The following is a 46,988-nucleotide window of genomic DNA, read 5'->3' as shown; positions in this document are numbered from 1 at the left end:
TCGTTCCAGGATATCAACGCTTAACTCAATAAATCAACGCTCGTTCCAGGATATCAACGTTTAACTCAATAAATCAACGCTCGTTCCAGGATATCAACGCTTAACTCAATAAATCAACGCTCGTTCCAGGATATCAACGTTTAACTCAATAAATCAACGCTCGTTCCAGGATATCAACGCTTAACTCAATAAATCAACGCTCGTTCCAGGATATCAACGTTTAACTCAATAAATCAACGCTCGTTCCAGGATATCAACGCTTAACTCAATAAATCAACGCTCGTTCCAGGATATCAACGTTTAACTCAATAAATCAACGCTCGTTCCGGGATATCAACGCTTAACTCAATAAATCAACACTCGTTCCAGGATGTCAACGTTTAACTTAATAAATCAACGCTCCTTCCAGGATATCAATGCTTAACTCAATAAATCAACGCTCGTTCCAGGATATCAACGCTTAACTCAATAAATCAACACTCGTTCCAGGATATCAATGTTTAACTCAATAAATCAACACTCGTTCCAGGATATCAACGCATCCACATAAAAGGTGCACTCCCCAAGGAAGTACACCCACAAATCACATATATTCATTTTTCACTAAAACTGCCTTGATTTTCGTATAATTATACCCTTCAGGAAGCAGATCCTTTAACGTTTTTAACTTTGGCTCGTCGATTTCATTCCGTGCCTCCAAAATTTTCTGCTCTTCATCTTCAGTGAAAAATATTCCCCAGGCAATTGGATAGCCTTCTTTCGTTGCTTTGAAAATATGTCCTTCGATCGTTTGTTGTGACATCTCCCGAATGACTGCAATATCTTTAATCGATTTACCTGATCGGAACATTTCATAGGTAACTAGATGACTAGGTTCATCAGGGCTTTTTGGCTTAGGCTTTGCTACAGGGGCACTGTCATCAATTCTAACTTTTGTTTTCACGTCTGGATTTTGCCCGCGCCAGAGTTGGAGTACCTCTAAAAAGGCATCACCATATTGTTCATATTTTTTCTCGCCAATTCCTTTGATCGTTAGCATATCCTCTTTTGATTCTGGAAAGTAACGACTCAAATCTTTTAGTGTTGCATCAGAGAATAAGACGTATGGTGGTACATTCTGATCGTCGGCAATTTGTTTACGGAGCTGACGTAACTCTTCAAAAAGATCTTCTTGATAATCTGCGCTTTCCCCAGCCGGAATAACAGTTGAATACATCCATACCGTTTGATTCCCTTTCAATACGTCAACGGATTCTTGATTCAATTTTAAAGTAGGGTAACGGCCTTCTTCGGTAGCGAGTAATTTTTCTGCGATCATAAAGTGGATCCACTCGGTTAATGCTTTTTCAGTGTAATTGGATAAAATACCATACGTAGAAATTAAATGTAATTTAAAATCTTTAACCTTTTTATCGTTCGATCCCTTTAGAACTTTTGCTGTCATGCTTACACCGAAACGTTCTCCCATTCGCTTCACACAAGATAGTATCATCTGCGCTTCTTTTGTCATGTCCATTTGATCTGTTCGATGCATACAATTGCTGCACCGATCACAAGATTCTTTCACATGTGTATCATTAAAATAATCTAAAATAAACGACGTTAAACAGCTGTGTGTATGACAGTAATTAATCATAGCCTGTAGTTTGCGATATTCCTGGCGTTTTGCTTCCTCGTCCATGAATGATTGTTCAATAAGAAACTTTTGCAGTTGTATATCTTGCGCGGAAAAAAGTAAGATGCAATCACTTGGCTCACCGTCTCGCCCAGCACGTCCAGCTTCTTGATAGTAAGATTCAATGGTCATTGGCATTGCATAATGAATGACATATCGAACATTCGATTTGTCGATGCCCATCCCAAATGCGTTTGTAGCGATCATGATAAGAACTTCATCTTGGATAAATGCAGCTTGCGATTTCTTTCGCTCATCTTCAGACATACCAGCATGGTATTTTGCCACAGAATGCCCCTTTGCTGTTAATTGGTCATATAAAGCATCTGCTTGCTTCCGGGTTGCTGTATAAATAATTCCAGATTCATTTTTTCGTTCGGAAAGAAATGATCGAACATAGCTTGGCTTGTCTTTTCCTTTTACGATATGAAATGCTAAGTTATTGCGCTCAAACCCAGTATTAATGACATGTTCGTCATCAACATGGAGTAGCGTTTGAATATCGGTAATGACTTCCTCTGTAGCAGTTGCTGTTAATGCAACATAGACAGGGATATTTGATAAAGCCTTCAAATTCGGTACGATTGATCGATAGCTTGGCCTGAAATCATGTCCCCACTGCGAAATACAATGTGCCTCATCAAACGCTACTAATGCAATAGGCAAACGTTTAACCAATTGTGTAAAGTAGGATGACTCAAAGCGTTCTGGTGCAACATAAAGGAATTTATAATTTCGCCTTTCAACATCTTGAAGCCGTCGTTTTTGTTCAGTTGTAGATAACGAACTATTTATATATGTAGCTGCAATACCAAGTGAGTTCAATGCATCTACTTGGTCCTTCATTAAGGAAATTAAGGGCGAAATAATAATCGCAACTCCGTCAAGTGATAACCCGGGAATTTGATAGCAAATAGATTTACCGCCACCTGTAGGCATGACAGCTAGTGTGTTATTTAATTCAAGTATGTTTGATATGGTTTCCTTTTGGCCCGGCCTGAAAGATGGGAAACCATAATAGGTTTGTAGGATTTTTTCTGCTTCAGCGATCATCATGATCCTCCTTCATTACTCCTAATTTTAACATAAATTCTAAAAAAAAAAGAGCTGAAAAATTCAGCTCTGAGTTTACAAATTAAGTCGCTAATCTATGGGGAAGAAAGAAACAGTAGGTATAACGTAAATGAAAGAGAGAGGGGGCAACCTCCTTCTTAACAAAAAACATTAGTGCTGAAGCTCTTGTTTACGCACATTACTTGTACGAATGTCCCCTGTCTTTCCATTATTTTTCAGAAGGACCTTCAAGCCGTTCCCCATGTCTGAAGCTAAAATATAATTTCGATCTACAAACACACCCCAAAAATAGGCATCTTCAGGAACGTATTTTCCAATCTGAACAGGCTCTTCTGGGTTTGTAATATCAACGGCTCTCAATCCACCTGCATAATGTGAGAGATACAGCGTGTTTCCATGTACTTTTGGATCATGGACTGTATTTCCAAAAGTGACACCGTCTTCTACGTTATCAACTAGACCAGTTTTAAATGTGCTCAGCATTTTTGGATTAGTAGGATCCTTAATATCAAAGATTCTGGTATACCCATAAGATTCTTCATAGCCTTCTTTAGTTGGGTTATAAACTTCTCTTGTTTCGATCAGTACATTCCCACCTTTCGCGATTGCGGAAGAATGGGCTGATCCCTGAACGTCCGTTGCGAAGTCTGTACGCCCTTGATATTCAACATTATATGGATCTGAAATGTCCAAAATAATGGTCCCGAGATCCCAGAAAGATAAAAAGGCTGTATCACCATTTCCATCTGTCATAGTACTGTGATTGAACACAGGCCTTGTTTTTCCATCAGGAGATTCCCAGTTATAGCCATCAAAGTCCTCTGAAACTTCTGGAAGAGAACGTGGATCAAATTCATAGATTGTTTCAGGTTCTTCAGGATTTGATACATCGACTAACGCAAAGTCTTTTGTTTCCCCGTTTGTATAATAATCTGCATACGGGTTAGCAGCTAGTACGAATGGCTTTCCCTTTTTAATGGTTAAGTATAATTCATGAGTTCCCGGAACACGCTTGTCTACCTTCCAGAAGCCAAGCCTTTCAGGGTTTTTCGGATTAGAAACGTTATAGAGGAGAAAGCCACCTTGGGAGTCTTCATTACGTGTATCTAATTGTTGAACACTGACAACAGCTAATTCCCCTTTAAAGTGCTTGGTGTTGACAGTTTTTACGATCACTTTTTCCTGCCAGGTCCCGGGAATTTCATCAGCGAACTTTGCAATCTCCTTGGGATTTTCTGGATCTTGCATATCGAAAATGCGAACGCCACCATTCCCACCACCATCTACGTGAGTCCCTAGATAGGCGTATCCCTTATGTGAATAGACGTCTGCTGTAGAATTTATGACACCATCATATTCCTTAAGTTGAACTGAAGCTACTTCCTTCCAGTTGGAAAGATTTTTTTGTCCTTCAAGCTGTGGAATGTTATTCAAATTTGCTTCACCTGCACCTTTTTCAATTCCAGTACCATCGAGCATGTCGTGTGCAGATACGGTTGGAGCGAATAGCGAGATTACCATAATCCCTGCAAGTGCAGAACTATAAAAAGACTTTTTCCTCATTAAATTTCCTCCCATTTTACAATAGTTTCCAATAACATAACACACAATCGGAAAGTTTATATGCAATTTTTAGAAAAATAAGTAAATTGTACGGGTATTTTTTTAATTGATAAGGGCTTTTTACCTCTGAAATTATATAATACCTGTACAATATACCTATTAAGAAACATATTACTTTCCATCTATTATAGTTTCATGTGAATGACTCACCACTTGAAACGCTTCAATCTTAATAAAAACTAATTGAGGGCGATTCAACTGAAAAAACAAATTATTGGAGCTAAAAAGAATAGCTGGTTTGCTATTGAAGATGTTTTAACACTTTTAATTGATTTAACTATAAAGGAAAAAAAGAATCCCTCAGAGGCTTTAACTGGCCAATGAGGAATTCCTTTTTTATGAGCAAAGAAAGTATAAAATTTTGGCGATTATCTGTCTAGCTCCAGCGCCTAGACACTCGAGACATAAGCAGTTCGCTTACGCGTGGGCAAAGCACCCACACTGCACCGCTCTGCTTATGCTTGTCGTGTCTTTCAAGGCGATTGGGCTTTTCTTATAGTCTTCATTTTGTGTAACTAGATTGTGCAACTTTGCAGACAAGCAGACCAATGATTCCACCAATTAAAGCTGGTACAATCCATCCAAGTCCCAGTGCAAAAAAGGGCAGTTTTTCCATGTATGGTGTTAGGCTTGATAAATCAATACCAAATGCGACTAATCCATCATATAAACTTGTAACAGCTGTCAAAAGAATGGCCCCTTGGTAAACAGAGCGTGCACCGTGAAATAATCTTTCCATAAAGGTTAATAGGATCAAAACAATTGCTATTGGGTAAATAAATACGAGTACGGGTACGGAATAACTTATAATTGTGTTTAAACCTTGATTAGCTATTAGATAACTAGCAATCGTGGTAAATATTATTATCCACTTGTAACTTAAGCTTGTAATCTTGGAGAAAAACTGTCCACATGCTACAACTAACCCAACTGAGGTTGTAAAACATGCTAAAGCTACAATTACGCCTAATAACAGCACGCCAAAGCTACCGAACATAATATTTGCAGCACTGGACAGGATGTCACCACCGTTAGTATAGGTACCTACTGTCGCCATTTTTGCACCGATCCAGCCGATTGAACCATAGACAGTAATTAATCCTATGCCAGTAATAATACCTGCTTTTAAGGTGGATTTGACAAGTTCACGCTGCGTTGAAACACCGCGGTCCTTAAAGGCATTTACGACAATAATTCCAAACGCTAAAGCAGCGATTGCATCCATGGTTAAATATCCTTCAACAAATCCAGTGAAAAATGGGGAGGAAGCATATTTATCAATTGGGCTTGAAATTGGGGTATCTAACAGTAAAAAACCGCCAACACTTAAGGCGATGATTGCGATTAATAATATCGGAGTTAAATATTGACCAATTCGATCTACCATTTTAGATGGATTTAAGCTTACAACATAAACCGCTATGAAAAAGATTGTTGTGAATGTAAATAAAATGAATGACAAGGATGATTCCGTTGTAAATGGTTCCACGCTCATTTGAAACGCAACTGTAGCAGCACGTGGAATACCAAAAAATGGTCCAATTGCTAAATAAACAATAGACGTAAAAATAAGTCCAAATAATGGATGAACCTTATCAGCTAACTCGCGGGCATCATTTTTCACAAAAGAAATGGCTGTCACTGCAATTATTGGTAATCCTACACCAGTAATCACGAATCCAGCAATAGCTGCCCAATAGGAAGTACCCGAGTCAATTCCGAGGGTTGGAGGATAGATTAAATTACCAGCACCAAAAAACAATGCAAAAAGCATAAATCCAATTATAAAAGTATCTTTTTTCATGATGTTTGCTCCTTCTGGTTAGACTACAAATGGCTTCTTTTCCGCAAACGCTTACAAATAATGGTATAATACTACAATTGTTTTCAATATTATCAGATAATTAATCGTGTAAAATCACTGTTTCTGAAACAGCAAGAACAATCTTATCAAGTTAACTGACGGCTTGTCAATATGAAGATAATAAAGAGTTACAACAGTTATATGACAATATTTATAGAAGTTTTTATTTGTAAATGAAGTATAATTGTTTACATTAGTGTTTGACACATTTAAAATGATTTTATATAAAAACTTGGTAAAGCTATCAAGAGGGGGTTTGATATGGTTCCATCTGTTCTTTTTGAAATTATGCTTATAGGTCTTTTAGGGATTGGATCGCAATGGTTATCCTGGCGCTTTCGATTGCCAGCCATTGTTGTCATGTCTGTTGCGGGGCTGTTGGTGGGTCCAATATTTGGCTTGATGAATCCTGAGGAAGACTTTGGAGATTTATATAGGCCAATTATTACAGTGGCAGTAGCAATTATTTTATTCGAAGGTAGTTTGAACTTAAGTTTTAAAGAGTTACGCGGTTTAGGAAAACCGGTCTTTCGAATCTCGACAATTGGTGCATTTATAGCATGGATTTTAGGATCACTCATCGCGCACTATGTAGCTGGATTATCTTGGGCAGTTGCCTTTGTAATCGGAGGACTTTTTATAGTAACAGGACCAACTGTTATATTGCCTTTATTGCGTCAGTCCAAATTAAAGCCACGCCCAGCGAAAATTTTAAAATGGGAAGGTATTATTGTTGACCCAATTGGTGCGTTACTCGCTGTATTTGCATTTGAAATTATTGCATACTTTACAGCAAATAATCCAGATGGTTCTGCACTTCTCTTATTCTTTGCGGCATCCGTTTTTGCGGCAATTTTTGGTTGGGCATGTGGCCGTGGAATGGGTTGGATGTTTGAAACGGGTAATATTCCGGAATATTTAAAGTCGCCAGCGATATTCGTTGTTGTTATTCTGTGTTTCACTTTAGCGGATGAAATCATGCATGAGACAGGGTTATTAGCAGTAACCGCTATGGGTATGACGTTAGCAAATATGGGCATTAGTTCGGTTGCTGATATGAGGCACTTTAAAGAAAACATGTCTATGCTATTAATTTCAGCTATTTTTGTTATGCTGACCGCTTCATTAAAGCCAGCAGTATTACTAGAGATCTTTCAGCCAGAGATTATTGGGTATGTACTATTGATGATGTTTATTGTGCGACCATTATCCATCTTTTTATCAACAGTAGGTACGGACTTATCGTTGAATGAAAAACTATTAGTGGGTTGGATTGCACCGCGTGGAATTGTTGCGTTAACTGTTTCGAGCTATTTTGCATCTATATTAAGTGATGCAGGATATGAGGATGCTTCTATTATCACAACGCTCACGTTTGGACTAGTATTTTTTACCGTTGTTGCGCATGGATTTTCCATTGGGTGGTTAGCCAAAAAACTGCATTTATCTATGGAGGGTCGTCCAGGAACACTTATTGTTGGAAGTAATCCATTTACAGTTGAATTAGCTAAGTCATTGTCAAAACTGAAGGCACCAGTAATTATCGTTGATTCATCATGGGAACGACTGCGTAAAACTCGGGAGGCTGGAGTTGCATTTTATCATGGTGAAATGCTTTCTGAGCAGACTGAATATCATTTAGATACCACGCCATATGAGTATTTAATTGCTGCAACTGAATTCCATTCGTATAATGCCTTAGTATGTACAACGTTTATGCCAGAATATGGTAGAACCAACGTATATAAAGCAAGCCCATATACGTTGGTCGATAATATGAATGACGTCGTTGATAAAATTGGCGGAAGAGTTCTCTTTAAAGTAGAAATTTCAATGGAAGATTTGAATGAAAAGTTAAGAAATGGTTATGTGTTCCGTCAGACGACGCTAACTGAACAATATAACTATGATCAGTACTTAAGTGAACGCGATGACGAAACTGTTTTATTATACATGTTGAAGCGCTCCGGAAAAATGTATTATTATTCCGAAGAGATGAAAATTACCCCAGAAGCTGATGATGTTGTAGTGAGTCTAGCGCCACCAAGTAAAGAAAATAAACGTATTCAAGAAAAATTAGAAATTCAGCGGAATAATCAATAATGAAAAAAAGTCACTCTAACTGCTTGGCAGAGGGTGACTTTCTTCAATCATAGATAGGATTCATTCTGACTCCTCTAACTTTTTGTTGAGCTCGGAAATTTCTTTTTCAAGTCGCGCAAGTTGATTTTCTTCGATAGTTGTTCGTTGACCAACAGCTTCCACTTTATCCATATCACCCATAATACGGGCGTAGTCAGCTTTTAATTCCACTAGTTTTGCTTCTATCTCTTTTACTTTCATATTTTTCACTCCTAGCTTTTAAAAAAATCTTCTACTAGTAGTGTATACTATAATATAAACCCAATAAAGGGGGAGTGGTCATGAACCTTCATTTTGAAAAGAATCCAGAAAAATATTTAGAACTAGTAGAAGGTCTTTTATTAGAAAAAGAAACATGTAACAATTTAATGCTTGGAATTCTAAATCGAATAGCAGCGGGGCATTCCACGTATGGAGACGCGTTGTTAGGATATGTGGAAAAGGACGGGGAAGTCATCTTTGCTTTTATGCAAACACCCCCAAATAATTGGATTTTTCCTGACCTTGAACCGACTCCAGAAAATATACCGGAAAAAATTGCTGTGTTTTTGCATGATAATGAGATGGAAGTTCCAGGAATACTTGGTCCTGATTTTCTTGTGAAACCGTTTGTTGAGGAATGGGAAAAACATAATAACGTCACCTCAACCATACATATGAAACAGCTTATTTATCAGTTGGATAAGGTTAATGCCATACCTGGTACCAAAGGAGAATTAATAGGGGCGACTAAAAACTATCATCAGCTTATCTCCGAGTGGCTTGTTCAATTTGGAAAGGAAGCAAATGAAGTGATAACAAGTGAAGATGCAGACCATCTAGCCATTCAATTTCTCAACGATCGGTCCATTTTCTTATGGTTTGTAGATGGCAAGCCTGTATCAATGGTTAATCGTTCGAGAAAAACAAAAAATGGCGCAACCATTAATGCCGTGTATACGCCTGATGAATATAAGCGAAAAGGATATGCGACTAATTCAGTAGCGGCATTGACTTCAAAGTTGCTGAGCGAAGGTGCTCAGTTTTGCAGTTTATACACGGATGCAGATTATCCAACCTCCAACCGTGTGTATAAAAAAATTGGCTATTACGAAGTTGGCACATCGGTAGTGTATGAATTCATTAAAAAATAAGACACAAACAAAAACGCTTAGATCACAGTGATTGTGGTCTAAGCATTTATTACGCTATATCAGCGCATCTTTGCTGTCCTCTTGGGCCTTAACATACGTTCTGTAAAAATGGACGATGATTGTTTTCACAACAGCATAAAACGGAACTGCGAAGAGGATGCCTAAGAATCCTGCTATGCTTCCTGCTGCAAGAATGATGGTAATAATCGTTAATGGATGGAGCTGTAACGCACGTCCCATTACATTTGGTGAAACAAAGTTGCCTTCAATTTGTTGCGCGATAATCATCACGACCCCGACCCACACCGCCATTATTGGATCTTGGAATAGCCCAACAATCACCGCTGGAACCACAGATATAAATGGTCCAATAAACGGAATGACACACATGATCATACCAAACAACGCCAAAGTAAGTGCATACTCTAGTCCAATGATCAGGTACCCAATAAATAATAGTACCCCAATCACAAAGCTGACAAGAAGCTGTCCTTGAATATATGAGGTCAACGTTTCATCTAATTTGTGCAGGAGACTCTTAAGATTTTTTGCTTTTTTCTCTGAGAAAATTTGTGTAACAAATGGAGCAAATTTTTCCCCATCTTTGAGCATGAAAAACAAAAAGAATGGCACAAGTACTAATGCAAAGACAAATCCGATTAATTGACCTATAAAACCGAAGAGGAATGACATAGTCGCTTCAATATAGGTTTGTAGATTTGACGTGATGTCATTTAGTGTATTTTCAATATCAGCAGGAAGCATATCCTGGTTGGACTGCCAATACGTAATCAGATCCTGCGCACCTTCAACCATTTTAGGTATATTATTGATTAAGTTTGCAAATTGTTTTTGGGCTATCGGTGCAATGTACGTTGCTATTAAATAAATGACTAATGATATTACCAAGAATACGATAATAATAGAAAATACGCGATGCACCTTATATTTATCTAAAATGCGTACGATTGGTTTTGTCAGGTAAAATAGCACACCTGCACCAATAATTGGTATAGCAACTGCTCCAATGTACTTAAGTATTGGGTCAAAAATAAAATCTGTTGCAGAGATTAATAGAATCAAAAGAAATACCATGATGAATAATGTAAGTGTCTGGAACCATCGCTTTTTAAACAACCCAATCACAACTTTCTTATTAAATATATATAGATATCTTTCATTTTAACCGTAAATGGATATAATAGGAAGAGATTCTTAAAGGATACTTATAATTTTTGCCAATTATTACTATCGATAAACGAATTATAGGTAAATAGAATTATTTTAAAAATTGTGCTAAACTTTGAAGATACATCATTAGGGGCGAATTAGGGGGATATGATTACATGAATACATGGGAACAAGCATACGAAAAGTGGAATTCTTTCCAAAATTTAGATCCATCCTTGCAAAAAAGTTTAGACAGTATAAAAGGCGACGAAATGGCATTAGAAGATGCTTTTTATAAAGAATTAACATTTGGAACTGGCGGAATGCGCGGTATTCTTGGTCCTGGGATCAACCGGATGAACATTTATACAATAAGAAAAGCTGTTAATGGACTTGCGAATTACTTGAAAATAAACTGTGTAAACGTAAATGACCGTGGTGTTGTCGTGTCATATGATTCACGGTACATGTCAAAGGAGTTCGCGCTTGAAACTGCAAAGGTACTTGGATCGTATGGTATTAAAGCATACATATTTGATGAGCTTCACCCAACACCAGTATTGTCATTTGCAGTTCGTTATTTAGGAGCGGTGGCTGGGGTTATGGTTACTGCAAGTCATAACCCTCCAGAGTACAACGGCTTTAAAGTTTATAATGAAGACGGTGGACAAATCGTACCTGGTGAGGCTGCTGAAATCATTTCCTTTATTGAACAAACGGAAAACGAATTGACAGTGCCTTTTGTAGAACGAGGTGAACTTGAAGATAAAGACTTGTTAAATTGGATCGGCAGTGAGGTTGACAATGCTTATTTAGAGCAATTGAAACGACTGTCTAAATTAAACGAAGAAGAGCTTGCAAAGGATAAGGCCTTATCTATTGTTTTCACACCGCTTCATGGAACTTCCCATGATTTGGTTTTAAAGGGATTAGAACAGCTATCATTCCCCGACGTACATGTCGTAGCGGAACAAGCGAATCCTGATCCAGATTTTTCAACTGTTGAATCACCAAACCCGGAAGAACATCAAGCATTTACATTAGCGATTGAAAAAGGAAATAATGTAGATGCTGATATTTTAATTGGAACAGACCCGGACGCTGACCGGTTGGGTGTCGCTGTCAGAGACTCAGATCAATCTTTTAAGGTATTAACTGGAAACCAACTAGGTACACTTTTGCTTGATTATATCCTTTCACACAGTGATCAAGCTTTGCTTGCTAATGCACGAATGTTGAAAACGATTGTAACGACTGAACTCGGAAGAGCAGTTGCCACCCATTATGGGGCAAAAACAATCGACACGTTAACCGGCTTTAAATATATTGGTGAAAAGATACGTCAGTTTGATAGCACAGGTGAGACTTTTATCTTTGGCTATGAAGAAAGCTATGGTTATTTGATTAGTAGCTTTGCACGTGATAAAGATGCAGTACAAGCCGCTATGATGTCGTGTGAGATGGCATATTTCTGGAAAGAACAAGGTAAGACGCTTCTTGAAGCTCTAGAGACTCTTTATGCTAGACATGGTTACTTTTTAGAGGGCATGTCCTCGTTAACACTTAAAGGTAAAGAAGGGTCCGACAAAATTGCGATGATTATGGAAGATGTTCGTAAAAATCCATTGACTGATGTAGCGGGACTGAAAGTAGAAAAAATGGAGGATTACGCTACTGGAAAACGAACCATTTTTGGAGATGCAAAAAAGCAAGAAAAGATGGTTTTACCAAGTGAAAACGCGATTAAGTTTATCTTGGAAAAAAATAGCTGGATTTGCCTTCGTCCATCTGGAACAGAGCCAAAAATAAAATGCTACTATGGCGTTTGTGAAGAATCAAAAGAAGAGAGCCAAGATAGGCTTGAATTACTAAAAGAAGCGATGGATCAAGTGATAAATCGAGTGATTCAACACAGCTAAAAGTTAAGCAATCAGCATCGATTTGATGTTGGTTGCTTCATTTTTAGAAACAAGGGTATTGAGTAATAGACAATATATTAGGAGGTTTAATTTAATGCCAGTAAACATGAAACGGGTTTATGAAGATCAGGTAGAATCTGATGGGGTACGTCTCTTAGTAGATCGTGTGTGGCCACGTGGAATGTCAAAAGAGGATGCTAAGCTCGATCACTGGATTAAGGAGATCGGACCATCAAGTGATTTACGCAAATGGTTTAGTCATGATCCTGACAAATATGAAGATTTTAAACAGAAGTATAAGAAAGAATTACAGGATGGTGATCAACAGGGAGCTCTCCAGGAACTAAAGGATATTACTAAAAAACAGGATAAAAATGTTACCCTTTTATATGGATCTAAAGAAGAAAGGTACAACCAGGCAAGTGTCTTAAAGGAAATATTGGATCACCAATAAAAGAACTCCACCAAGATTGAGTTGGTGGAGTTCTTCTACTAGTTTATTTTTTCAACAACTAATTGATAACCATCGGTAATCTCACCTTCGCGGGTTAATTTGTTGATAAAGGTTTGTGCGTCTTCCTGAGATGGGAAAGTTATCACTTCTTTTTCGTTTGCTAGTTCAATTCGAATGTCATTTTTTCCTATACCTATTATCTTGTACATGTACCTACTCCTTATAGATGTTACTGAATGATCAGTTTTTTAATAAGGCTGTTTTCTAAAAGATTGTTGTTTTTGCCACAAAATCAATAAACTACGATAGTGCGGTACGGTATGACACAATTTTTCGTAAGGGTTAAATAGCAACAAAACTGAAGAAAAGAGCCTTTAATAAAAAAGTGAAAAGGGGATTAATCCTTTTCGGCTTATGTCTTAGCTCTATTGTCCAGACATTTCCACCCATGTGTTTAGAAATCTTTTAAAACTAATATGAGAAAACCTTTATCTAAATTAAAATCCCAATCAACGAAAGCATCCTCTATTTCAGCATCTAAAATAGATTCTAGAAAATCGGTGTTAAGTATATCTTTTTCAAGGCCCCTTTTAGATAGCTTCAGTTGCTCGCCAAATCCTGATTTAATTAATTCTTTTTCAATTCGAACAAGTATGTCCTCGCGTACAGATACCAAAGTTCTAGAATTAAGCATAAAGGATTCAATGTTTTTCGGTTCTTTTTGTGCCTTTTTAGTAAAGCGCGCGATTTCCTCGTGAACTTTTTCTTTTGCAGGATAGTTAAGATAATTCGGATCTGCATGTAATTCAATTGTATTTTCAACAGCTAAAATAAGACCTGTTTTGTTGACTAATGACCAATCATAGTAGATGTTTTCAATATCGAGATTTAAAATGGTTTTTAATTGGTCTTTGATTTCAGGAATAAGTTCTTGCATTACTATATCACGTGTTTCTTGAACTTTTAGATCCTCTTTTTGATTAATGAATACGTGTTCCATTGGTGCTAGGAAATCACGTAAATGGATAGTCACAAATGGTTTGGCGACTGATACATAAATCGAGCCTGGGCCTTTCCCAAAGTTATCGCGAAATAACTTACCAACGTAGCTTGCTATATCTGCTTCAATTGTTTTCTTTTCCAAAGTCTTCATCCTTTTAACAGTGCATGGAGGAGAGCACATTATGTTGCTTTCCCTATTGTAAATTATAGCACTCAACAGGATTCTGAAAAAGCATTTTTTTCAATAAAACAGAAAAAATAGTCCAGTGTATTGTCTTTCATTTAATTTATTGAAAATTTTAGGATAGAATGGACATAGAAAGAGGTGATAGTATGGCGGAACATCTTTTTGAACTTAAAGCAAGCTGGCCAGGCGGGCGAAATAGTGAAGGATATATAGAAGCCGGGAATTTGAAAACGAAAATTTCTATTCCACCAGAAATGGATGGTCCAGGAGTCGGGACAAATCCAGATGAAATGCTTTTAGGTGCTGCTGCAACGTGTTATTTAATAACCTTAGCCGCGATGATTGAACGAGCGGAGCTTCCATTAAATGAAATGTCTCTAGCATCAGATGGAAAAGTGGATGTTACAAATGGGGTAATCACCTACAAAAAAATTATCCATAAACCTTTTGTGAGTTTGACAGAAAATGCATCGAAGGAAGATTATAGTAAGCTAGAGAAATTAGTTAATAAAGCAGAGAAAAGCTGTATGATATCACGTGCGTTACAAGGAAATGTGGAGATAGAGCTCAAGCCTACAATAGAATAACGTGTACCTGTGGAGGGAGAGGGAGAGCTATGATTATTAATCACACACAATTTAGTGAGCGGAATATGAGCAAGTTAATCAAAGGAGCCGTAGTGCCTAGGCCGATTGCCTGGGTTTCATCAATAGATAAGAACGGGACGCCAAATCTAGCGCCATTCAGCTTTTTTACGGTTGCTTCAATGGATCCGGTCACTTTGTGTTTCTCTGTTGGCGGGGGACAAAATGAGGACGGTCAAAAGGATACGTTGACCAATATTAGAGAGACAGGCGAGTTTGTTATTAATATTGTGCAAGAGTCACAGGCGAACAAAATGTATGAAACTAGCAAGCATTTTCATCCAGACGAGGATGAATTTGAAATAGCAGGTCTTGAAAAGGGAGAAAGTAAACGTGTGCGTGTCCCCAGAGTAGCTGGAGCTCCCGTAAATATGGAATGTCAATTAGATCAGATTATTAAAGTGGGAAGTAGTGATCTTATCTTGGGCCGACTGGTTTGTTACCATATCAGTGATGACATGTATATGGGAAACGATAAAGTGAATCCTGAAAAATTAAAACCAGTTGGAAGAATGGCTGGAGATTACACATTTATTCATGAATTTTACGGACTGCCAAACGAGGATATGGATAAGTAAATTATGGGAGATAGGTGTTTATAAAATGGAGAAGCAGGAGACTGGCTTTCTCCATTTTTGTTTGGAATTTTTCTGGTACAATTTTAATTTTTCGAACATATACTAAATGACAATAAAGGAAAGGAGGCTAGGCCAATGACTTTCACATATGTTTTGCTTAACATCGTGCTATTACTAGCAATCATCACACTTTTAATTTATATGCAAAAGAAACATATCTCGTTTAGTAAGCGCGTTTTTACTGGTCTTGGGCTCGGAATTGTATTAGGTGCTATTCTACAAGCTGTTTATGGTACAGGATCGGATATTTTAAATGAAACAACTGAATGGTATAACGTAGTCGGACGTGGATATATTCGTTTGTTAATGTTGATTGTAGTGCCACTCATTATGGTCTCGATTATTCAGTCCATCATCAATCTTGAAAAGTCATCGGAACTTGGAAAAATGGCTGCATGGATTATCGGTATTCTTGTTTCTACGGCAATGATAGCTGCACTGGTGGGAATTGGAAGTGCGGCATTATTTAACTTAAACGCAGACCAAATTAATGCAGGCCAAGCAGAGAATGATCGTGGAGCAATGCTGGAGTCAAGGCTAGGAGATGTGGAGAACTTATCAACCCCAGAGAAAATTCTATCCTTTATTCCATCTAATATATTTCTAGATATGACTGGAGATCGGCCGACATCAACTATTGCGGTAGTTATTTTCTCCATCATTGTAGGGATTGCTGTGTTAGGTGTTCGTCGGAAAAATCCAGTACATGCGGAAATGTTCACTAAAATGATGAATGCTATTTATGCGGTAGTCATGCGAATCGTTACGATGATACTTAGACTAACACCATTTGGGATACTCGCATTGATTGCAACCACAGTAGCGAACACAGATATTGGTGGAATCGTTGAACTAGGTAAATTCGTTATTGCTTCGTATGCTGCCTTGCTCGTCATGTTTATTATTCATTTAGTATTAGTTGGCGTTTTTGGTTTAAATCCAATGATGTATCTGAAAAAGGTTTTGCCTGTATTAAGCTTTGCATTCACATCCCGATCTAGTGCAGGAACCATCCCATTAACCATTCAAACGCAAAAGAATTCGCTTGGTGTGGATCAGGGAATTGCAAATATGTCAGCATCATTTGGTGCAACAATTGGGCAAAACGGATGTGCTGGTATTTATCCAGCAATGTTAGCGGTGATGATCGCACCAACTGTTGGAATCGACCCGTTAACACCAGGATTTATTTTGCAGCTGGTATTGATTATTGGCATCAGTTCATTTGGTATAGCAGGTGTTGGTGGTGGTGCGACTTTTGCGGCATTAATCGTTCTATCTTCAATGAATTTGCCTGTAGCGTTAGCAGGACTTCTCATTTCTATTGAAGCGTTAATCGATATGGGTCGTACAGCACTTAATGTGAACGATTCTATTTTATCTGGAACATTAACATCCCGGATATTAAAGAAGTTGAACATAAAAACGTTTAATGATGAAACAGCGATAGAAAAAGATACTTCGCTATAAATACACAAGGGGTCGCTTCCTTTATGGAGGTGGCCTTTTTTTATTTAGGCTGTTTTCTAAAATATTGTTTAGCCACAAAATCAATAAACTACGATAGTGTGGCAACGCTTCAGCTTCCTCAGAAGCAAAAACCGCTTCCTTGAAAAAAAAAACTTTTTTTGTGTGCGATGCCTTTTCAGGGAATACGAAAAAAGCCTTTATTTATGACAAGTATTACGCTTGGATATCTTTGTTTCATTTCATTTACAATTGTTTAACAACCTTATGAAATCGACATTTTACACACGTATTTCTTTTAAGAAACGGGTATATTGGTTTTACACGGTAATATTAACTTAAAAGGAATGAGTTTAATGGAAAGAACAGCATATTTTGATAATGCGAAATTAGCTCTTATATTTTTAGTAGTATTTGGTCATATGATTCAGCCATTTACGAATGGATCACATGGAATTAACACATTATATATGTGGATATATACGTTCCACATGCCTGCATTTATTTTTCTGGCAGGTTTTTTTGCAAAAGGACTAGGGAGTAAAAAATATATCAAGAATTTAGCTAAAAAACTGTTATTGCCATATTTAATTTTCCAAGCATTGTATTCAGGATACTATTTGTTTTTGGGTCAAAGTGACTGGCACACAGGTATTTTCTATCCACATTGGTCATTATGGTTTTTATTCAGTTTGTTTAGCTGGCACCTGTTGCTCTACTTTTTCAAAAAGATGCCAGCCATGCTAAGTATGTCTGTCGCTATAGGCATTGGATTACTTGTTGGCTATTTTGGTGAAATCGGACACACATTTAGTTTATCTCGTACTTTTGTGTTTTTTCCGTTTTTCTTAATTGGGTATTGGTTAACAAAAGATCATGTGATGTTTTTGAAAAGAAAGAGTATGCGCTTCGCTTCCGTTATCGTAATGACATTTGTCGCTGTTGCTATATTTATCGCACCAGATTTTAATTCTGGATGGTTATTAGCTTCAGAGTCATATATTGATTTAGGATTACCAGAATTAGGTATAGTAGCTCGATTACTCGTATACGTTACTGCGGCAATGATGGCGATGAGCGTATTAGCTTGGGTTCCATCAAAAGAAAATATGCTTACACGATTCGGAACTCAAACACTTTATGTGTATTTACTTCATGGATTTTTTGTACAATTTTTTCGCGAAACAAATTTATTTGAAGTAAATGGTGTAATTGATTTAGTTGGGTTAGCAGTAATTGCTGCAACGATTGTACTATTATTATCTAGTAAACCAGTTCAGGTGGTTTCACAACCTATCATTGAAGGGAAAGCATCTATAATGAGGAGTCAATTTGGTTATTCCAACAAAAAGAATCAGCACAACCAGAACCTTCACACGAAAAAAGAAAAAGCGGAGGGGCACTAGGCAATGGGCGCTGAAGCTGGATAAACGGAAAACAGGAAGGTGATTAAGATGAAAATTTGTGTATTTGGTGCTAGTGGATATGTAGGAGCTTCTATATACGAAAGGTTAAAACATGCACCAGAAGCAACTGTCGTTGGAACGTACCTGAATGAACCAGCTTTATTAGATGAACTGTATAAGTTGGACGTGAATGAACCAGAATCCTTCTCAAACTTTTTTAAAAAAGAAAAGCCTGATGTGGTTGTATGGGCAGTGATGAGTGGACCAAATGAACACAAGATTACAGACCAAGGTCTAATGCACTTGTTGGCACATCTTACACCACAGACTAAACTGGTTTATATGTCATCAGATTTCGTTTTTTCTCATGGTGATGGACCGTATAGTGAAGATGATCCACTGTCCAATTTACCGGATGACCATAGTTTTAGTAACTATACTAATGCAAAAGTTAAAGCAGAACGGTTAATCGATAAAGAGTTTTCCAATTACGTCGTATTGCGGGCGGGACCAATATACGGTGAAAATGGAGTAGGGAAATTGGATGATCGTACAGATCGGTTAGCGTATCATTTAAGCTCCAATCAGCCTATAGAATTTCGAGATGACTTAATTCGGACATTTGTGCATATAGAAGACTTAACAAATGTTATGGAAGAAATGATTTTTAATGAAGTAACCGGTATCTATCACGTTGGCCCAGATAAACAGGAAAGTTTTTATGAGTTCATGAAGGTATCTGCTCAACTGATGGGATATGATGAATCACTTGTAATTAAGGGCTCCGAACAAGAAGAAGTAGATACAGAAATCCCTAAAAATACATCATTAAAAACAGATAAAATAAAAGAAGTATCCGATCAAAAGTTTAGATAGTAAAAAGCCCGTCACGATATTTAAAATCGTGACGGGTTTTTTATATAATAATCTGCTGCAACCATGTCCAGCTTCAATGCCCATTGCCTAGTACCCTTTCCGGCACCTTCTTGCGATAACAGTTCAGCAATAGTCGAACGTCCTTAATCGCTTTTCGCGTTTCTTTTCACTTCATCACAGCCATAAGATTCACATTGACTTTCGCCTTTGTGGGCGATAAGTCAATGTGAATCTAATCTGATACGGAAGGAAGTTCGATTAAAACCGCCACAAAGCATGAGCAACATCGAACTACCCACGTTGCGTGGGCAAAGGACAAGGAAAGCTTCCCCGAAATGCATCGCACGAAGAAAAAGCGTTTTTTTTCGAGGACGTGCCGATTTTAGTCGGCCTTCCTTTACTCGGGCGTTTTCCGCTTTTGCTTCTAAAATAACATATGTGCGATCAATGTAATGATAGGCAGACAAATAAGTGTGCGAAGTAAGAAGATGATGAATAACTGAACAAAGGATACAGGGATTTTTGTCCCAAGTATCAAGCCACCCACCTCTGACATGTAAATTAATTGCGTAACAGACAACGCTGCAATAATAAATCGAGTAATTTCTGCATCAATGGACGCTGCCAAGATAGATGGCAAGAACATGTCAGCGAAACCAATCAGGATTGTTTCGGATGCTGCTTGAGCGAATGGAATATTCATCAGTTCAAGCAATGGTATGAATGGTAGACCTAGCCATTGAAAGGTAGGTGTATACTCTGCAATCATTACTGCAGTTAGGCCAAATGCCATAACAATTGGTGCAACACCCATCCACATGTCTAAAATATTTTGTCCACCTTCTTTGAAAAACTTCAAAACACTTGATTCTGTTTTCGCTTGATCAAGTGCCTTTTTGTAACCAAACGTCAACATGTTATGACCGGGAGGAGCAGACTCGTCCATTTCATCTTCTGCTTCATTAATATATGTGTTTGCTTTTTTAGACAATGGTGGTATACGTGGCATGATAAAGGCAGCAACCAGTCCAGCCGCAATCACCGTCAAGTAAAATTGAACAAACATATCCCCAAGACCTACTTGGTCAATAACTACTAATGTGAAGGTAATGGAAACAACAGAAAACGTTGTAGAAATAACCGCTGCATCACGCTTGGTATAATAGCCTTCCTCATACTGTTTACTTGTCAGTAAAACCCCAATCGTTCCGTCACCAATCCATGAAGCGAGTGAGTCAACAGAAGAACGGCCTGGTAATCGGAATAGCGGGCGCATTATTTTGGTCATTAATGTGCCAAATAAATCTAGTAAACCATAGTTCATTAATAAAGGTAAAAATAAACCTGCAAATAAAAACACAGCAAACAAAACATGTAATAGGCCAAAAAGTAATTCACCGGTGGTTTCTCCATAAATTACGACTGAACCTAATTTATAGTAGACCATTACTGCAAAAACAGCAGCAACGACACGTGTAATCGCCCAAAAAGGAGTAACATTAAATAATTGCTTAAAAAATGGCGTGCGATTCAGTTTGTCGCCACCGATTATTTTTACCATTACTGTGCCTATAGCGGTAGTTATAATAATCACCATCATAATGAGCGATAGGTATCCAGCAAGTTGTTCTTGAATCCAATTGGCCATAATCGCAATTGGGATAGTCATACCGCCATCGGTTGGAACCGGTGTCATAAACAAGAAAATACCAAGTAACGATGGGATAATAAATTTAAGATGATCTGCTAGTTTGTAATGTTGATTATTCATCGTGGTCCCCCATTTCTATTTCTTTTTATTATACGAGAAATTATGAAAATAGCAAAATCATTTTTAATACGGTAGAAACAGATAAAGTGAAGGGAGGGTTCAGAAACTCTATTTCTATGGAATATATCCGCTGATTTCACTATATTATCTGCCAATTCACTATATAAAATAAAAATGGCAACCAACGTTCGTTGGTTGCCAGGCTGTATAGGCGCGACCCTTCAACTATTACTTCATTTTGTCTTTATGCTTTCCGTTATTGTCCTTTAATTCGATAGTATACTCGAATGGTACAGGATCAACCTGATCAGATGGTGCTGCATACCAAGTTGTCATATAGTTTGTACCTTTCTTGAACAACTGACGTAATTGCAGTGCATCTTCCTCTGTAACATTGAATGGATCAACATGCATTACTTTGTATTTACCATGCTTATCTTCATTCACAAAAGTAACCGAATAGTTAACATATTTTTCGAGAAGCGCTGATTTTGACATCATGCTGTCCGTACTCGTTCCATCGAAAGATAGTCCAATTTCTGGGACCGCAATATTATCGACGAACCAGCCAGTGTCATTGTAACCCCAGTCAGTTAAGTAGCGAAATGAGATATAAACTTCTTGTCCAGCATATTCGGATAAGTCAAAGCTCTCACTTTGCCAATCCTCAAAATGACCTGTGAAGCCAGGAACATTTTCCTTAATTTTCGGGTAGCCTTGCTCGACTACATCTGTACGTGTATTTTCATTTTCAAGACTAGTCCATGTTTTACCGTCTGTAGAAACTTGAACTACACCATAATCCCATGATTCTTCAATGTCGATAAAGTGATCAAATGTTAGAGTTGCGTCATTTGTACCAGTTAAGTCAGCCTTGAAAATCAAATTGTGATCAGCTTCATGACCTTCATTACCCCAGAATACTTGATTCGATTCATCAAGAGGGTCTGTAACACTCTCCCACTTCATAGGTAAGAAATCTATCCCATCAAAGGTAATGTTATCAATTTTACCATCAAAGTTTAATACTTTGTAATCAGCGCCCCAAGCCGGAACACCGTCTTTTTCATATAGTTTTGCTTGTTCAAAATTGACTGTGTTACCACGAACTTCTCCATCACCAACAGGAAGTTCACGCAAATCAATTAAGTCAAAACCATAAATTCCTTTTTTGCCTTTAGTATTGTCAGCATCATCGATTAAAACGGCGGTAACAAACTTTTCAAAAACACTTTGGAAGGTTTCGTCAATGCCGTTGTCTTTGTATGCCTGGTTATAACTTTCTATTGAATTTAATGGACTTTTTGCAACTTCAAGGATGAAGTCTTGCCCGAATTGTTCATAGTTATAAAGTGTAAATAAGTAAACAAGTCCATAGTCAGCTATCGTTTCTGGACCAGTTTCAGCACCTACATGCTCATCCCAGTTGGTAAGTGAGTTTTCAGGATGATCTAATAGGAAGTTAATTGAACCAGCATCATGACCATAACCACCTAAATACTCAGAGAATGTTGAGAACCCTTCGTTTAACCAAGAAGTCTCATCACCGTCATTATCAGCGTGAATTAAATGCTGCATCTCATGAATAGTTGTACTGTAGAATGTACCTTCCAAACGTTCTTCCCAATTATTTGAGTCAATGGAAATAATGTTTCTATCTGTGTACATTTCAAGTGTTTGCCAGAAGAATCCTGCAACGAAAAATGGATACGTTGGATCAGTATAATTATCGTCAGGAATATTACTTACTAGCATCTGTACCTTGTCGTTACCAGTATCATAATATCCTTCAGGTACTAGACCTAAATCTTCTAAAGCAGCATTGTTACCGTCTAAAGAATCTGGTGTACCAAAGAATCCAGTCACTGTAGGGTAAATATTGGAGTCAAATTCAGCAGCGAGCTTGTCAACCTGTTCCTGTGTTACCACTTGTGGTGGACGCGGGTCTCCTTCTGGGAAGCTTAAATCATTTGCTACCCAAATTTCCACGTTTTCTCCCACGCTGCGTAGTGTATATGATTGGAATGCGAGATTTCTATCTAGAAATTGTTTCGTACCGCCATCAAAGGTGAAATGTGAATCTGCTGCTGTGCTTGTATTGTCGTCTTCTTCACCATCAAATTGAAGGCCTTCTGCAGCTTCTTTAATTTTTTCTTTTGCTTCTTTTTTGAACGCTTCATCTTTTGATAACTTATTCAATTCAGAAGTAATATCTTGCACATCACCATATCGTTCCTTGTCCCAATTTTCTATGGTGTCCCCTGTGCCGGTTTCTGCAAAAGATGCAGTAGGTAAAACTAACGATAATGCTAAACCTAATGTAGATGTTAACGCTACCAGTTTCTTCATATTGAACCTCCCCAATTTTTAAAAAACGTATAAGACGCGCCACATTCTAAGTATAAACAAATAGTTGGATATTTTCAAAAGATTTAGAACAGTGAATTCGGCTTATTTTCCCGACAATCTTTGCGATTACATAGGTACAAAGTCTAGCTTTTCGACAACAGCTCACAAATATGGTTTCATTGGAATGTTCGTTGTTTTAAAACATACCTATTAAGGGTAAAGTATGGCGAGGTGTTAATGTGGATATGAGATTTAATGTTATATACCGGTGTACGGTTATAGTTTGGATGACATTTAAATTTATAACTCAGATTTCTTTCTTTCATATGAGGCATCATATTTGGGATGAACAAACGAGGAGAAAGTGGAACACACTAGTAAAGAAGCAAGCAAGAGAGTATCGAAAAACTGCCGTTAAACTTGGTGGGGTATTAATAAAGGTTGGACAGTTTTTAAGCACCAGATCAGACTTTATGCCCGATGTTTTCATACAAGAATTAACGGGACTCGTTGACCGTGTGCCGCCATCTTCATTTTCATATGCAAAATCGCTAATGGAAAAAGAGTGGGACGGGGACATCACCAACCATTTACTCGAATTAAACGAGGAACCTGTGGCATCTGCTTCAATTGGACAAGTTTATAAAGCGAAGTTAAAGAATGGGCAAGAGGTTGCAGTCAAGGTACAGCGATACCGGGTGCGCGATATTTTTCATATGGACTTTAAAGCTATGAAACTCGTATTCTGGATGATAAAAATTTTGACAAGCTTTGGCAAGAAGGCAGATTTAAATTCATTATATCGTGAGTTACTATTTGTCATGGACCGCGAATTAGACTTTGAACAGGAATTAGCGTACGGTAACTACTTTAAAGAACGTTATAAAACAAATGATGCTATTTACATACCAGGCTATGTTCAACACCTTTGTACAAAAGAAATACTGGTTATGGAATGGATGGATGGTGCGAAAATTACGGATCTTTCGTACATGAGCAAACACAATATTAATATACAGCAAACTGCGAAAACACTATTTAATTTTTACCTAGATCAATTTTTAAACGATGGTAACTTTCATGCTGATCCACATGCTGGAAATATTTTGATCCAATCGGATGGGACAATTGTAATCATAGATTTTGGCATGATTGGTGAAGTGAAAAAACAGGACACCCATTATTTCAAACAATTTATTCAAGGGCTAATTATGGATGATTATGATAAGGTTGTACAAACCCTGGATGAGATGAATTTTGTCTTACCGAATGCTAATCGTGAAAAGCTGAAAAAAACGATTAAGCAAACAATCGAAATGTACCAAAATGGATCATTTACCCATATGAACACACATACAATGGAAACGATAAAGGAAGATATTCGGCTGCTCGTAAAAGATCAACCAATTCAACTTTCAGCAGATTATGCATATTTAGGAAGAGCGATTTCGATTGTCTTCGGTTTATTAGTCAGTTTTTATCCAGATGTGGATATCGAAAAGTGGGCAAAGCCTAAAGTCAAGCAATGGATTGGTGGTAAGAGTTTCACAGATTCTATTTATGTACAAGTTGCAAAGGATTCAGCAAAACCAATTCTATCTTTACCAAAAGCCATGTTAAAATGGTTGGAAAGTGGGGAAAAGGATAGAGAATGGGAGAAAGAAAAACAACAAATCAAGCTTTTGCACCATTTTTATATACTTGTAGAGTTATTTAGCTTTATCTTGATGGTAGGAGGAATATATGTAGGTCTATATGCGCACGAGGCTATTGGTTATCTACTAACTGGTGTCTTTTCCATTACGTTAGTTGTTTTTTTAATAAAGCATTTCCAGATGATAGGATCGAGAAAATAGGAGGTTATGAGTGATGAGTGATTTTTTAAAAAAAGGATTTTTATTAGGCTTGGGTGCTGCAGTTAGCAGTAAGGAAAGATTGGACAAAAAGCTTAAGGAATTGGTTGAGAAGAACGAATTGACACGTGATCAAGCTAGAACCGTTATGCAAAACTTCCTCGATAAAGGGGAATCAACTAAAGACGAGTGGAGTACGAAGCAATACGAACAGACTAAAGAGATGGCGAAGGATTTGGGACTAGCTACGAAAGACGACGTTAATGAATTACGGGCTCGAATTACAGAGCTTGAATCAAAATTACAGATGGAAGACTAGGAGCAAGCATCCGAAATAAAGAAGGTCTACTAATAATTCAAACTAACCAAATGAACTCCAATCGCTGGGGTTCTTTGTTTTATGTAATGGTTCTTTTCGTAAGTTTTGTTGCTACTCAATCCTTGCGAAAAATTGTGCCAGAACATACCGCTCCGGAAATACACTACGCTGGCATGACGTTGTACTTTCGCTTCGGGCGTTGCCGCACTATAGTAGTTTACCCGATTTTACGGCAAAAACAACAATCTCTTAGAAAACAGCCTATGTAACTTATGTTTAATAATATAGTTTACGGGAAATAAGTCTATTACTATCATTTTTCAAGTAAAGGCTGATGGTTTCTATGAAAAAACTGTTTACAATTCCAATACTTTTACTTTTAGCAGGCTGTGACATAGCCGTCTTAGATGCGAAAAGTGAGACAGGACAGGATCAGGCTTTTTTAATTTGGTTCAGCTTTGGTCTGATGATGATTGTGTTACTTATTGTTTTTGTTTTATTCGCAAGGTTTGTGTGGAAGTACAGGGAAACAGGTCAAAATAAAAATATGCTTCCAAAAGATGTGAAAGGGGATAAAAAGCTTGAAATTACATGGACGGCATTAGCCATTTTATTATTGGCGGTTCTTGCAGTCCCAACTGTATCGATTACATATAATCAGTCACCTATCCTTTCGTCTTCTGAGGTAGCTGAACAAGCTGTACATATTAATGTGACAGGTCAACAGTACTTTTGGACATTCGGTTATGAAAATGGAAAGGAAACGACAAATGAGCTAGTAATTCCTGCTAACAAAACGATTGTTTTTCACTTGAAGTCAATTGATGTTATTCACTCATTTTGGATCCCTCGTCTTGCAGGTAAAACCGATGTACTCCCTGGCAAAGAGCTCCAATATAAAATAGTGAATCCTGAAAAAGGGACGTATGAAGGGCATTGTGCTGAATTCTGTGGGGTTCAACATACCAAGATGCAGTTTACAACTGAAGTCGTGTCAAGTGAGGACTATGAAAAATGGTTAGAAGAAGAGTGACAAAACATTCTAGGTATTCTCATAATCAATCTAAAAGGCAAGAGGGTGTAAACAATGGCAATACCATTTTTCGGAGGTAGCCTATTTGTTCCTTCAGATGTTGTGGCGGCGTGGATTCTTACAATTATATTAGGAACCTTCATGGCGATATACGTATGGAGAAAGCAAAGATTACCATTGATATGGAGCTATATGCGTACAACCAATCACCGTAAGATTGGAACGTTGTATGTGTTATTTGGTGTATTATTCTTTCTTCGTGCAGGGGTTGATGCGTTATTAATTCGGTTGCAGTTAGCAAAACCACACAACGAATTTTGGGTTTTTCAACAAGATAAGTATAATGAGTTATTTACCACGCATGGAACGATGATGATTTTCTTTGTCGCTATGCCATTATTAATTGGTTTAATGAACATCGCAGTTCCACTCCAAATTGGTGCGCGCGACTTGGCGTTTCCATTTTTAAATGCGGTTAGTTTTTGGCTTTTCTTAACTGGGGCAATTTTATTTAACATGTCATTCTTTTTCAACAGTGCCCCAAATGCTGGTTGGACCGGCTATGCACCGCTGTCGACCGATACGTTTACCCCTGATGTGGGGAACGATTACTATGTCTTTAGTTTACAAATTTCTGGACTTGGGACCATTTTTACAGCGATAAATATGATAGTCACGATTATGCGCCATCGTGCACCAGGCATGAAGCTTACCAGAATGCCACTTTTTCCATGGTCTGTACTAATTACGTCTTTTTTAATTTTAGTAGCGTTTCCTGTCTTATCAATCGGATTATACTTACTTATGTTTGATCGCATGTTTGGCACTGGATTCTTTTCTGGAGAAGTTGGAAGTCCGTTATTTTGGCAGCATTTATTTTGGATATTCGGACATCCAGAAGTATATATCCTGGCCTTACCTGCGTTTGGTATTTTTTCCGATATAATTTCAGCCTTTTCAAAAAAACGCATTTTTGGATATCCAGCAATGGTTCTATCGCTTGCGCTAATCGGTTTTCTAGGATTCATGGTTTGGGCGCATCATATGTTTACCGTAGGACTTGGCCCGATGGCAAACACATTCTTTGCGATTACTACCATGTTAATTGCAGTTCCAACCGGTATCAAAATATTTAACTGGTTGTTTACGATGCGTGGAGGGGTTATTCGAATAACAACTCCAATGCTGTTTTCATTAGGATTTATTCCTACATTTGTTATGGGCGGTGTAACAGGCGTGATGCTTTCTGTTGCTGCCGCTGACTTCCAGTACCATGACACGCATTTTGTTGTAGCCCATTTCCACTACACAATTATTGGGTCAACAATCTTAGGGATTTTTGCAGGGCTCTATTATTGGTATCCTAAATTTACTGGAAAGGTGCTTGACGAAACGCTTGGTAAATGGCATTTCTGGTTATTTCTTATCGGTTTCCATATGACATTCTTACCAATGCACATTACAGGCCTTCAAGGTATGCCACGCCGTGTGTACACCTATGGTTATGGTGATTCATTGTTCACCTTAAATTTAATCAGTACAATTGGTGCGTTCATTATGGGTAGTAGTATGCTGTTCGTTGCTTGGAATGTTTATAAAACACATAAATATGGAAAGAAAGTTGGTAATGACCCGTGGAATGCGCGTACGCTAGAGTGGACCGTGCAATCACCATCAGAAGAACATACATTTAATCCAATGCCTGTAGTCAAAGAAATGGATGCCTATTGGTATGCGAAGATTGAAGGGCGAAAACTAGAAACAACGAGAAACGTAAGGCCAGCTCCAATCTCAGTGGATACGATAAAACCATTATTAATAGCTCTTTCCTTATCAATCATGAGTCTTGGGATGATTTATACCATGTATTGGCTGGCGATCCTCGGAGGCTTAAGTACATTTTTATTAGTCATCATTCGATCTGAAACCGATGAACGTAAAAAGGATTACCGGGAGGAGGCGAACTTCGATGAATAATTATCAAGAAGCATTATTTAACGATAAACGTCTTGGATTTTTCATCTATTTATTTGTGGAAAGTGTAATGTTTGGAACGCTTTTTGCAACGTATTTAATATTTACGCCACCTCCTATCTATCCGAATCCACATGAAATATTTGATGTGAAAACGGTAGTGCTATCATCTGTCTTTTTGCTTTCCAGTAGTGGAACGTTATTACTTGCAGAAATGGGACTAGATAAACGCCAGGGATTGAAGGTTGTGAGCGGGCTTGTGACTACATTGCTGTTCGGTCTTACATTTTTAGGTATGGAAATCCATGAATTTTATAACTATGTGATGGAGGGTAACGGGTTAACGGCGAACGTGTTTATGTCTTCGTTCTATGTACTTGTTGGACTACATGCCGCCCATGTTACTTTTGGCATTTGTTGGATGATTCTCCTGCTGACCCAATATAAGCGGATGAATATGCCATATGCTCTATATATAGAAAAGCAGAAAATCTTCCAGTACTACTGGCACTTTGTTGATGTTATTTGGATATTTATTATCATAATCGTTTACCTGCCGTATCTAGTTTAAAGGCATATAAATTAGACAAAGAAGGGGGAGAGGTAGATGTCCACTGGTTTATTAATTACCTTAATTGTAATTATAGTGTTGATAGTCCTTGTACCACTAGTTACTTTTTTGCGTGTCTATACCCATGATTCTAAACAAAAGGAACACTCTATCCTTCGAAATTATCCAGTATTAGGAAAGATTAGGTATATTACAGAAAAAATCGGGCCAGAGCTGCGTCAATATCTGTTCAACAATGATAATGAGGGTAAGCCTTTCAACAGGAGAGAGTTTGATTTCGTATATAAGTCTGCCAAATATAATAATAGAATGATCGGGTATGGTTCAGAACGTGATTTTAAAGAAGAAGGCTTTTATATTGTAAATAACATGTTTCCTAGTCAGCGAGAGGAAATGAAGATAGATCAAGAACCGAAAATCAAGACCTGTCTGTATAAAATAGACAATGAAAAATTATTTAGTCGCAAAGAACACCATGATGAAGACATACTCAATCCTTTTTATTTAACGGATGATGATGCAATTATTCTTGGTAAACATACTGTTAAAAATCCATTTAAAGTTAAAGGACTGATCGGCCAATCCGCAATGAGCTTTGGTTCACTAGGCGACCATGCGATAACAGCTCTTTCAAAAGGACTTGGCATGGCTGGAGGAACATGGATGAATACAGGTGAAGGAAGCATTTCTCCTTACCACCAAAAAGGTGATGTCGATATCATTATGCAGATTAGTGCAGGTTTATTTGGTGTTCGAACAAAAGATGGCGAGTTTTCCCTGGAACTTTTTAAAAAGAAAAGCGACATAGATCAGGTAAAAGCATTCGAACTTAAACTTGCTCAAGGTGCAAAGCAACGTGGTGGACACGTTGAAGGGAAAAAAGTGACGGAGGAAATTGCAGAAATTCGTAATGTGGAAGCCTGGAAGACGATTAACAGTCCCAACCGGTTCCATGAATTTACCGATGCAAAAGGCTTACTAGAATTCCTTGATAAACTGCGTGATATTGGGGGAAAGCCTGTTGGGACAAAAATAGTCGTTGGTGATGAAGCACAAGCAGAAAGCTATGTTAAAGCGATGGAGGAACTTGATATTGTTCCAGACTTCCTAACAGTTGACGGAGGTAATGGCGGTTCTGGTGCAACTTATTATGAATTAGCAGAATCAGTTGGTTTACCGACATATGCTGCATTACCGCTACTTGATGATTTACTTAAAAAGTATGGATTGCGCGATCGCACAAAAATTATAGCGTCAGGCCAATTGGTATCGCCAGATAAGATTGCAATGGCACTTTCCTTGGGTGCAGATATGATTAACATTGCTCGCGGATTTATGTTATCTGTTGGATGTATTATGGCACAGGTTTGTCATACAAATAATTGTCCAGTTGGTGTGACCACAACAAATCCTGAATTGCAAAAAGCGTTAAGCGTCGAAGAGAAAAAATACCGCGTTTGTAATTACTTAATAGCTTTACGCGAAGGAGTCTTCGAAATGGCTGCAGTTGCAGGAATCGATAGTCCAACGAAATTCTCGCGAAAGCATATTGCCTATAAAGATCGGCTAAATAAAGCATACAAAGTGATGAATTATTCGCATACAAGTAAATGAATTATGTCGATTTATATTGTTTTCTGTATATTTGGCAAATTTTTAATTTTTTATATTGATTGATTCTAAATTTCGATGTACAATTAAAAAAGATACTATTTTTGTTAGCGGTATATTAGGGGGCAATGTAGCGTGATGGAAAGCTTTTTTAATGTATTAGAGGATACGAAAGAGAAGCTTGGACGAAAATTGCAACGAAAAGAAGTTGAGTTTTTGCAATGGATGTATGAGCGCTATCTAGAAGAAGAGAAAGAAACATGTAAATGCTTAAAAATAGAAAACATTAACTGATAAAAGTCTTGGAATTCTTTCCAGGGCTTTTTGTTAGTCAACTTTTTGTAAAGAAATTACATAGTGTCACATGTTATACTAATACAGTAAGGATGAAAGGGAGTGGTTCTGTGGCGATTCCAAATGAAACGATACTTAAGAAAATGATTCATGAGTTGCAGCAGGCTCAATTAAGCCAAACTAATCAGGGTCAATTGGTAAGGCATATTGAGAATGTGCGGCTTTTAAGTGATTTAATAGTAGATGGTGAGCATGTTGAGCAGGAGGCAAGCTCGACAAGTTCAAGTGATATTTCTGATGATGAAATGAAGGCGATGCTTGGTAGTACAAACAAAAAGAATACATATGCACGTGAATCAGAAGTCAATCATGACGGTGCAAATGGTAAGTCAATATTTGATTTCTAAACTTTATAAAAGAGGTGTGCAATGATGAAAATATTTCTAATTCTTGGTGCAATAAACGGCTTTATAGCAGTAGCTTTAGGGGCATTCGGGGCTCATGGGCTAGAAGGTAAACTGTCGGAGAAAGCTTTAGGAACATGGGACAAGGCTGTAACTTATCAAATGTTTCATACAATGGCCTTGCTTGTAACGGGATTGCTATTAGCAAAATTCCAAAGTGGGGGGATACATGTTGCAGGATGGATGTTCTTTGCAGGGATAGTATTATTTTCAGGAAGCTTGTACGCATATTCAACAACTGGAATTAAACTATTCGCAATGATAACACCGCTTGGCGGAGTAGCATTTTTAGTTGGCTGGGTTTTGCTTGGCTATGCTGTTTGGAAATATTTATAAATGCGTTTTTAAAAAGGTGCCAAATTAGAAACAGAAATTCGAGGCGGTGCAGTCCTGAGGGCCGGAAGTAGGCTATTCCTACATGAGGATCGTTAAGACATGCCCACAAAAAAATGCGCCGTTTATCATTTGGTGACTTTTTAAGCATCCTCTATAAGTGGAATAAGACATAGGTCATAAAAACAAAGAGCAGCAAAGCTTGTATGAAGTGTTTAAAAGCCTTATTTCTATTGTGAGTATTAAGTTCGATCATAGCCTCACAGCATAGTCCACATCCGATTAAGTAGATGATCAAAACAGCTAATAAAATAAATCCTTTAACCAATACAACAATCCCAGCAAATACAGCTAAGATAAGTGAAATTAACTCTAATCGGACGAATTTTTCGTATGGATGCCTCATTGTGTGATCCCCCTATAGAGAAAAATAAAAGAAGGATGACTTATATAAGAATAAAGATCCCACTGTGAATGTGTGGATCGATTCCGTATAGGCCATCCTTTTTATCGTATGTTCAGAGCAAAGTGCTACCTTGGCGAATAGGTTTCCGCAGTTTGAGTATTGCCATATGGGTAGGTGTAGTTTATTTCTCCTTCAAATGTAATGTAATCTAAGTAGATCATTAGTAGCAGGTATCTTTTTTTCGTCTTCAGATCACTTAAAATAATATGATCCCTTCCAGCTGCTTCAATTCTTCCTTTAAAAATCTGTGCATTCCATTCATTATTATTTTCAAAAGTCATGTAAACGGTTGCCACTTCGCCTTTATTTAATCGTAAGATGTTTTCAATGTAGGATTGTTCTACAGGTAGCATACCTGGTACATCTTGTGAACCTTGTGTTCCTTGCATCCCCGGCGAACCTTGCATGCCAGGCATACCCTGCATACCAGGCATACCTTGTGATCCTTGCATCCCCGGCATACCTTGCATTCCAGGCATCCCTTGCATCGATTGTGAATCCTGACGATAATCGTATCCTGGATAATAGGCTGGAGAACTTTGAGGATAATAATAATAAGGGTATCCTTGATTTTCACTCATAAAAAAACCTCCTAATCATTGATAAAAATTAATAAACTCTCGGGCATACGGATGAATCTGGTGCAAAAAAACAATGTGATTTAAAACGTCCTATTAGCCTTTGATCATACCACTGTGCAGGACAATCTCCTTCAGGCGCAAAGAACCAAAGTGCATATGAAGCAGGATGGTAACGTCCGCCTTTAATAACCTTTCTAGCTAGATTCTTATCCACTTCGCGTGCACGTTGATAAAAGTATCCCTTCAGCGTTGCTTCAAAACCGCCCGGCCTTTGAAATACCATATCGCGAATGGTAGATAGTTGGGTAAAATCTAAACAATTGGAGACAATTCGATTTACTCCAACATTCCCAACCATCAGCATCCCTAATTTTCCATCACCCTCGGCCTCAGCTCGCATTAATCTTGCTAGTAATGCCACGCCTTTATCGGTACGTTTAATTCTGGGCAATAGGGTCACCTCTTTTCTAAATACTTATTTATTATATGCAGGATAAACTATGTTAGAACTTAGGCGAGGAGGCTAAAAAAGTTAAATTTGCAGTTAAATCAAAATTATCGAAGAACTATGTATATAAACCAGCTTTGGTAACAGAAAGTGGTAAATACTTCCCTCTGAACGCCTATACTATGGCCTTTGTACCAAATGCTAAAGAACTTGGTAAACAAATGAAGGCAGTTGAAACTAATTAGATTTGCTAAAAAACTACATAAACAAATGGTCTTAACTAAGTTTTCTACAAAGCAGATACGGCATCAATGGAACTAATGTCAAAAGTGGAACTGAGGTTGCGTTTGTCGTAATATCTGCACTTTTAGGTTCGGGAGTCTAGTTGGAGTGAGCCTATATGAAGTGATGTTAGAGTATGTAGTAATACTTTAAGCACTTTTAGATTATTTGCTTTAATCATAGGTATAATGTATATCGCTTGGGAGAAGACGATTTCTATTACACTAATGGGACTTGGGTTGAGGAAAATGGGGACTCTTTTGCAGGATATAAACTTATTTTCCGATTTAATAATACTGGAAAATAATGAGTTTACTAACGGCAATATAGATGTTGGTTTAAAATAAAGTTTGATCAAAAATATCACTTGAACCCGTACCTTATGGCAAATGAGAGAATCCATTTTAAAAAAAAGATTGATCAAAATGGATTTCTATTCAGCATATTTAAATCTGGTTTTTATAAAAAAGTTTGATTATTTTCTAAATATAATCTTCAGCAATCGCGCCAACAAACTAGGAAAAGGCGCAAATCTTGTTCCGTTACCGCGCCCGTTCGTATGTTCGTTTTGAGGAAGATCAAAAATTGATGTGTCTGGTCCACCAGATTTTAATGAAGTTACATTTTATCTATTCGAGCGCCTGCAATAAATCCTCTTTAAGATCATCCGCATGTTCAAGTCCGATCGATATACGTAGGAGGTTTGACGGAGCCACCGTTTTGCTTCCTTCAACTGAAGCTCGGTGCTCAATGAGACTGTGCGTTCCACCCAGACTTGTAGCACGGGTAAACAATTGTACTTTTGCAGCAACAGCCATTGCCCCATCCCAACCGTCTTTTACCTGAAAGGACAACATACCGCCGAATGAACTCATTTGTCGTGCTGCAATATGATGTCCTGGATGGTCAGAAAGACCAGGATAATGAACGGCTTCGACATTCGGATGATAATCCAAAAAACTTGCAATTTCCAATGCATTTGCACAATGGGTCATCATACGAGGGGCAAGTGATTGCACGCCGCGTAGTGCAAGCCAACAGTCGAAAGGGGAAGGCACAGCACCTTTTGAATGTTGCCAAGCTCGTAGATTGGTCAACATAGGATTATCTGATCTTGCGACAACTGCACCAATCATTAAATCACTATGACCTCCTATATATTTCGTCACAGAATGGATCGAAAAGTCAACTCCAAGAGTGAGGGGACGCTGCAGAACTGGAGTTGCCCACGTATTATCAACAACGGTGTAAGCCTCGGCCTGCTGTGCTATCTTTGTAACAGCTTCAAAATCAGTAACTTTCAGAAGTGGATTAGACGGCGTCTCGATCCAAACCAGACCGGTTGGTGCACTTTTTATCGCTTTCTCAACCTCATGAAGATCTGTCATGTCAACAATCACAATGTCAAACTTTGATCCAATATCCGTTTCCGAAAGAAGGGAACGAATACCAAAATACATATCGTTTGGCATAATAACCCGACGTGGTTTATCCGAAGGAAGTGCCTCGATTAATGAAGTGATTGCTGCCATCCCTGATGCGAAAGTGACGCAATCATGCCCCGCCTCGAGCGATGTGAGGCAGTCTTCCAGAGCATGACGATTGGGATTATTTTCACGGCTATATACGAATTCATTTGGATATGAGCCATCTGCAGCTCGTTCGAATGTCGTAGAGAGATGGATTGGCATGGTGACCGAGCTCGTTGATTTGTCAACCTGCCGCCCGGAGTGAATGGCTTTTGTTTCAAAACGCATACATATTCCTCGCTTTCAAAGATTATTGTTATGATGTGTTATCCATGAGCTTTGTTTGCTTCAATGGAGATATTTTAATCGGCTTTGTTCATCAAAGAGTACATTTATACCTTCAAGCTTTCTTTCTAAAGAATTGTTTTCATATGAGATGCAATTTCCCTCTCATCCTCACTTGTGGATTGTTCAAGTTGTGAAATAACAAGCTTTAATCGCTCAGCGGAATGATTTTGACTCAACTTTGCTTTTCCTTCGATTTTATCAATATTGATTTTGAAACCAACAATGCCTTTTGCCTGCCCTTCTAAAAAATGAGCATCCAATTGGTCCCATTGGTATGAACTATTTGGATCTTCATATTTCAACACCATTTGATGAAGGGAATCCATCACTTCTTCCCCGTCTATGATTTCAACCTTTCCGTATACGTGAGCAGATACGTAATTCCATGTCGGTACGGCTTTATTTGTTTCATACCAGGAAGAAGAGATATAACAATGCGGCCCCTGAAAAACGGCAAGTACCTCCTGTCCCTCTAAATCTTTCCACTGCTTATTCGGTTTTGCAAAGTGACCGTACAAATATCTTTTTTCTTTATCTAAAATCAAAGGAAGGTGGGTCGCATACGGATGACCTTGATGTTGGGAAAATAGCGTAGCAAAGCTATTTTCTTCAATAACCTCGTAAATCATCTCTTCATCTTTGATTTCAAAATGCTTTGGAATATACATCATCATCACTCCTCATCTAATTTTGTGTTTGAAAATATTTTATCGCTCATATAAAATATATTATGATATAAACTGACATTTAAAAAGATACAATTTAAAATAAATAAGCATGTCAGGAGAAATTGTATATGAAAAATTATCTTTTTGCCTTAAACGAAAGCTCTCCCAAATACAAACAAATTTACGAGCAGTTTAAATCATTTATTGAACAAGGCAATGTGGAAGCTGATGAACAACTACCCTCCATTCGGCAACTTGCTGATTCTCTCCAAGTAAGCCGTAATACAACCCTAACAGCATATAATCAGCTTGTAGCAGAGGGTTATATTCGCGGGGAAGGGAGAAAAGGTTATTTTGTCAATCAATTAGAGCCATCTTTATACCAGGAACCACCAATTCCCTCTAACAAAAAGAGGATGGGAAAGGAAGCGTCCGTTCGTGTTAATTTTCGGACAGATGCTGTTGATCAATCCCATTTCCCCTTAAAAGTATGGAGGCGAATAGCGAATCAGGTCTTAACGTTACCTGAGAGCTTTCGGTATGGGGAAACTTTTGGAGAGGTGAGTCTGCGCGAACAAATTGCCACATACTTACTCCAATCACGTGGGGTAAGAACAGATGCAAATACCATTATAATCGGTAGCAGTACACAACAAATGCTTATCAATCTAGGCCATATATTACAGGAAGACTATTCAAGTATTATCGTAGAAGATCCGGGGTTCGATGGTTCCAGGGAAGCTTTTCAATTCCATCATTTTTCGCTTGAATATTTGCCGGTATATGCATCAGGTGCAGATCTTTCGCAACTTAAACAAATGGATTCAGGCTTAATCTATGTAACACCTTCTCATCACAGTCCGTACGGTGTAAGCATGTCCATTCAACAACGAAAAACGCTCATTCAATGGGCAAACAAGGTACAGGGATACATTATTGAAGACGATTATGATAGTGAGTTTCGCTATACGCAACAGCCGTTTCCAGCGCTCGCTTCTATTGATTCAACAAGAGTCATTTATCTGGGAAACTTCTCAAAGTCGTTTCTCTCGGGACTTCGTTTAAGCTATATGGTGTTACCACAGCAGCTTTTAAACTGTTATAAAAATCAGTTCCTGAACTTCGAAAGCTCAACTTCACTTTTTAGCCAACTTACAATGGCTAGATTTATGGAAAATGGGGAATGGAATCGGCACATTAAGCGAATGCGCCTTGTTTATAAACGAAAAATGCAACACCTCGTATTATTATTAAAAAAACATTTTGGGAAAAGTATTTCCATTATTGGCGAACAGTCCGGTTTGTACGTATTAATTAAAGTAAATCTAGAGTGTTCAGAAGAATGGATAATCGAGCGGGCTTTCCATTATGGTGTTAAAGTGCGGCCAACTTCGATCTATTTCATAAAAAACCATCCGGATAAGCCAATGATTAAACTAGGGTTTAGCGGTCTTGCTTATGATGAAATCGAACTTGGTGTAAATCTTTTAAGAAAAGCATGGTTATAAGAGTACCTTTTTAGATATTCGTAAATTCACTTAAGGATATTCTTCAGCAATACCAGCTTTAGAACTTATTTAACCTGTTAAACAATTATTGGAGGTAGGAGAAAAATATGGATATATCCATTCGAAAGGCTAACAAAGATGATTACAAATCTGTATTGTCTTTATTCAGACAGGTTCATGATTTACACGTTTACGAAAGACCAGATTTGTACAAAGAGAATTCCACTCCAGTAAGTCAAGAGTTCTTTGAAAGTCAGCTAAATGATGTTAAACAACACATTTTTGTGGCTACCATTGGTAATGAAATAGTCGGAGTCGTTGTGATGAAGGAAGAAGAAATAACTGAAAATTCATTTGTTAAAGCAAGAAAGGTATTATTTATAAACAGTTTATGCATTGCCGAAGCCCAGAGAAAAAAGGGGGGCGGAAAAAGACTTATGAAATATGTTTTTGATTTTGGGAGAAGCCTGAAAGTTGATTGTATTGAATTGGGGGTATCAGAGAAGAATCCTTATGCAATTGAATTTTATGAGTCAATTGGTATGACAACAAAGGGTAGAAAAATGGAGATTATATTAAATTAACGGGTTCTTATCTTTAATAAGATAACATAAATGACCTTCCATAATCGGCGCCAATCTGACCCAAAAATATCAGTAATAAATTTTGGAAAGTAATCCAATTATTATAAACCCGACAGTTCCTTAGCAAATGAACACCTTTTTCATTTGGCACCTTTGATTGATAAGGCTAAGGATGATTTAAAGGGGAATGACGACACTGAAGATATTAAGGATTGCTAGTACATGGGTTATGAGAATTATTGTCAGAGCTGGTGTTGCTTGTCATTGTTCAAGAACAGGATAGTTGAATAAGAATAAAAGTAAAAGAAGATAATCTACTCAAATAGATTATCTTCTTAAGTAATTATTACTGCAATTTATAAACTTATTTAAGAGACGAGTTTTAATCCTATTGCAGCACTTAAAACCATTGTAATAAAAATAATTCTTTTCCAATCTCTTGATTCACCGTACAATATCATACCTAATATGGCTCCGCCTGATGCACCAATTCCTGTCCAAATTGCATAGGCAGTTCCCATAGGTAGTGATTTCATTGCATAAGCAAGAAATAGAAAACTTGCACCAAAGCCAAGAATTAACAGTACCACCGACTGTAAATTACGATCTTTATGCAATTTATTTATCATTGCAACACCAAACATTTCAAATAAACCTGCTATAACCAAAGAAGCCCAAGCCATTATGATTCAACTCCTTCTTTAACATTGTCTTTAGTAACTAATTTTAAACCAATTACCCCTGCCAATAAAACCAAAATCAAAATGACTTTTGCTACTTTAAATGGTTCACCAAAGAATACGATATCTGCAAAGACAGTTCCGGTAGTACCTAGTCCTACAAAAACCGCATAGACAGTTCCAACGGGTAGTTTTTTACTAGCCATAATTATTAAATAAAAACTAATGATAATAGCAATAATTGTTCCAGTCCAAGTCCAAAAGTCATCCGCATGTTTTAATCCTATAACCCAAAAAACCTCGAAAAAAGCAGCGACAATTACTTTAACCCAGTTTGTATTCATTCAAATAACACCTCCGATTTTATTCTTTCCCATTAAAAACAAAAAAAGCCCAAGAGATAACTGTTAAACAGTTTCTCCCAGGCTTTTATCCTTCCGTGACACAGCTGAGCTGTGAGTTTTCTCTTGGACCAGACCAACAATTGTCGTTGCGGAACCCTAGAAAACATTTTCCATATGCAATTAACCTTTATTATATATATTATTTTAGCTTAGTCAAGATTAGAATAATAAAGGAGGGGTTCTTCAACGAAGGGCGCGATTGTGGAAGATCACAGCTATAAGTGATCAAACCTTTTAAAAAGTTCCACCTGTATTCAAAACTGTAGAATCCATTTTGATCAATTTTTTTTCAAAATAGATTCTGTGAAGTTACCCTAAGCTGCAGCTTTATGCGCTATTTTTGATCAAACCATATTTCAAAGCGCCTTCTTTATTTTGAACCTGTTGTGTATTCCTAAAAGATTGATAATTTTTTCTTCAAAATTTGCCCACAAACTAATCTTTAATTAGCAATCCCATGAGGGTTGCTAATTGAATTGCTTGATATGTAGATACTTTGCACCCTTTTAAATCGTACAAAGATACAGTAAGTGTTGCAAAAGTAGAAGAACTAATATCTATTCCCTTTAGTGATGTTTTTTCAAAGTTCGTTTCATCAAGATCACATAATTGAAATTCAATCCTTTTAAATTTACAATCATAAAAGTCCGAACTTATTAATGAAGCATCTTGAAATATTACTTTTTCCAGCTTTGAATTTCCGAATGCCGCCAAGTTTAATAGGGAATTATCAAACCGTACATTTCCAAAGCGGGATTCTGTAAAATCCACACCTAATAATTTGCAATTTTTGAATTCAACCCTGTGAATGGATGACTTGCTCAATTTGGCATTGGATAAATCACAGTTTTCAAAACATACATCTGTAATATCAATGTTCTTAAAATCTGTATTATTGAACCTACAATTCTTAATCACCATATTAGATAATCGTACTCTATCCAAAACTTCATTTTCGAAAATAGAGTCAATAATTATACACATTTCTAGCTCGGGATCTTCTTCATAAAAAATATCTTGGAAGTTTCTTGCAGGTAATTTTTCTGCAATTTTTGGCAAATCAATTTTCATATACATACCTCTCTCATCAAATAATTTAGTTGGGGGGCTCCTTAAAGACTAAAACGGCGGTCTTTTTTCTAATTGAGTTAAGGTCTAGTTAATATAGTTAATAAACAAAAAACTATTATGTTAACTATAGCAATATTAGCTTTTAAAAAAAGACTATATTTTTTAAAAAACTTATGTACAATCTTTTCGGATGCTATTTCGCTTTCAAACAAAATGTTCAAGTTGAATAAGTGGCCTAGCTTCAACACTTTGCTGTTCAGCAATCGGGTGCGCGCGACAAATCTGTTATAAGCGCTTCACAGCGTGGAAATATAGGTAATTAATATAAAACAATTTCAACTTTACAACAGAGGATGGGAATGACGGAACCATGTTTCCTGAAACCATCCTGTCAATACTCCTCCATGCTATCAAGACTGACAGGTCTTGTGGTTTGAAGCACAGGCGGAGTCGGCAGAACGAAGGCTGAAGCCATTCCTTTGGAAAAGGTATGCCAACCGTATGCTGCATGGCTGAAAAACTAAAATGCTTTCCTATCTTCATAAAAAAGCGCATCAGCATGGATCCATGCTGATGCGGTAACTAATTTTATACTTGAAGAAATGCTGCTAGTTTTTCATTTGGCAGGTGGCTTCCAACGAAAAATTCGCCAAACTCACCATACTTTGCACTAACCTCGTCAAAACGCATTTCATAGACAATGCGTTTTAGTTCTATTGCGTCGTGTGCAAATAAGGTTACGCCCCATTCCCAGTCATCAAATCCAAATGAGCCTGTAATAATTTGCTTAATCCGACCAGCATATTTACGGCCAGTTTTGCTGTGTTCATATAATAATTTCGCGCGGTTTTTAAAATCTAATGCATACCAATTTTCCTCACCAGCACGGCGCTTGTTCATTGGGTAAAACGAAATGTAATCCCATTTTGGTAAGATAGGCTTTAAGCGTGCCTGTGTTTCCGGCAATGTTTCAGGGTCCACATCTTTTTTCTGTGGGAAATACTTCGAAAGCTCTACAACCGATACATAGGAGTAAGAAGGTAGTAGGAAATCGGCGAACTTCGTCTTGTTAAAAGCAGTTTCTACCTCGTTCAACTCATCCATTGTTGGGCGTAAAATCATCATCATGATATCTGCTTTTTGACCAACAACCGTGTACACAACATGACTACCTTCTTTTGCTTCTTCAACAGCATCCCATTTTGCTAAAAGGGCATGTAATTCGTCTATTGCTGCTTGTCGTACGTCACTTGAAACCATTTTCCAAGACGCCCAGTCAATGCTGCGTAAATCGTGCAGGCAATACCAGCCATCCATGGTTTCTACTGCTTCTGCTGCTGCCATTATCTATCGCTCCCTTATGTAATAATTTATCATCTTATAGGCTTTACTATACCATATTGAGGGAATAATAATCATGAACAAGGAATAAGAAAAGGCGTTTTCACCATTCTGTCAAATTTAAGTGGATTGCTTTTCATGTATCCATTATTGCATTATCATGAAACATAGAAGCAAATAGCCGTGGAGGTGCTAGTGAATGAGTAGTTTTTTTGAAGAAATAAAAACAAAATTGGAAGGTACAAATAGATTTATTGTTTTCCCAGAAGGAACCGACGAGCGGATTTTAACTGCAACGAGCCAGTTAGGTGTTGCAGGGATTTTGACACCTATTTTAATTGGCAAAAAAAGTGAAATTAAAAAACGGGCAGAAGAAGTGGGTGTAGATGTTTCTTCGTGTAAAATCATGGATCCGAATGAATTTGAGGAATTTGACTTAATGGTTGAAACGTTTGTCGAGCGTCGTAAAGGAAAAGTAACAGAAGACGAGGCAAGAAAAATGTTGCTCGATGAAAATTATTTTGGAACGATGCTTGTTTATATGAATCAAGCAGATGGATTAGTAAGTGGTGCATCCCATTCTACCGCTGATACAGTTCGTCCAGCGTTGCAAATTATTAAAACAAAAGAAGGTATAAAGAAAACTTCAGGTGTATTTATCATGGTTCGTGGAGAGGAAAAATATGTGTTCGCTGATTGCGCGATTAACATTGCACCAGACAGTCAGGATCTGGCAGAAATTGCGGTAGAAAGTGCTGTGACAGCTGAACTGTTTGGTGTGGACCCGCGCGTAGCCATGCTTAGTTTTTCAACAAAAGGTTCAGCGAAATCAGATGAAACAGAAAGAGTGGCAAAAGCTTTAAAGATTGCTAAAGAAAAGAATCCTTCACTTATAATTGACGGTGAATTCCAGTTTGATGCGGCATTTGTACCAAGTGTCGCGGAGAAAAAGGCACCTGATTCACCTTTAAAAGGGAATGCAAATGTATTTATTTTTCCAAGTCTTGAAGCTGGAAATATTGGCTATAAAATAGCACAGCGTCTCGGCGAATTTGATGCGGTTGGTCCAGTTTTACAAGGACTTAACCGACCAGTCAATGATCTATCACGCGGCTGCAGCTCCGATGATGTATACAATTTAGCATTGATTACGGCAGTTCAGGCAAGATAATAAATAGAGCTTGTGGGGTTTTGGTCCCCACAAGCTTTTTTGAAGAGCAAAGAAAGTATAAAATTTTGGCGATTATCTGTCTAGCTCCAGCGCCTAGACACTCGAGACATAAGCAGTTCGCTTCCGTGCGGGCAAAGCACCCACACTGCACCGCTCTGCTTATGCTTGTCGTGTCTTTCAAGGCCCTTGCGCTTTTTAATTGCTTGGGTAAGTGTTGATATATCGGGATGAGCGTTGAAATCGCCGGCCGAAAATAACAATCCTCCCTATACAAGAGCTACAATCACTGCATCTCCGCTATTTTTTCATTTCGCTTTATCATCTGTTCTAACCGTTTTATAAAATTTTCTTGTTCCTGCTCAGAAAATTTTGCGGTTACAATATTTTCGCTTAGTTCTTCTAGTGTTGCATATACGCGCTGTTTAATTTCATCCATCGTGACTTTCACGGGTAATAACTCTGATAATGACGCCATTGTTTCTGGTACCACGTTAGGAAAGGTGAAGTTTGTTTCTTCATCTTTAAGTCCAACTTTGTAAAAGTCACGAATTAATGCAGCACGCTCTTGACCACGGCCTTCAACGTCCAAGTAAATCTGAATTGCCGCTCCGTCCTTGACACGACGCTGTGAAATACCAGCAAATTTTCTACCATCAATACTTAAATCATAATCGCCTGGACAATAGGAACCGACAATTTCATAGGCTTCAATGTCACTCGTAAGATCCGCTAGCATATATTGGACAAAACTCACCATGGCTTCATAGCACGCATGGATAGGTAAACTTTTCACTTCTGGCAGAACCAATGATATATTGAGGACACCATCATCAAGTGCAACAGCAAGTCCACCTGAATTACGAACAACTGCATGGTATCCACGTTCTGATAAAAGACCCACACCTTCTTCGATAAAAGGCAAGCGAGCATCAGGTATACCGAGTACCACAGTGTGTTGATGGACCCATAAACGTACAGTAGGAGCAGATTGGCCATCGCCAACAGAAAGAGCCAATGTGTCGTCAATTGCGAACGAAGTTAAGGCTGTCATTTTTTCATTATAAAAATTCGTTTTATCCGATTGATTCATATAACGAAAGGTCGGATGGTGTATGATATCTTTCCAAGATTGCATGATTTTCTCACCTTTAATTTCTCAAATATACTTTTTAACTTTCTCTATTTATTATATACTATAACAAAATTGTCGAACAGAAACGGGTTGTGAGTAAATGGCGTATAAAGATGAACAATTGAATGAGGAAAAAGTTTTTAAAGATCCGGTTCACCGTTATATTCATGTAAAGGATCAAGTAATCTGGGACCTGATAGCAACACCAGAGTTTCAGCGATTACGCCGCATTAAACAGCTTGGGACAACAAACTTAACGTTTCACGGGGCAGAACATAGTCGCTTCAATCATTCATTGGGTGTATATGAAATCGTTCGGCGAATTATCAATAACTTCGAGGATAAGCCACACTGGAATAAAGACGAACGCTTGCTATGTCTTTGTGCAGCTTTGCTGCATGATTTGGGACATGGTCCATTTTCACACTCGTTTGAAAAAGTATTTAAGCTTGATCATGAATATTTTACTCAGGCAATCATTGTTGGCGACACCGATGTACATACCATTTTAGAACGAGTTTCCAAAGGTTTTGCGCAAAAAGTTGCGGATGTTATTGCAAAAACATATAAAGATAAATTGGTTGTTAGCCTTATATCCAGTCAAATTGATGCTGATCGGATGGATTATTTACAGCGGGATGCCTATTTTACTGGTGTAAGCTATGGTCATTTTGATATGGAACGAATTCTTCGTGTAATGCGCCCGATTGATGACCAGGTTGTTATTAAATCTAGCGGGATGCATGCAGTGGAAGACTATATTATGAGTCGTTATCAAATGTATTGGCAGGTATATTTTCATCCTGTAACTCGCAGTGCAGAAGTTATTTTATCAAAAATCCTACATCGAGCGAAGTTTTTATATGAGACGGATTACACCTTTAAGCTTGAGCCAGTGCATTTTATTTCTTTCTTCAAAGAAAGCGTAGTATTAAAGGATTATTTAAAACTTGATGAAGCTATTGTATCGTATTATTTTCAAGTTTGGCAGGAAGAAGACGATGGTATTTTGCGTGACCTGTGTGAGCGGTTTATGAATCGTCGTCTATTTAAGTATATTGAATTTAACCCAGACAAGCAGATGAACAAATGGACGGAGCTTCATAAATTGTTCCAGGAAGCGGGGATTGATCCGGAATATTATCTTGAAGTCGATTCATCATCTGATTTACCATATGATTTTTACAGACCAGGTGAGGAAGAGGAACGCCTTCCCATTCATTTGTTAATGCCTAACAATGAGTTGAAAGAGCTCTCCCGTCACTCCGATATAGTAGAATCAATTTCTGGAAAGAAACGAACCGACCATAAGCTATATTTTCCTGCCGATTTTTTAGAGAACCTTAACGGAAAACCCTCCATCAAAAAACGCATTATGGAACTTTTATCGCAGTTTGACGGGCAGTAAACCCCCACTAAATGAAGTTTCACTATATATGACCAAGGAGCGAATAAATAATGTTAACAAATCATGCGAAGTTAATGCATTTTTTCGATGTTGCAAAAGAAGTAACCGGACGGAAAAAACTTCAAAAAATGATCTATATTTTACAAAAGTGCAAAGTTCCTTTTGAAGAAAAATATCAATTTCATTTTTATGGACCATACTCGGAAGAACTTACACTACGAACGGAAGAACTTTGTAATCTAGGGTTTCTCGATGAAGTGAAGGAAGATAAGAGCAATTATTACCAATATAATTATACGATTACAGAAAATGGACAAGCGTTCCTCGGGCAATTTACACTAAACATGCCTGAAATGGAAGAACAAGTTGCACTGCTAAAAGGAAAGAGTTCGCGCTTCCTAGAGCTTGTCTCTACGATGCTGTACTTTGATAACCAATCACGTGATGATGTGGTTGAAAAAATTCATACTGTTAAACCCAAGCAAAACTTTACGGAAGATGAAGTCAAAGAAGCATGGACGTTTATCGATTTACTTAAGAAAAATCCACAACATTGATTGTGGATTTTTTACACTGAACCGGAAGATACTCCAAATTCCTTTTGGATGGCTTATTATGTTCTGGATTAAAATGTGTTTGTGGGCTACTACTTACTTGCCAACCATCTTCTTTCATATCTGTAACCTTTGTTTCACCTGTAATGTTTCAGTCATCCAATTTACTTAAAGTTATACAGTAAAATGTTTGACTAATCGAAAAATAACGAGGTGTAATTAAGTGAAAAGGTAAATTCACTTATGCTACAATATACTGTAGAAGCTTTAAAGGAGGTTCCTTGAATGAGTGAAGATAAGCCTAAAAAGAATACAAATCCATTTACGATACTTAAAGATGACTCGACTGACGGACATGGTGGTTATGGCGTCGGTGCGATAAGTCTTGAAAATATGTCCCCGGTAATTATCGATCCAAATGAAGATCGTGCATTTGTTGATATGGGAGCGATGCATGCCCGCAGTGAAATAGAGCGACGGGTGAAATTTTTACCGAACAAAGATGAGGTTCCGAATGGTAAGTTGTATTGGATAGTTTGGGTAACCGTTGAAAAAGGCGAGAATGGTCCCTATTATGGGGGCGTTTGTGGAAGTGAAGTTCGCGTCGATCGCTCCATTAAACGTGCTTATAAATCAATGCCGGAGCATGTGACACATATGGATAAATCATTAAAAGGTAAGATTATGCTTGAACATATGGATGATCATTCGAAAAAATTGTTGAAGGATTTCCTTGTCGATTTTAACGAGGAAATGTGGAACAATTCAAGCCAAGAACTAAAAGAAGTGCTTCCAAAATCATGAACAAATTGTGAACGAATCATGAACATTAGCCGAAATTCTTGTACTTTTAGACAAGAATTTGTAAAATATGTATACATGGACTTTCACATGTATTGCTAGGACAAAAAAGAAGCCGACCACATGGTAAGACGGACCTTACCTGTGAGTCGGCTTTTTTTATTAGGCTGCTTTCTAAAAGATTGTTGTTTTTGACACAAAAGAAATAAACTGCGACGTAACTAAA

General features: G+C 37.7%; 43 protein-coding genes and 1 riboswitch. Of the genes, 24 read left to right on the top strand and 19 right to left on the bottom strand.

Translation table 11 applies throughout. The features are described from left to right. Positions 1 to 583: 583 nt before the first annotated feature. The 3 genes from recQ to brnQ all read right to left on the bottom strand — a co-directional run bounded on the left by recQ (position 584) and on the right by brnQ (position 6,176). Positions 584 to 2,728 carry a DNA helicase RecQ gene (gene recQ / locus AC3G7N_RS15945; RefSeq protein WP_489423154.1) on the bottom strand — a complete coding sequence of 715 codons (2,145 nt, stop codon included), beginning with the start codon at positions 2,726 to 2,728 and terminating at the stop codon, positions 584 to 586. A gap of 171 nt (positions 2,729 to 2,899) precedes the next feature. Then, positions 2,900 to 4,312 (bottom strand): LVIVD repeat-containing protein, encoded by a 1,413-nt coding sequence (locus tag AC3G7N_RS15940; RefSeq protein ID WP_489423153.1) that lies wholly within the window; start codon positions 4,310 to 4,312, stop codon positions 2,900 to 2,902. 562 nt (positions 4,313 to 4,874) lie between these two features. Then, positions 4,875 to 6,176 (bottom strand): branched-chain amino acid transport system II carrier protein, encoded by a 1,302-nt coding sequence (brnQ, locus tag AC3G7N_RS15935; protein WP_489423152.1) that lies wholly within the window; start codon positions 6,174 to 6,176, stop codon positions 4,875 to 4,877. Between the two features lie 321 nt (positions 6,177 to 6,497). Here brnQ and AC3G7N_RS15930 point away from each other — a divergent pair, with 321 nt between their 5' ends. Beyond that, positions 6,498 to 8,339 carry a cation:proton antiporter gene (locus AC3G7N_RS15930; protein ID WP_489423151.1) on the top strand — a complete coding sequence of 614 codons (1,842 nt, stop codon included), beginning with the start codon at positions 6,498 to 6,500 and terminating at the stop codon, positions 8,337 to 8,339. A gap of 60 nt (positions 8,340 to 8,399) precedes the next feature. Here AC3G7N_RS15930 and AC3G7N_RS15925 read toward each other — a convergent pair whose 3' ends face one another. Next, a complete protein-coding gene (locus AC3G7N_RS15925) occupies positions 8,400 to 8,579 on the bottom strand; it encodes an SE1832 family protein (RefSeq protein WP_489423150.1) in 180 nt (59 codons plus the stop codon). A gap of 80 nt (positions 8,580 to 8,659) precedes the next feature. Here AC3G7N_RS15925 and AC3G7N_RS15920 point away from each other — a divergent pair, with 80 nt between their 5' ends. Further along, entirely contained in the window at positions 8,660 to 9,511 is an 852-nt protein-coding gene (locus AC3G7N_RS15920) for a GNAT family N-acetyltransferase (protein WP_489423149.1), read from the top strand. Between the two features lie 54 nt (positions 9,512 to 9,565). On the opposite strand, the gene AC3G7N_RS15915 is transcribed toward AC3G7N_RS15920, so the two are convergent. Then, the gene (locus tag AC3G7N_RS15915; protein ID WP_489423148.1) at positions 9,566 to 10,606 is read right to left on the bottom strand and encodes an AI-2E family transporter; all 1,041 of its coding nucleotides are present in this window, start codon (positions 10,604 to 10,606) and stop codon (positions 9,566 to 9,568) included. A gap of 251 nt (positions 10,607 to 10,857) precedes the next feature. Between AC3G7N_RS15915 and AC3G7N_RS15910 the strand changes: the two genes are divergently transcribed. Continuing rightward, a complete protein-coding gene (locus tag AC3G7N_RS15910) occupies positions 10,858 to 12,600 on the top strand; it encodes a phospho-sugar mutase (RefSeq protein WP_489423147.1) in 1,743 nt (580 codons plus the stop codon). Between the two features lie 94 nt (positions 12,601 to 12,694). Next, positions 12,695 to 13,054 carry a DUF488 domain-containing protein gene (locus AC3G7N_RS15905; RefSeq protein ID WP_489423146.1) on the top strand — a complete coding sequence of 120 codons (360 nt, stop codon included), beginning with the start codon at positions 12,695 to 12,697 and terminating at the stop codon, positions 13,052 to 13,054. 38 nt (positions 13,055 to 13,092) lie between these two features. Here AC3G7N_RS15905 and AC3G7N_RS15900 read toward each other — a convergent pair whose 3' ends face one another. Both AC3G7N_RS15900 and AC3G7N_RS15895 read right to left on the bottom strand, forming a co-directional pair. Further along, positions 13,093 to 13,263, bottom strand: a complete 171-nt coding sequence (locus tag AC3G7N_RS15900; protein ID WP_489423145.1) for a hypothetical protein — start codon at positions 13,261 to 13,263, stop codon at positions 13,093 to 13,095. 245 nt (positions 13,264 to 13,508) lie between these two features. Beyond that, entirely contained in the window at positions 13,509 to 14,198 is a 690-nt protein-coding gene (locus tag AC3G7N_RS15895; protein WP_489423144.1) for a Na-translocating system protein MpsC family protein, read from the bottom strand. A gap of 191 nt (positions 14,199 to 14,389) precedes the next feature. Here AC3G7N_RS15895 and AC3G7N_RS15890 point away from each other — a divergent pair, with 191 nt between their 5' ends. The 5 genes from AC3G7N_RS15890 (at position 14,390) to AC3G7N_RS15870 (ending at position 19,274) form a co-directional block, all read left to right on the top strand. Next, positions 14,390 to 14,830, top strand: a complete 441-nt coding sequence (locus AC3G7N_RS15890) for an OsmC family protein (RefSeq protein WP_489423143.1) — start codon at positions 14,390 to 14,392, stop codon at positions 14,828 to 14,830. Between the two features lie 29 nt (positions 14,831 to 14,859). Beyond that, complete coding sequence (locus tag AC3G7N_RS15885) at positions 14,860 to 15,465, top strand: flavin reductase family protein (RefSeq protein ID WP_489423142.1); 606 nt, start codon at positions 14,860 to 14,862, stop codon at positions 15,463 to 15,465. 135 nt (positions 15,466 to 15,600) lie between these two features. Next, entirely contained in the window at positions 15,601 to 16,995 is a 1,395-nt protein-coding gene (locus tag AC3G7N_RS15880; RefSeq protein WP_489423141.1) for an L-cystine transporter, read from the top strand. A gap of 353 nt (positions 16,996 to 17,348) precedes the next feature. Beyond that, the gene (locus AC3G7N_RS15875; RefSeq protein WP_489423140.1) at positions 17,349 to 18,398 is read left to right on the top strand and encodes an acyltransferase family protein; all 1,050 of its coding nucleotides are present in this window, start codon (positions 17,349 to 17,351) and stop codon (positions 18,396 to 18,398) included. Positions 18,399 to 18,446: 48 nt separating this feature from the next. Then, positions 18,447 to 19,274, top strand: coding sequence for a sugar nucleotide-binding protein (locus AC3G7N_RS15870; RefSeq protein ID WP_489423139.1), 828 nt, complete (start codon positions 18,447 to 18,449; stop codon positions 19,272 to 19,274). A 424-nt stretch (positions 19,275 to 19,698) separates the two neighbouring features. Here AC3G7N_RS15870 and AC3G7N_RS15865 read toward each other — a convergent pair whose 3' ends face one another. Together AC3G7N_RS15865 and AC3G7N_RS15860 are read right to left on the bottom strand one after the other, a co-directional pair. Beyond that, positions 19,699 to 21,045, bottom strand: coding sequence for a YjiH family protein (locus AC3G7N_RS15865; protein WP_489423138.1), 1,347 nt, complete (start codon positions 21,043 to 21,045; stop codon positions 19,699 to 19,701). Positions 21,046 to 21,273: 228 nt separating this feature from the next. Then, entirely contained in the window at positions 21,274 to 23,394 is a 2,121-nt protein-coding gene (locus AC3G7N_RS15860) for a choice-of-anchor J domain-containing protein (RefSeq protein WP_489423137.1), read from the bottom strand. 326 nt (positions 23,395 to 23,720) lie between these two features. On the opposite strand from AC3G7N_RS15860, the gene AC3G7N_RS15855 reads away from it, so the two are divergent. The 9 genes from AC3G7N_RS15855 (at position 23,721) to AC3G7N_RS15815 (ending at position 31,849) form a co-directional block, all read left to right on the top strand. Continuing rightward, complete coding sequence (locus AC3G7N_RS15855) at positions 23,721 to 25,250, top strand: ABC1 kinase family protein (protein WP_489423136.1); 1,530 nt, start codon at positions 23,721 to 23,723, stop codon at positions 25,248 to 25,250. Between the two features lie 13 nt (positions 25,251 to 25,263). Continuing rightward, complete coding sequence (locus tag AC3G7N_RS15850; protein WP_489423135.1) at positions 25,264 to 25,566, top strand: phasin family protein; 303 nt, start codon at positions 25,264 to 25,266, stop codon at positions 25,564 to 25,566. 343 nt (positions 25,567 to 25,909) lie between these two features. Then, complete coding sequence (gene coxB / locus AC3G7N_RS15845; RefSeq protein ID WP_489423134.1) at positions 25,910 to 26,599, top strand: cytochrome c oxidase subunit II; 690 nt, start codon at positions 25,910 to 25,912, stop codon at positions 26,597 to 26,599. A 54-nt stretch (positions 26,600 to 26,653) separates the two neighbouring features. Next, positions 26,654 to 28,576, top strand: coding sequence for a cytochrome c oxidase subunit I (gene ctaD, locus AC3G7N_RS15840; RefSeq protein WP_489423133.1), 1,923 nt, complete (start codon positions 26,654 to 26,656; stop codon positions 28,574 to 28,576). Further along, the gene (locus AC3G7N_RS15835; RefSeq protein ID WP_489423132.1) at positions 28,569 to 29,144 is read left to right on the top strand and encodes a cytochrome c oxidase subunit 3; all 576 of its coding nucleotides are present in this window, start codon (positions 28,569 to 28,571) and stop codon (positions 29,142 to 29,144) included. Before ctaD ends, AC3G7N_RS15835 begins: the two co-directional genes overlap by 8 nt. 36 nt (positions 29,145 to 29,180) lie before the next feature. Beyond that, the gene (locus AC3G7N_RS15830) at positions 29,181 to 30,758 is read left to right on the top strand and encodes an FMN-binding glutamate synthase family protein (RefSeq protein WP_489423131.1); all 1,578 of its coding nucleotides are present in this window, start codon (positions 29,181 to 29,183) and stop codon (positions 30,756 to 30,758) included. Positions 30,759 to 30,890: 132 nt separating this feature from the next. Then, positions 30,891 to 31,049: a hypothetical protein gene (locus AC3G7N_RS15825; RefSeq protein ID WP_489423157.1), complete on the top strand. Its 159-nt coding sequence runs from the start codon at positions 30,891 to 30,893 to the stop codon at positions 31,047 to 31,049. Between the two features lie 110 nt (positions 31,050 to 31,159). Beyond that, complete coding sequence (locus AC3G7N_RS15820; protein WP_489423130.1) at positions 31,160 to 31,456, top strand: YwdI family protein; 297 nt, start codon at positions 31,160 to 31,162, stop codon at positions 31,454 to 31,456. A 24-nt stretch (positions 31,457 to 31,480) separates the two neighbouring features. Further along, positions 31,481 to 31,849, top strand: coding sequence for a DUF423 domain-containing protein (locus AC3G7N_RS15815; protein WP_489423156.1), 369 nt, complete (start codon positions 31,481 to 31,483; stop codon positions 31,847 to 31,849). A gap of 151 nt (positions 31,850 to 32,000) precedes the next feature. Here the strand turns inward: AC3G7N_RS15815 and AC3G7N_RS15810 are convergent, their stop codons facing one another. The 5 genes from AC3G7N_RS15810 to AC3G7N_RS15790 form a co-directional block, all read right to left on the bottom strand. After that, positions 32,001 to 32,252, bottom strand: coding sequence for a hypothetical protein (locus tag AC3G7N_RS15810; RefSeq protein ID WP_489423129.1), 252 nt, complete (start codon positions 32,250 to 32,252; stop codon positions 32,001 to 32,003). A gap of 125 nt (positions 32,253 to 32,377) precedes the next feature. Then, positions 32,378 to 32,893, bottom strand: a complete 516-nt coding sequence (gene gerQ / locus AC3G7N_RS15805) for a spore coat protein GerQ (RefSeq protein ID WP_489423128.1) — start codon at positions 32,891 to 32,893, stop codon at positions 32,378 to 32,380. Positions 32,894 to 32,921: 28 nt separating this feature from the next. Further along, entirely contained in the window at positions 32,922 to 33,293 is a 372-nt protein-coding gene (locus AC3G7N_RS15800; protein ID WP_489423155.1) for a cell wall hydrolase, read from the bottom strand. Positions 33,294 to 34,252: 959 nt separating this feature from the next. Continuing rightward, on the bottom strand, positions 34,253 to 35,380 hold the full coding sequence (locus AC3G7N_RS15795; RefSeq protein WP_489423127.1) for a trans-sulfuration enzyme family protein: 1,128 nt from the start codon (positions 35,378 to 35,380) through the stop codon (positions 34,253 to 34,255). A gap of 125 nt (positions 35,381 to 35,505) precedes the next feature. Further along, entirely contained in the window at positions 35,506 to 36,108 is a 603-nt protein-coding gene (locus AC3G7N_RS15790; RefSeq protein ID WP_489423126.1) for an FMN-binding negative transcriptional regulator, read from the bottom strand. Positions 36,109 to 36,236: 128 nt separating this feature from the next. Here AC3G7N_RS15790 and pdxR point away from each other — a divergent pair, with 128 nt between their 5' ends. Beyond that, positions 36,237 to 37,616 carry a MocR-like pyridoxine biosynthesis transcription factor PdxR gene (gene pdxR, locus AC3G7N_RS15785; RefSeq protein WP_489423125.1) on the top strand — a complete coding sequence of 460 codons (1,380 nt, stop codon included), beginning with the start codon at positions 36,237 to 36,239 and terminating at the stop codon, positions 37,614 to 37,616. Between the two features lie 107 nt (positions 37,617 to 37,723). After that, positions 37,724 to 38,200 (top strand): GNAT family N-acetyltransferase, encoded by a 477-nt coding sequence (locus AC3G7N_RS15780; protein ID WP_489423124.1) that lies wholly within the window; start codon positions 37,724 to 37,726, stop codon positions 38,198 to 38,200. A 368-nt stretch (positions 38,201 to 38,568) separates the two neighbouring features. Here the strand turns inward: AC3G7N_RS15780 and AC3G7N_RS15775 are convergent, their stop codons facing one another. From AC3G7N_RS15775 to hemQ, 4 genes are all read right to left on the bottom strand, one after another. Further along, positions 38,569 to 38,883: a DMT family transporter gene (locus AC3G7N_RS15775; RefSeq protein WP_489423123.1), complete on the bottom strand. Its 315-nt coding sequence runs from the start codon at positions 38,881 to 38,883 to the stop codon at positions 38,569 to 38,571. Beyond that, a complete protein-coding gene (locus AC3G7N_RS15770) occupies positions 38,883 to 39,224 on the bottom strand; it encodes a DMT family transporter (protein WP_489423122.1) in 342 nt (113 codons plus the stop codon). Before AC3G7N_RS15770 ends, AC3G7N_RS15775 begins: the two co-directional genes overlap by 1 nt. A 72-nt stretch (positions 39,225 to 39,296) precedes the next feature. Then, a riboswitch (guanidine-I (ykkC/yxkD leader) is annotated at positions 39,297 to 39,395 on the bottom strand. Positions 39,396 to 39,719: 324 nt separating this feature from the next. Next, positions 39,720 to 40,355: a pentapeptide repeat-containing protein gene (locus AC3G7N_RS15765; RefSeq protein WP_489423121.1), complete on the bottom strand. Its 636-nt coding sequence runs from the start codon at positions 40,353 to 40,355 to the stop codon at positions 39,720 to 39,722. Between the two features lie 588 nt (positions 40,356 to 40,943). Next, positions 40,944 to 41,699 carry a hydrogen peroxide-dependent heme synthase gene (gene hemQ, locus AC3G7N_RS15760; RefSeq protein ID WP_489423120.1) on the bottom strand — a complete coding sequence of 252 codons (756 nt, stop codon included), beginning with the start codon at positions 41,697 to 41,699 and terminating at the stop codon, positions 40,944 to 40,946. A gap of 196 nt (positions 41,700 to 41,895) precedes the next feature. On the opposite strand from hemQ, the gene pta reads away from it, so the two are divergent. Then, on the top strand, positions 41,896 to 42,867 hold the full coding sequence (gene pta / locus AC3G7N_RS15755) for a phosphate acetyltransferase (protein WP_489423119.1): 972 nt from the start codon (positions 41,896 to 41,898) through the stop codon (positions 42,865 to 42,867). A 283-nt stretch (positions 42,868 to 43,150) separates the two neighbouring features. Here pta and AC3G7N_RS15750 read toward each other — a convergent pair whose 3' ends face one another. Then, positions 43,151 to 44,002, bottom strand: a complete 852-nt coding sequence (locus AC3G7N_RS15750) for a lipoate--protein ligase family protein (RefSeq protein WP_489423118.1) — start codon at positions 44,000 to 44,002, stop codon at positions 43,151 to 43,153. Between the two features lie 97 nt (positions 44,003 to 44,099). On the opposite strand from AC3G7N_RS15750, the gene AC3G7N_RS15745 reads away from it, so the two are divergent. The 3 genes from AC3G7N_RS15745 (at position 44,100) to AC3G7N_RS15735 (ending at position 46,765) form a co-directional block, all read left to right on the top strand. Next, entirely contained in the window at positions 44,100 to 45,407 is a 1,308-nt protein-coding gene (locus AC3G7N_RS15745; protein WP_489423117.1) for an HD domain-containing protein, read from the top strand. Between the two features lie 50 nt (positions 45,408 to 45,457). Then, entirely contained in the window at positions 45,458 to 45,964 is a 507-nt protein-coding gene (locus AC3G7N_RS15740) for a YwgA family protein (protein ID WP_489423116.1), read from the top strand. A 282-nt stretch (positions 45,965 to 46,246) separates the two neighbouring features. Beyond that, positions 46,247 to 46,765: a YwhD family protein gene (locus AC3G7N_RS15735; RefSeq protein ID WP_489423115.1), complete on the top strand. Its 519-nt coding sequence runs from the start codon at positions 46,247 to 46,249 to the stop codon at positions 46,763 to 46,765. Positions 46,766 to 46,988: the final 223 nt, after the last annotated feature.

This window comes from Virgibacillus carmonensis, assembly GCF_057836705.1.
The sequence above is the reverse complement of the archived record's forward strand: the minus strand, read 5'-3'. Positions and strand labels throughout refer to the sequence as shown.

Coding starts and splice junctions, on each gene's coding strand:
- recQ (WP_489423154.1), bottom strand. CDS start 2,728: ATGATCGCTGAAGCAGAAAAAATCCTACAAACCTATTATGGTTTCCCA.
- AC3G7N_RS15940 (WP_489423153.1), bottom strand. CDS start 4,312: ATGAGGAAAAAGTCTTTTTATAGTTCTGCACTTGCAGGGATTATGGTA.
- brnQ (WP_489423152.1), bottom strand. CDS start 6,176: ATGAAAAAAGATACTTTTATAATTGGATTTATGCTTTTTGCATTGTTT.
- AC3G7N_RS15930 (WP_489423151.1), top strand. CDS start 6,498: ATGGTTCCATCTGTTCTTTTTGAAATTATGCTTATAGGTCTTTTAGGG.
- AC3G7N_RS15925 (WP_489423150.1), bottom strand. CDS start 8,579: ATGAAAGTAAAAGAGATAGAAGCAAAACTAGTGGAATTAAAAGCTGAC.
- AC3G7N_RS15920 (WP_489423149.1), top strand. CDS start 8,660: ATGAACCTTCATTTTGAAAAGAATCCAGAAAAATATTTAGAACTAGTA.
- AC3G7N_RS15915 (WP_489423148.1), bottom strand. CDS start 10,606: ATGGTATTTCTTTTGATTCTATTAATCTCTGCAACAGATTTTATTTTT.
- AC3G7N_RS15910 (WP_489423147.1), top strand. CDS start 10,858: ATGAATACATGGGAACAAGCATACGAAAAGTGGAATTCTTTCCAAAAT.
- AC3G7N_RS15905 (WP_489423146.1), top strand. CDS start 12,695: ATGCCAGTAAACATGAAACGGGTTTATGAAGATCAGGTAGAATCTGAT.
- AC3G7N_RS15900 (WP_489423145.1), bottom strand. CDS start 13,263: ATGTACAAGATAATAGGTATAGGAAAAAATGACATTCGAATTGAACTA.
- AC3G7N_RS15890 (WP_489423143.1), top strand. CDS start 14,390: ATGGCGGAACATCTTTTTGAACTTAAAGCAAGCTGGCCAGGCGGGCGA.
- AC3G7N_RS15885 (WP_489423142.1), top strand. CDS start 14,860: ATGATTATTAATCACACACAATTTAGTGAGCGGAATATGAGCAAGTTA.
- AC3G7N_RS15880 (WP_489423141.1), top strand. CDS start 15,601: ATGACTTTCACATATGTTTTGCTTAACATCGTGCTATTACTAGCAATC.
- AC3G7N_RS15875 (WP_489423140.1), top strand. CDS start 17,349: ATGGAAAGAACAGCATATTTTGATAATGCGAAATTAGCTCTTATATTT.
- AC3G7N_RS15870 (WP_489423139.1), top strand. CDS start 18,447: ATGAAAATTTGTGTATTTGGTGCTAGTGGATATGTAGGAGCTTCTATA.
- AC3G7N_RS15865 (WP_489423138.1), bottom strand. CDS start 21,045: ATGAATAATCAACATTACAAACTAGCAGATCATCTTAAATTTATTATC.
- AC3G7N_RS15860 (WP_489423137.1), bottom strand. CDS start 23,394: ATGAAGAAACTGGTAGCGTTAACATCTACATTAGGTTTAGCATTATCG.
- AC3G7N_RS15855 (WP_489423136.1), top strand. CDS start 23,721: ATGAGGCATCATATTTGGGATGAACAAACGAGGAGAAAGTGGAACACA.
- AC3G7N_RS15850 (WP_489423135.1), top strand. CDS start 25,264: ATGAGTGATTTTTTAAAAAAAGGATTTTTATTAGGCTTGGGTGCTGCA.
- coxB (WP_489423134.1), top strand. CDS start 25,910: ATGAAAAAACTGTTTACAATTCCAATACTTTTACTTTTAGCAGGCTGT.
- ctaD (WP_489423133.1), top strand. CDS start 26,654: ATGGCAATACCATTTTTCGGAGGTAGCCTATTTGTTCCTTCAGATGTT.
- AC3G7N_RS15835 (WP_489423132.1), top strand. CDS start 28,569: ATGAATAATTATCAAGAAGCATTATTTAACGATAAACGTCTTGGATTT.
- AC3G7N_RS15830 (WP_489423131.1), top strand. CDS start 29,181: ATGTCCACTGGTTTATTAATTACCTTAATTGTAATTATAGTGTTGATA.
- AC3G7N_RS15815 (WP_489423156.1), top strand. CDS start 31,481: ATGAAAATATTTCTAATTCTTGGTGCAATAAACGGCTTTATAGCAGTA.
- AC3G7N_RS15810 (WP_489423129.1), bottom strand. CDS start 32,252: ATGAGGCATCCATACGAAAAATTCGTCCGATTAGAGTTAATTTCACTT.
- gerQ (WP_489423128.1), bottom strand. CDS start 32,893: ATGAGTGAAAATCAAGGATACCCTTATTATTATTATCCTCAAAGTTCT.
- AC3G7N_RS15800 (WP_489423155.1), bottom strand. CDS start 33,293: ATGCGAGCTGAGGCCGAGGGTGATGGAAAATTAGGGATGCTGATGGTT.
- AC3G7N_RS15795 (WP_489423127.1), bottom strand. CDS start 35,380: ATGCGTTTTGAAACAAAAGCCATTCACTCCGGGCGGCAGGTTGACAAA.
- AC3G7N_RS15790 (WP_489423126.1), bottom strand. CDS start 36,108: ATGTATATTCCAAAGCATTTTGAAATCAAAGATGAAGAGATGATTTAC.
- pdxR (WP_489423125.1), top strand. CDS start 36,237: ATGAAAAATTATCTTTTTGCCTTAAACGAAAGCTCTCCCAAATACAAA.
- AC3G7N_RS15780 (WP_489423124.1), top strand. CDS start 37,724: ATGGATATATCCATTCGAAAGGCTAACAAAGATGATTACAAATCTGTA.
- AC3G7N_RS15775 (WP_489423123.1), bottom strand. CDS start 38,883: ATGGCTTGGGCTTCTTTGGTTATAGCAGGTTTATTTGAAATGTTTGGT.
- AC3G7N_RS15770 (WP_489423122.1), bottom strand. CDS start 39,224: ATGAATACAAACTGGGTTAAAGTAATTGTCGCTGCTTTTTTCGAGGTT.
- AC3G7N_RS15765 (WP_489423121.1), bottom strand. CDS start 40,355: ATGAAAATTGATTTGCCAAAAATTGCAGAAAAATTACCTGCAAGAAAC.
- hemQ (WP_489423120.1), bottom strand. CDS start 41,699: ATGGCAGCAGCAGAAGCAGTAGAAACCATGGATGGCTGGTATTGCCTG.
- pta (WP_489423119.1), top strand. CDS start 41,896: ATGAGTAGTTTTTTTGAAGAAATAAAAACAAAATTGGAAGGTACAAAT.
- AC3G7N_RS15750 (WP_489423118.1), bottom strand. CDS start 44,002: ATGCAATCTTGGAAAGATATCATACACCATCCGACCTTTCGTTATATG.
- AC3G7N_RS15745 (WP_489423117.1), top strand. CDS start 44,100: ATGGCGTATAAAGATGAACAATTGAATGAGGAAAAAGTTTTTAAAGAT.
- AC3G7N_RS15740 (WP_489423116.1), top strand. CDS start 45,458: ATGTTAACAAATCATGCGAAGTTAATGCATTTTTTCGATGTTGCAAAA.
- AC3G7N_RS15735 (WP_489423115.1), top strand. CDS start 46,247: ATGAGTGAAGATAAGCCTAAAAAGAATACAAATCCATTTACGATACTT.